General features: G+C 72.2%; 57 protein-coding genes and 1 riboswitch (2 of these 58 only partly in view). Of the genes, 32 read left to right on the top strand and 25 right to left on the bottom strand.

Going from position 1 to position 53,968, the window contains the following annotated elements:
* Positions 1-1,544 carry the 5' portion of a phosphomethylpyrimidine synthase ThiC gene (thiC, locus tag BM333_RS00490; protein ID WP_092306179.1) on the bottom strand. It extends 433 nt beyond the left edge of the window, so only the first 1,544 of its 1,977 coding nucleotides appear in the window; its start codon is at positions 1,542-1,544; the stop codon falls past the left edge of the window.
* Between the two features lie 50 nt (positions 1,545-1,594).
* Positions 1,595-1,703: riboswitch (TPP riboswitch) on the bottom strand.
* Positions 1,704-1,916: 213 nt separating this feature from the next.
* On the opposite strand from thiC, the gene BM333_RS00485 reads away from it, so the two are divergent.
* Positions 1,917-2,510 (top strand): hypothetical protein, encoded by a 594-nt coding sequence (locus tag BM333_RS00485; protein ID WP_092306177.1) that lies wholly within the window; start codon positions 1,917-1,919, stop codon positions 2,508-2,510.
* On the opposite strand, the gene BM333_RS00480 is transcribed toward BM333_RS00485, so the two are convergent.
* Together BM333_RS00480 and BM333_RS00475 are read right to left on the bottom strand one after the other, a co-directional pair.
* Complete coding sequence (locus BM333_RS00480) at positions 2,482-2,868, bottom strand: hypothetical protein (RefSeq protein ID WP_092306175.1); 387 nt, start codon at positions 2,866-2,868, stop codon at positions 2,482-2,484. The two genes, BM333_RS00485 and BM333_RS00480, sit on opposite strands and share 29 nt — an antisense overlap.
* Positions 2,868-3,704 carry a TIGR02587 family membrane protein gene (locus BM333_RS00475; RefSeq protein WP_092306173.1) on the bottom strand — a complete coding sequence of 279 codons (837 nt, stop codon included), beginning with the start codon at positions 3,702-3,704 and terminating at the stop codon, positions 2,868-2,870. Before BM333_RS00475 ends, BM333_RS00480 begins: the two co-directional genes overlap by 1 nt.
* Positions 3,705-3,807: 103 nt before the next feature.
* Here BM333_RS00475 and BM333_RS00470 point away from each other — a divergent pair, with 103 nt between their 5' ends.
* Complete coding sequence (locus BM333_RS00470) at positions 3,808-5,031, top strand: bifunctional alpha/beta hydrolase/OsmC family protein (protein WP_092306171.1); 1,224 nt, start codon at positions 3,808-3,810, stop codon at positions 5,029-5,031.
* A 37-nt stretch (positions 5,032-5,068) separates the two neighbouring features.
* Here BM333_RS00470 and BM333_RS00465 read toward each other — a convergent pair whose 3' ends face one another.
* A complete protein-coding gene (locus tag BM333_RS00465) occupies positions 5,069-5,692 on the bottom strand; it encodes a TetR/AcrR family transcriptional regulator (RefSeq protein WP_092306169.1) in 624 nt (207 codons plus the stop codon).
* 434 nt (positions 5,693-6,126) lie between these two features.
* Here BM333_RS00465 and BM333_RS00460 point away from each other — a divergent pair, with 434 nt between their 5' ends.
* The 3 genes from BM333_RS00460 to BM333_RS15825 all read left to right on the top strand — a co-directional run bounded on the left by BM333_RS00460 (position 6,127) and on the right by BM333_RS15825 (position 7,848).
* Positions 6,127-6,531 carry a BLUF domain-containing protein gene (locus BM333_RS00460; protein ID WP_092306167.1) on the top strand — a complete coding sequence of 135 codons (405 nt, stop codon included), beginning with the start codon at positions 6,127-6,129 and terminating at the stop codon, positions 6,529-6,531.
* 61 nt (positions 6,532-6,592) lie between these two features.
* A complete protein-coding gene (gene cuyA, locus BM333_RS00455; RefSeq protein WP_092306165.1) occupies positions 6,593-7,591 on the top strand; it encodes a D-cysteate sulfo-lyase in 999 nt (332 codons plus the stop codon).
* A gap of 89 nt (positions 7,592-7,680) precedes the next feature.
* Positions 7,681-7,848: a hypothetical protein gene (locus BM333_RS15825; RefSeq protein ID WP_177221767.1), complete on the top strand. Its 168-nt coding sequence runs from the start codon at positions 7,681-7,683 to the stop codon at positions 7,846-7,848.
* A 3-nt stretch (positions 7,849-7,851) separates the two neighbouring features.
* Here the strand turns inward: BM333_RS15825 and BM333_RS00450 are convergent, their stop codons facing one another.
* Positions 7,852-9,120, bottom strand: a complete 1,269-nt coding sequence (locus tag BM333_RS00450; protein ID WP_092306163.1) for a DUF819 family protein — start codon at positions 9,118-9,120, stop codon at positions 7,852-7,854.
* A gap of 77 nt (positions 9,121-9,197) precedes the next feature.
* Here BM333_RS00450 and cuyB point away from each other — a divergent pair, with 77 nt between their 5' ends.
* The 6 genes from cuyB to BM333_RS00420 all read left to right on the top strand — a co-directional run bounded on the left by cuyB (position 9,198) and on the right by BM333_RS00420 (position 16,047).
* Positions 9,198-9,860 carry a cysteate racemase gene (cuyB, locus tag BM333_RS00445; RefSeq protein WP_092306162.1) on the top strand — a complete coding sequence of 221 codons (663 nt, stop codon included), beginning with the start codon at positions 9,198-9,200 and terminating at the stop codon, positions 9,858-9,860.
* Between the two features lie 37 nt (positions 9,861-9,897).
* Positions 9,898-10,848 (top strand): nucleoside hydrolase, encoded by a 951-nt coding sequence (locus BM333_RS00440; protein WP_092306161.1) that lies wholly within the window; start codon positions 9,898-9,900, stop codon positions 10,846-10,848.
* A gap of 122 nt (positions 10,849-10,970) precedes the next feature.
* Positions 10,971-11,630, top strand: a complete 660-nt coding sequence (locus BM333_RS00435; RefSeq protein ID WP_092306160.1) for an OmpW/AlkL family protein — start codon at positions 10,971-10,973, stop codon at positions 11,628-11,630.
* 92 nt (positions 11,631-11,722) lie between these two features.
* A complete protein-coding gene (locus BM333_RS00430; protein ID WP_245777097.1) occupies positions 11,723-12,250 on the top strand; it encodes a pyridoxamine 5'-phosphate oxidase family protein in 528 nt (175 codons plus the stop codon).
* Positions 12,251-12,266: 16 nt separating this feature from the next.
* Entirely contained in the window at positions 12,267-13,115 is an 849-nt protein-coding gene (locus BM333_RS00425) for a ribokinase (RefSeq protein ID WP_092306159.1), read from the top strand.
* A gap of 70 nt (positions 13,116-13,185) precedes the next feature.
* Positions 13,186-16,047, top strand: a complete 2,862-nt coding sequence (locus BM333_RS00420) for a M16 family metallopeptidase (RefSeq protein WP_092306158.1) — start codon at positions 13,186-13,188, stop codon at positions 16,045-16,047.
* A 174-nt stretch (positions 16,048-16,221) separates the two neighbouring features.
* On the opposite strand, the gene BM333_RS00415 is transcribed toward BM333_RS00420, so the two are convergent.
* On the bottom strand, positions 16,222-16,893 hold the full coding sequence (locus tag BM333_RS00415) for a bifunctional 4-hydroxy-2-oxoglutarate aldolase/2-dehydro-3-deoxy-phosphogluconate aldolase (protein WP_092306157.1): 672 nt from the start codon (positions 16,891-16,893) through the stop codon (positions 16,222-16,224).
* A gap of 119 nt (positions 16,894-17,012) precedes the next feature.
* Here BM333_RS00415 and BM333_RS00410 point away from each other — a divergent pair, with 119 nt between their 5' ends.
* The 3 genes from BM333_RS00410 to BM333_RS00400 are packed head-to-tail and all read left to right on the top strand — an operon-like array spanning position 17,013 to position 18,283.
* Positions 17,013-17,378 (top strand): hypothetical protein, encoded by a 366-nt coding sequence (locus tag BM333_RS00410; protein ID WP_092306156.1) that lies wholly within the window; start codon positions 17,013-17,015, stop codon positions 17,376-17,378.
* A complete protein-coding gene (locus BM333_RS00405) occupies positions 17,375-17,935 on the top strand; it encodes a hypothetical protein (RefSeq protein ID WP_218151398.1) in 561 nt (186 codons plus the stop codon). Before BM333_RS00410 ends, BM333_RS00405 begins: the two co-directional genes overlap by 4 nt.
* Positions 17,936-17,971: 36 nt before the next feature.
* Positions 17,972-18,283, top strand: coding sequence for a hypothetical protein (locus BM333_RS00400; RefSeq protein WP_177221766.1), 312 nt, complete (start codon positions 17,972-17,974; stop codon positions 18,281-18,283).
* Between the two features lie 57 nt (positions 18,284-18,340).
* Here the strand turns inward: BM333_RS00400 and BM333_RS00395 are convergent, their stop codons facing one another.
* Entirely contained in the window at positions 18,341-19,144 is an 804-nt protein-coding gene (locus tag BM333_RS00395) for an alpha/beta hydrolase (protein WP_245777096.1), read from the bottom strand.
* 46 nt (positions 19,145-19,190) lie between these two features.
* On the opposite strand from BM333_RS00395, the gene BM333_RS00390 reads away from it, so the two are divergent.
* The 6 genes from BM333_RS00390 (at position 19,191) to BM333_RS00365 (ending at position 24,068) form a co-directional block, all read left to right on the top strand.
* Positions 19,191-19,445: an Lrp/AsnC family transcriptional regulator gene (locus BM333_RS00390; RefSeq protein ID WP_092307529.1), complete on the top strand. Its 255-nt coding sequence runs from the start codon at positions 19,191-19,193 to the stop codon at positions 19,443-19,445.
* A gap of 120 nt (positions 19,446-19,565) precedes the next feature.
* Positions 19,566-20,750, top strand: a complete 1,185-nt coding sequence (locus BM333_RS00385) for an acyl-CoA dehydrogenase family protein (protein ID WP_092306154.1) — start codon at positions 19,566-19,568, stop codon at positions 20,748-20,750.
* 1 nt (position 20,751) lies between these two features.
* Positions 20,752-21,042, top strand: a complete 291-nt coding sequence (locus tag BM333_RS00380; RefSeq protein ID WP_092306153.1) for a hypothetical protein — start codon at positions 20,752-20,754, stop codon at positions 21,040-21,042.
* A gap of 3 nt (positions 21,043-21,045) precedes the next feature.
* Positions 21,046-22,164, top strand: a complete 1,119-nt coding sequence (locus BM333_RS00375) for an acyl-CoA dehydrogenase family protein (protein WP_092306152.1) — start codon at positions 21,046-21,048, stop codon at positions 22,162-22,164.
* A gap of 192 nt (positions 22,165-22,356) precedes the next feature.
* Positions 22,357-23,655 carry a homogentisate 1,2-dioxygenase gene (hmgA, locus tag BM333_RS00370; protein ID WP_092306151.1) on the top strand — a complete coding sequence of 433 codons (1,299 nt, stop codon included), beginning with the start codon at positions 22,357-22,359 and terminating at the stop codon, positions 23,653-23,655.
* Positions 23,656-23,663: 8 nt separating this feature from the next.
* On the top strand, positions 23,664-24,068 hold the full coding sequence (locus BM333_RS00365) for a hypothetical protein (RefSeq protein ID WP_245777095.1): 405 nt from the start codon (positions 23,664-23,666) through the stop codon (positions 24,066-24,068).
* A 65-nt stretch (positions 24,069-24,133) separates the two neighbouring features.
* On the opposite strand, the gene BM333_RS00360 is transcribed toward BM333_RS00365, so the two are convergent.
* The 6 genes from BM333_RS00360 to BM333_RS00335 form a co-directional block, all read right to left on the bottom strand.
* Entirely contained in the window at positions 24,134-24,394 is a 261-nt protein-coding gene (locus BM333_RS00360) for a hypothetical protein (protein WP_092306149.1), read from the bottom strand.
* A 99-nt stretch (positions 24,395-24,493) separates the two neighbouring features.
* Positions 24,494-25,471 carry a glucokinase gene (gene glk / locus BM333_RS00355; protein ID WP_245777094.1) on the bottom strand — a complete coding sequence of 326 codons (978 nt, stop codon included), beginning with the start codon at positions 25,469-25,471 and terminating at the stop codon, positions 24,494-24,496.
* 16 nt (positions 25,472-25,487) lie between these two features.
* Positions 25,488-27,380, bottom strand: a complete 1,893-nt coding sequence (gene edd / locus BM333_RS00350) for a phosphogluconate dehydratase (RefSeq protein WP_092306147.1) — start codon at positions 27,378-27,380, stop codon at positions 25,488-25,490.
* Complete coding sequence (gene pgl, locus BM333_RS00345) at positions 27,377-28,090, bottom strand: 6-phosphogluconolactonase (protein WP_092306146.1); 714 nt, start codon at positions 28,088-28,090, stop codon at positions 27,377-27,379. Before pgl ends, edd begins: the two co-directional genes overlap by 4 nt.
* Entirely contained in the window at positions 28,083-29,543 is a 1,461-nt protein-coding gene (gene zwf, locus BM333_RS00340; RefSeq protein WP_092306145.1) for a glucose-6-phosphate dehydrogenase, read from the bottom strand. Before zwf ends, pgl begins: the two co-directional genes overlap by 8 nt.
* A 173-nt stretch (positions 29,544-29,716) precedes the next feature.
* Positions 29,717-30,604: a hypothetical protein gene (locus BM333_RS00335; protein ID WP_092306144.1), complete on the bottom strand. Its 888-nt coding sequence runs from the start codon at positions 30,602-30,604 to the stop codon at positions 29,717-29,719.
* A gap of 122 nt (positions 30,605-30,726) precedes the next feature.
* On the opposite strand from BM333_RS00335, the gene BM333_RS00330 reads away from it, so the two are divergent.
* The 5 genes from BM333_RS00330 to BM333_RS00310 all read left to right on the top strand — a co-directional run bounded on the left by BM333_RS00330 (position 30,727) and on the right by BM333_RS00310 (position 37,333).
* A complete protein-coding gene (locus BM333_RS00330; protein WP_092306143.1) occupies positions 30,727-31,935 on the top strand; it encodes an NAD(P)/FAD-dependent oxidoreductase in 1,209 nt (402 codons plus the stop codon).
* A 101-nt stretch (positions 31,936-32,036) separates the two neighbouring features.
* Positions 32,037-33,224 (top strand): TonB family protein, encoded by a 1,188-nt coding sequence (locus BM333_RS00325; protein ID WP_092306142.1) that lies wholly within the window; start codon positions 32,037-32,039, stop codon positions 33,222-33,224.
* On the top strand, positions 33,214-34,302 hold the full coding sequence (locus BM333_RS00320) for an energy transducer TonB (RefSeq protein ID WP_143105740.1): 1,089 nt from the start codon (positions 33,214-33,216) through the stop codon (positions 34,300-34,302). Before BM333_RS00325 ends, BM333_RS00320 begins: the two co-directional genes overlap by 11 nt.
* 110 nt (positions 34,303-34,412) lie before the next feature.
* Positions 34,413-36,650, top strand: a complete 2,238-nt coding sequence (locus tag BM333_RS00315; RefSeq protein WP_092306140.1) for a TonB-dependent receptor — start codon at positions 34,413-34,415, stop codon at positions 36,648-36,650.
* A gap of 5 nt (positions 36,651-36,655) precedes the next feature.
* A complete protein-coding gene (locus BM333_RS00310; RefSeq protein WP_092306139.1) occupies positions 36,656-37,333 on the top strand; it encodes a Fe2+-dependent dioxygenase in 678 nt (225 codons plus the stop codon).
* 305 nt (positions 37,334-37,638) lie between these two features.
* On the opposite strand, the gene BM333_RS00305 is transcribed toward BM333_RS00310, so the two are convergent.
* The 8 genes from BM333_RS00305 to BM333_RS00270 all read right to left on the bottom strand — a co-directional run bounded on the left by BM333_RS00305 (position 37,639) and on the right by BM333_RS00270 (position 46,579).
* Positions 37,639-38,352, bottom strand: a complete 714-nt coding sequence (locus tag BM333_RS00305; protein ID WP_143105739.1) for a hypothetical protein — start codon at positions 38,350-38,352, stop codon at positions 37,639-37,641.
* A gap of 357 nt (positions 38,353-38,709) precedes the next feature.
* On the bottom strand, positions 38,710-40,080 hold the full coding sequence (locus tag BM333_RS00300) for a sulfite reductase subunit alpha (protein WP_092306137.1): 1,371 nt from the start codon (positions 40,078-40,080) through the stop codon (positions 38,710-38,712).
* Entirely contained in the window at positions 40,077-40,997 is a 921-nt protein-coding gene (locus BM333_RS00295; RefSeq protein ID WP_092306136.1) for an FAD:protein FMN transferase, read from the bottom strand. Before BM333_RS00295 ends, BM333_RS00300 begins: the two co-directional genes overlap by 4 nt.
* 95 nt (positions 40,998-41,092) lie before the next feature.
* Positions 41,093-41,893, bottom strand: coding sequence for a DUF4198 domain-containing protein (locus BM333_RS00290; protein ID WP_092306135.1), 801 nt, complete (start codon positions 41,891-41,893; stop codon positions 41,093-41,095).
* A gap of 12 nt (positions 41,894-41,905) precedes the next feature.
* Entirely contained in the window at positions 41,906-42,418 is a 513-nt protein-coding gene (locus tag BM333_RS00285; RefSeq protein WP_092306134.1) for a DUF2271 domain-containing protein, read from the bottom strand.
* A gap of 8 nt (positions 42,419-42,426) precedes the next feature.
* Entirely contained in the window at positions 42,427-43,071 is a 645-nt protein-coding gene (locus BM333_RS00280) for a PepSY-associated TM helix domain-containing protein (RefSeq protein WP_092306133.1), read from the bottom strand.
* A gap of 45 nt (positions 43,072-43,116) precedes the next feature.
* Positions 43,117-45,132: a TonB-dependent receptor gene (locus BM333_RS00275; protein WP_092306132.1), complete on the bottom strand. Its 2,016-nt coding sequence runs from the start codon at positions 45,130-45,132 to the stop codon at positions 43,117-43,119.
* A gap of 40 nt (positions 45,133-45,172) precedes the next feature.
* Entirely contained in the window at positions 45,173-46,579 is a 1,407-nt protein-coding gene (locus tag BM333_RS00270; protein WP_092306131.1) for a glutamate ligase domain-containing protein, read from the bottom strand.
* Between the two features lie 96 nt (positions 46,580-46,675).
* Between BM333_RS00270 and BM333_RS00265 the strand changes: the two genes are divergently transcribed.
* Together BM333_RS00265 and BM333_RS00260 are read left to right on the top strand one after the other, a co-directional pair.
* Positions 46,676-47,497 (top strand): LD-carboxypeptidase, encoded by an 822-nt coding sequence (locus tag BM333_RS00265; RefSeq protein ID WP_092306130.1) that lies wholly within the window; start codon positions 46,676-46,678, stop codon positions 47,495-47,497.
* Between the two features lie 209 nt (positions 47,498-47,706).
* On the top strand, positions 47,707-48,666 hold the full coding sequence (locus BM333_RS00260) for an aspartyl protease family protein (protein WP_245777093.1): 960 nt from the start codon (positions 47,707-47,709) through the stop codon (positions 48,664-48,666).
* On the opposite strand, the gene ypfJ is transcribed toward BM333_RS00260, so the two are convergent.
* On the bottom strand, positions 48,667-49,515 hold the full coding sequence (ypfJ, locus tag BM333_RS00255) for a KPN_02809 family neutral zinc metallopeptidase (RefSeq protein WP_092306129.1): 849 nt from the start codon (positions 49,513-49,515) through the stop codon (positions 48,667-48,669).
* Positions 49,516-49,581: 66 nt separating this feature from the next.
* Positions 49,582-49,947 carry a hypothetical protein gene (locus BM333_RS00250; protein ID WP_092306128.1) on the bottom strand — a complete coding sequence of 122 codons (366 nt, stop codon included), beginning with the start codon at positions 49,945-49,947 and terminating at the stop codon, positions 49,582-49,584.
* Positions 49,948-50,053: 106 nt separating this feature from the next.
* Between BM333_RS00250 and BM333_RS00245 the strand changes: the two genes are divergently transcribed.
* Positions 50,054-50,647, top strand: coding sequence for a type 1 glutamine amidotransferase domain-containing protein (locus BM333_RS00245; RefSeq protein ID WP_092306127.1), 594 nt, complete (start codon positions 50,054-50,056; stop codon positions 50,645-50,647).
* A gap of 12 nt (positions 50,648-50,659) precedes the next feature.
* Positions 50,660-50,836: a hypothetical protein gene (locus BM333_RS15820; RefSeq protein WP_177221765.1), complete on the top strand. Its 177-nt coding sequence runs from the start codon at positions 50,660-50,662 to the stop codon at positions 50,834-50,836.
* On the opposite strand, the gene BM333_RS00240 is transcribed toward BM333_RS15820, so the two are convergent.
* Complete coding sequence (locus BM333_RS00240; RefSeq protein WP_218151408.1) at positions 50,833-51,474, bottom strand: class I SAM-dependent methyltransferase; 642 nt, start codon at positions 51,472-51,474, stop codon at positions 50,833-50,835. The genes BM333_RS15820 and BM333_RS00240 overlap by 4 nt on opposite strands.
* A complete protein-coding gene (locus BM333_RS00235; protein WP_092306125.1) occupies positions 51,474-52,409 on the bottom strand; it encodes a fatty acid desaturase family protein in 936 nt (311 codons plus the stop codon). Before BM333_RS00235 ends, BM333_RS00240 begins: the two co-directional genes overlap by 1 nt.
* Positions 52,410-52,542: 133 nt before the next feature.
* On the opposite strand from BM333_RS00235, the gene BM333_RS00230 reads away from it, so the two are divergent.
* The 3 genes in view from BM333_RS00230 to BM333_RS00220 are tightly spaced (at most 31 nt apart) and all read left to right on the top strand, a layout consistent with a single transcriptional unit that may run on beyond the window.
* Complete coding sequence (locus tag BM333_RS00230) at positions 52,543-52,947, top strand: hypothetical protein (protein ID WP_092306124.1); 405 nt, start codon at positions 52,543-52,545, stop codon at positions 52,945-52,947.
* Entirely contained in the window at positions 52,944-53,141 is a 198-nt protein-coding gene (locus BM333_RS00225; RefSeq protein WP_092306123.1) for a helix-turn-helix transcriptional regulator, read from the top strand. The genes BM333_RS00230 and BM333_RS00225 overlap by 4 nt, the downstream gene beginning before the upstream one ends.
* Before the next feature lie 31 nt (positions 53,142-53,172).
* Positions 53,173-53,968, top strand: the 5' portion of a protein-coding gene (locus BM333_RS00220; protein WP_092306122.1) for an alpha/beta fold hydrolase. Its footprint extends 152 nt past the window's final position; only the first 796 of its 948 coding nucleotides appear in the window; it begins with the start codon at positions 53,173-53,175; its stop codon lies off the right edge, out of view.

The raw sequence follows: 53,968 nt of genomic DNA, 5'->3' as shown, positions 1-53,968 counted from the left end.
TAGCAGAGCATGGCGGTGCCGAACCAGCCGATCATCGCCGCCCCAATGGCTGACGTGATGTGGTCGTAACCGGGAGCGATGTCCGTGGTCAGCGGCCCGAGGGTGTAGAAGGGCGCCTCGCCGCAGTGCTTCAGCTGCTCGTCCATGTTGGCTTTGATTTTTTGCATCGGCACGTGGCCGGGGCCCTCGATCATCACCTGGCAGCCGTGGTCCCAGGCCACCCTGGTCAGCTCGCCAAGGGTGCGCAGCTCGGCGAACTGGGCCTCGTCGTTGGCGTCGGCGATGGAGCCGGGGCGCAGGCCGTCGCCGAGCGAGAAAGACACGTCATAGGCCCGCATGATCTCGCAGATCTCGGCGAAGTGCTCGTAGAGGAAGGACTCGCGGTGGTGGGCCAGGCACCACTTGGCCATGATCGAGCCGCCGCGCGAGACGATGCCGGTGACGCGGCTGGCGGTGAGGGGGACGAAGGGCAGGCGCACGCCGGCGTGGATGGTGAAGTAGTCGACGCCCTGCTCGGCCTGTTCGATCAGGGTGTCGCGGAACACCTCCCAGGTCAGGTCCTCGGCCACGCCGCCGACCTTCTCCAGCGCCTGGTAGATGGGCACGGTGCCGATCGGGACCGGGCTGTTGCGGACGATCCAGTCGCGGATGTTGTGGATGTTGCGGCCGGTGGACAGGTCCATGACCGTGTCGGCGCCCCAGCGGGTGGCCCAGACCAGCTTGTCGACCTCGTCGGCGACGCTGGAGAGGACGGCCGAGTTGCCGATGTTGGCGTTGATCTTGACCAGGAAGTTGCGGCCGATGGCCATCGGCTCGACTTCGCGGTGGTTGATGTTGGCGGGGATGATGGCGCGGCCGCGGGCGATCTCCTGCCTGACGAAGTCCGGGGTCACGAACTCGGGCAACTCGGCGCCGAAGGACTCGCCATCCCGCTCGGGGCTAACGCTCGCGCCGCGGGCGCTCGCTGCTTGAGCCCCTTCGCTGGCGCCCCAGAGGTCGCGGGCCTCAGCGCGGCGCAGGTTCTCGCGGATGGCGACGTATTCCATCTCGGGGGTGATGATCCCGGCGCGGGCGTATTCCAGCTGGGTGACGGGGCGGCCGGGGACGCCGCGGTAGACGCGGTGGCGGGAGGTGTCGAAGGCGGGGGCGAGGTGCTTGCCGGAGGCGTGGCCGTTGTCCTCGGGCTTCACTTCCCGGGGGGAGGTCTCGGGGGCGATGTCGCCGCGCGAAAGGCGCCAGTCGGGGGCGATGACCTCGGCCAGGCCCTTGTGAATGTCGATCTGCGCGTCGGGGTCGGTGTAGGGGCCGGAGGGGTCGTAGACGGTGACCGGCGGCTCGTCGGCGCTGGGGTGGACGGCGATCTCGGCGAAGGGGACGCGGATGTCGGGGTGGATCACGCCGGGCTCATAGACCTTGCGCCGGCCGGGACGCGGGCCGGTGGGGACGGCGCCGGTGGCGTCGGCGACGCGCTTCTTCGCTTCCGACAGGGCGAGGTCGACCTGGGGCTCGTGCGGCTGGTCGGCGGGGGGGACGTGGACGTTCATGGCGGCCTCTCGAAGCAAGAGGTCCGCCGGCGCGGTAAGGGGACTCCGGGCGGAGTCCGTATTCCCATCCCTTCGCCGGCATGACCCGGATCAGGTTCGACGGGTCAGGGGATCACCCCAATCTCAGCCGCTTCACGTGCGACCCCCCGGAGAACGGGCGGACCATCGGCCGGAACGACGGCGGGGTCAACCGCGGACGAGGCGGGCGCGCTGGACGGTCCTCGAGACGTCGCCGCCGCCCGCGGCCGCTCCTGTCAGGAACCCTCAGGTGCGACGCCGGGCGGTTTCGGGCACGCCCATTGAAACTGACGATGCGGGACGGGATCCTCGACGGTCGGACGCCGGCTTCCCAGCTAGGCCGCGGAGGCGCGCATGGACGAACGCTACGATGCGGAGGCGCTGCGGCTGGCGCGGCAGGCGGCGGCGCCGGGCGAGACGGTGCTGTGGGCCGGTCGCCCCGGCCAGCGCTGGCTGCCGGACTGGGATGTGGCGATGCACGCCGGCGTCGCGGTCGTCGTCTACGGCCTGCTGGCGCTCAACTTCCGGGACGATCTGGAGCACCTGCTGGACCGGTCCGCCCCGATCGCCGCGCTTGCGGTGCTGACGGTGCTGGCGCCGGGACTGGGCCGGCTTGGCGTGGCGATCTGGTGGTGGCGACGGCGGGCGGCGGAGACCTACGCCGTGACGGAGCGGCGGGTGCTGATCCTCGCCCCGAACGGCGCCGTCCGGCATGCGGTGGGGCTGAGCCGCGTCGACGTGTTCCGGCGACAGGAACGCACGCTGTGGCTGGACGATTTCGACGGGGTGCTGGCCCGGGGGCGGAGGCGACTGGACGGCGGCATGTTCCTGATCAACGAGGTGCCGCGGCTCGAGCGGCTGGCCGATCCGGAGGGCGTGCTGGCGACGATCCGGCGGGCGGCGCGGGGGGCCGGTCCGATCAGGGTTCTGACCAGCCGGGGACGCTGAGGTTGACCGCGCCGCGCGGGTCGGCGTCGAAGGTCAGGACCACGGTCTCGCGGCCGTGGGCGGGGACGTAGTCGAGGGTGGCCGTGGCGGTCTCGGAGCCGAGGCGGCCCTCGATTTCGACGGCGGCGGCGGTGCGGTCGCCGGTGTTGGCCACCTCGACCTCGGCCAGCCAGCGGCCGGCGGCGGGGCGGGCCGACTGCAGCCGGGCCTCGAGCGCGGCCGGGGCGCGGGGGCCGATCGCCTCGACGAGGACCACGGCCAGGACGGCGAGCACGATCAGGGCGCCGAGGCCGCCCATGGCCCATTCGAGCAGGGCCGGGGCGGGCGGCGGGCCGGGCTTCTTCCGCGCGGCGGCCATCAGACGAGAAGCCGGGCGGCGGCGGCGCCGATGGCCCCGGGGAAGCCGAGCACGACCATGGCGTCGACCGTCTCGGCCAGGCCGTGGCCGTCGGTGCGGCCGAACACCCAGAGCACGTAGAGGCTGACCAGCAGCACCAGGGCGTAGCCGGGCAGGGTGTAGTGGGCGAAGGCGCCGAGCGGCCGGTCGTGCGCCTCCTGGCCGGGGAAACCGACGCTGTAGACCAGCGCGTGCATGAGGATCAGCGACACGGCCATGAGGGCGACCACGTGGCCGGCGCTCATGCGGTAGGCGATGAGGATCATCTCCTCGGTCGGGGCCATGTTGAGGGCGAGGAACAGGGCGCCCGCGACCATCAGGAACAGCTCGCCGGGGTAGGAGGCCTCGTCCTCGTCGCCGACGTCCTCGTCGCCGTTTCCGCCGCTGAGCTGGCGGCCGGCGAGCAGGGCGCCCATGGCCCCGGCCACCGCCTGAAGGAGCAGCTGGCCGGTGATCTGGCGCGGCGGGGCGGCGGGCTCGAACACCCCGATCAGGGTCAGGGCCGCCGCCGCGGTGAGGAAGCCGACGGCGAGGGCGACGAGGGTGTCGAGCAGGGCGTGGCCGATGCCGCGATGGCTGGCGCTGAAGCCGGCGTAGAAGGCGAGGCCGAACAGCAGGGGCAGGGCGGCGAGCAGGAAGACGGCCAGCCGCCACGGCTCCAGCACGAAGCCGAGCCACCACATCTCCATGGTCATCAGCAGCGGCAGGCCGAACAGCAGGGCGCCGCCGAAGGCGCGGGCCAGGTCGCGGGCGTAGGCGGTCTCGCGGGCGCGGTCGAAGGCGAGGCTGACGATCATGGAAACGGCAACGCCTGAGGCCGGGCTTCCGCTCCCGGCCGGGTGCGCGCCGCCGTCCTGCGGGCTAGGCTGGCCTTCCGCCCCTTCGACCGGACAGCCGCCCATGCTCACCGAGAACTTCGACTTCACCGCCCCCGACGGGCGCGCCGTGGCCGCGCGGCTGGACCGGCCGGCCGGGCAGACGCGGGCCCATGCCCTGTTCGCCCACTGTTTCGCCTGCGGCAAGGACGCCCTGGCCTCGGCCCGCATCTCGCGCGCCCTGGCCGCCGAACGGATCGCGACCCTGCGGATCGACTTCGCCGGGGTCGAGGCGCTGCGCAGCAGGGCGGCGCCGGAGGGCTTCGGCGCCGACGTCGCCGATCTGGTCGCGGCGGCGGCGCGGATGCGGGACGAGGGGATCGCGCCGCGGCTGCTGGTCGGCCATTCGCTGGGCGGGGCGGCGGCGATCGCGGCGGCGGCGCAGATCCCGGAGGTCGCCGCGGTGGCGACGATCGCCGCGCCGTTCGACGTCGAGCACGTGATGAAGCTGCTGGGGCCGGGACCGGAAGCGCACGTCGGCGGCCGGCTGGTCCAGATCAAGCCGGCGTTCATCGAGGGGCTGCGCGGCCACGACCAGGCGGCGCGGCTGAAGGGCCTGGGGCGGGCCCTGCTGGTGCTGCATTCGCCGGTGGACGAGGTCGTTTCGGTCGACGAGGCGGCGGAGATCTTCGTGGCGGCGAGACATCCCAAGAGCTTCGTGTCGCTGGACCGCGCCGACCACATGCTGAGCGCCGAGGCCGACATCGCCTATGCGGCGGCCGTGATCGCCGCCTGGGCCTCGCGCTATGTCGAGGCCGCGGCGCGTCCGGTGGAGCCGCCGGCCGACGGGGTGGTGCGGGCTGAGGAGACAGGAGCCGGCAAATTCCAGGTCCGGGTCCACGCCGGCGGGGCGGTGCTGAACGCCGACGAGCCGGTCAGCGTCGGCGGCCTGGGCTCGGGCCCGACGCCGTACGAGCTGGTCGGCGCCGGCCTGGCCGCCTGCACGGCGATGACCCTGCGGCTGTACGCCGGGCGCAAGGGCTGGCCGCTGGTCCGGGCCTCGGTCGAGGTGCGCCACGAGAAGCGCAAGGGCGACACGCCGGCCGACCTGTTCGAACGCGCGGTGTGCATTGAGGGCGAACTGGACCCCGCGCAGCGGGCGCGGCTGCTGGAGATCGCCGACCGCTGCCCGGTGCACCGGACGCTGGAGGGCGGCGCCGCGATCCGGACGGTCGAAGGCGCACCCGGGGCGCCCGCGCCCGGCGAGGAGGAACACTTCGCCGAGATGGAGCGCGCCTGCGAGGATTGAGCGGTGGCTTTGGGCCAGGCTCCCCGGGAAGTACGACCTACTCGGGAAAAGCCACCAGCAGGGCGTCCAGCGCCGCCTCGATGCGGGCCCAGCCGGCGTCGTCGAGGGCGACCCCGCCGACGCCGGGGCGGGCGCCGCCGGAAAGGGCGAGGTGCTGGACGGCGGCGAGCAGCACGGCGTTGACGGCCACCGCGTCGCCGGCGGGCGGGGTGCGGAGCCGGGGGCGGCGCTCGCGCATCCAGGCCTGCAGCACGGCCGACCGTTCGGCCTCGATGCGGTTGACCAGGGGCGAGGACTCGACCAGGGCCCAGGCCATCAGCCGCAGGGTCAGGGGGCTGGCGCGCAGCGCGCCGAGCCAGGCCGACAGGCTCTCGCGGGCGAAGCCGCGTAGCGATTCGGTCCCGGAGGCGGGGACGGCGTCGAGGAACCGGACCAGAGAGGCGTGGGCGCGGGCGGCGATGCGTTCGACGACGCCCTCAGTCCCCTCGAAATAGCGATAGACCAGCTTGCGGTCGCAACCGGCTTCGGCGGCGAGGGTCTGGACGTTCAGGCCGGGAAAGCCGTCGCGCAGGAGGATGCGCTGCCCCGCCTCGACGATGGCGGCCTCGGTGGCGCGGCGGTCGCGCAGGCGGACGGGGCTGGGTACCGGCGATTCGGCCATGCGGAGAGCATCCCGCGCGGGGGGCGGGGGGGCAAGTTGGGGATTAGGGAATGGGGATTGGGGATTAGAGGGCGTGGGTCAGGGCGAGGGCGTTGGGCGCGCGGCCGTCGGACGCGGGATGTCCTAATCCCCAATCCCTATTCCCTGATCCCCAATCCCTGGATCCAGACAAGGTGCGGCCCCGGTCTGCGTCGGGGGGCGTGGCAGAGACCGGGGCCGCTGGAGGACTCTGTCGAGCGCGCATCGCCGCAAGGTCCGGGCAATAAACAGCGGTCTGCGAGTTCGGTTCCGGGCCGGACGGCGGCTTTTTTCCCATGCCGGACCGGCGGGCCTGGAGAGGATTGTCCGCTGCCGGACATAGATGAGGAATTTCATGGATTTGTGGAAGCCCGCGCCGGCCTCGGGTAGCGTCGCGATTCGCACCGGAGGGGCCCATGCCGCACAGACTCGACCGCCTGATCTACCGCAGCACCGCGACGCGGCCGACCAATGTGCTGGTCTCCCTGGCGGAGCTGCTGGGCGAGTCGCAGCGCAACAACGCCCGCTCCGGCCTGACCGGGGCGCTGGCGGTGCACAAGGGCCATTTCCTGCAGGTCGTCGAAGGCGACCCCGGTCAGGTTGACATCCTGCAGCGGAGGCTGGCCGACGACCCGCGTCACCGGGACATCAGGGTGCTGGAGCGGCGGGCGGTGGATGCGCGGGTGTTCGACGGCTGGACCATGGCCAGCGCGACGATCAGCCCGGGCCTGGCGCCCGAACTGGACGCCCTGCTGGCCGAAGACCGGCCGTCCGGCCAGCGCATCGTCGGGCTGATGCTGGAGGCGGTGGCGCGAGCCTGAAGCCCGGCTTGGGCGCGGGCCGGATCGGGGCTAGACGGACAGACCCATCCGGAGACCCGCCATGCACCTCGCCCGCTTCCCCCGCGTCCGCCTCGCCCACCTGCCGACGCCGCTGGAGCCGCTGCCTCGGCTGAGCGAGGAACTGGGCGTCGATCTGTGGATCAAGCGCGACGACTGCACTGGCCTGGCCGGCGGCGGCAACAAGACGCGCAAGCTGGAATTCCTGCTCGGCGAGGCCTTCGAACAGGAGGCCGACACCCTCGTGACCCAGGGCGCCGTGCAGTCGAACCACGTGCGCCAGACCGCGGCGGCGGCGGCGGCCCACGGCCTTGCCTGCGAGGTGATCCTCGAGGAGCGGACGGGATCGAAGGCGCGCGACTACGTCGCCAACGGCAATGTGCTGCTGGACCGGCTGCTGGGGGCGACGCACCGCTTCGTGCCGGGTGGTTCGGACATGCCGGCGGAACTGGAGAAGACGGCGGCCGAGGTGCGGGCGCGCGGCGGGAAGCCCTATGTGATCCCGGGCGGCGGGTCGAACCCGGTCGGGGCGCTGGGCTATGTCGACTGCGCTCGCGAAATCGTGGTCGGAGCCGACGAACTGGACCTGCGGGTGGACCGGATCGTGACGGCGACGGGCAGCGCCGGGACGCATGCCGGGCTGGTGGCCGGGCTGGCGGTGATGGGGGCGGATATCCCGGTGCTGGGGATCGGGGTGCGGGCCCCGAAGGCGAAGCAGGAAGAGAATGTGCTCAGGCTGGCGCGCGAGACGGCGGCCCTGCTGGGGCGGCCGGAGGCGGTGACGGCGGAGATGGTGGTGGCCGACTGCGACTATGTCGGCGAGGGCTACGGCCTGGTCGACGACGGCGTGATCGAGGCGCTGAAGCTGGCGGCGCGGACCGACGGCATCCTGCTGGACCCGGTCTACAGCGCCAAGGCGATGAAGGGGTTGATCGCCCTGGCGCGGGCCGGCCGGTTCAAGGGCGAGACGGTGGTGTTCCTGCACACGGGCGGGGCGCAGGGGCTGTTCGGCTACGAGACCGTGGTGGGGGCGGGGCTGTAGGCCGCGGCCTCCGGTCCGCAGGCGGCGGGCGGGCGGAACAGGGTCGGGGCGCGTCGGTTCTCTTCGGAGACCTGGAGAAGGAGCCGCCCATGACCGACCCCGACCGCACATCGCCGTCCGAAGACATCGCCGAACACGTCGAGCGGGTCGAGGACGACGCCGAGGCCATGGAGCGGCCCGACCGCGCCATCCCCCTGCCCGACGAGAGCGGAGTGGAGGACGAGGGGGTCGGGCCGGTGACAGGCGTCGTACCCTGAGGCCTAACCCGCCCCGGCCGCGATCTGCATCATGACGAGGCCGGTGAACCAGGCGGCCGCGGTGCCGATGATGTAGCCGACCACCGCCAGCAGCACGCCGACCGGGGCCAGCGAGGGGTGGAAGGCGGCGGCGGCGACGGGGGCGCTGGCGGCGCCGCCGATGTTGGCCATCGAGCCGACGCCGAGGAAGAAGCTGGGCGAGCGGATCAGGAAGGCCATGCCGAACATCAGGGCCACGTGGACCAGCATCCAGACGCCGCCGATCAGGAAGTAGACCGGGCTGTCGAGGATGGCGGCGATGTTCATGTTGAGGCCGACGGCGGCGACCAGCAGGTAGACGAAGACCGAGCCGACCTTGGCCGCGCCGGGGCCCTGCAGCTTGCGGGCCGGGGTGAAGGACAGGACTACGCCGACGAGAGTGGCGATAAACACCAGCCAGAAGAAGCTGGAGTCGAACGACAGGCGCTGGGCCCAAGGGTAGGTCGCGCCGAACCAGGCGGCGAGCGGATCGGCGATCGCGTGCGACAGGCCCACCGCGCCGAAGGCTACGGCCACGATGAACATCAGGTCCTTCAGCGAGGGGATGCGGGCGTGCTCGGTCTCGTAGGCATCGGCCTTGTCGCGGACTCGATCGACGGCGCTGGCGTCGGCGCGGAACAGGCGGTCCATCTTCCGCTGGTTGGCGGCGATCCACAGGACGACGGCCATCCAGATGTTGGCCACGACCACGTCGACGGCGATCCAGATGGAGAAGACGTCGGGGCCGGCGCCGTAGATCTCGTAGAGGGCGGTCTGGTTGGCCGAGCCGCCGATCCAGCTGCCGGCCACGGTGGCCATGCCGCGCCAGATGGCTTCGGGCCCGGCGCCCATCAGCTCGGGCGCGATCCAGCTGGTCAGCAGCAGGGCGATCGGGCCGCCGAGCATGACCCCGACCGTGCCGGTGAAGAACATGATCAGCGCCTTGGGCCCGAGGCCGACGACGGCCGGCAGGTCGGCCGAGACGGTGAGCAGCACCAGCGCCGCCGGCAGCAGGAAGCGCGAGGCGATGAAGTAGATGCGCGAGGTCTCGGGGTCGACGACGCCGAAGGTGGTCAGCAGCGAGGGCAGGAAGTAGCAGAGCAGCAGGGCGGGGACGACGGTGAAGAAGCGCTTCACCCACGGGTGGCTGAGGTTCGAGGCCCAGAAGACGGCCCCGAGAATGACGGCCAGAAGGCCGAGGACGACGGCGTCGTTGGTGATCAGGGCCGTCGTTTCGGCGGCTTCGGTCGGCATGGCGTCTCCCCGAGTGTTTCGCGCATAAGGACGGCAGGCGCCGCGAATGGCAAGGCGCTGCTGTCCCCGAGGTGAAGATGGGCAAGGTTCTGGGGGTGCTGGGCGGCATGGGGCCGGCGGCGACGACCGCCTTCATGGCGCGGGTGCAGGCGCTGACGCCGGCGCGCGGCGACGAGGATCATGTGCGCATGCTGGTCGACCTGAATCCGCAGGTGCCCAACCGGCATTCGGACCCGCAGGGGGCGCGGCGGGTGCTGGGCGAGATGGCCGTGCGGCTGCGCGACATGGGAGCCGGGGTGCTGGCCATGCCGTGCAACACGGCTCACGCCCATGCCGAGGCGATCCGGGCGGCGGGCCTGCCGTTCATCGGTATGATCGAGGCGACGGTGAAGGCCGCGCGGGCGACGGGGGCGAAACGGATCGGCGTGCTGGCCACGCCGGGCGGGACGGCGCTGTATGTCGAGGCCCTGGGGCGGGCCGGGGTGGAGCCGGCGACGCTGGAGACGGCGGACGAGCACGCCTTCATGGCGGCGGTGCTGGGCTTCAAGGCCGGCGACCTGGGCGACGGGCCGCGCGCGGAGATGCGCCGGCTGGCGGCGGGGCTGGTCGCGGCCGGGGCGGAGACGGTCATCGGCGGCTGCACCGAGGTGCCCCTGCTGCTGGAGCCGGAGGAGGTCGCGGTTCCGCTGATCGACTCGGCCGAGGTGCTGGCCGCGGCCTGCGTGCGGGACTGCGCCTGAGCTTGCCGCCGGGCGCGGCGCGCGCCAGTGAGGGCGGATGGACAGACAGGCCCTGATCATCGACTGCGACCCCGGCGTGGACGACGCCGTGGCGCTGGTGCTGGCGTTCGGCTCGCCGGCGCTGGAGCTGCTGGCGATCACCGCCGTGGGCGGCAACGTGCCGGTGGAGAAGACGGCCCGCAACGCCCGGATCCTGCGTCAGGTCGCGGGCCGCGAGGACGTGCCGGTGTTCGCGGGGGCCGGGCGGCCGCTGCGGCGCGAACCGGCCGGGGCGGGGGCCTTCCACGGCGAGGAGGGGCTGGGCGACCTCGAGCCGTTCGAGCCGGAGGCCGGCTGCGCGGACGGGCATGCGGTCGACGCCATCGTCGACCTGGTCATGGAGCGGCCGGCGCGGTCGGTGGCGATGGCGGTGCTGGGGCCGATGACCAATCTGGCGCTGGCGCTGCGCAAGGAGCCCGCGCTGGCGGCGCGGCTGGGGCCGGTGGCGGCGATGGGCGGCGCGCGGTCGGAGGGCGGCAACATCACCGCCTCGGCCGAATTCAACGTCTGGGCCGACCCCGACGCGGCGGCGGAGGTGCTAGCCAGCGGCTGCGAGGTGGCGATGTTCGGGCTGGACGTCACCCACCAGGTGCGGGCGACGGACGAACGGATCGCGCGGGTGGCGGCGGCGGGGACGCCGGCGGCGGCGACGGCGGCGGCGATGATGCGCTTCTCGCAGCGGGTCGAGCGCGAGATAGTCGGCTGGAACGCGCCGCCGGTGCACGACCCCTGTCCGGTCGCCTGGCTGGTCCGGCCGGCGCTGTTCGGGCTGACGCCGTGCCGCATCGCGGTGGAGACGGAGAGCGACCTGACCCGCGGGCACACGGCGGTGGAGTTCCGCGAGGCCGTGGCGGGGGAGCTGCCGCACCGCTGGGCGACGCGCGCGGACGCCGACGGGGTGTTCGACCTGGTCGCCGCCGCCGTAGCCGGAGCGCCGCGGACAAACTGACGCACGACGCGCACGGCCAAGGTTTGCGCTGGCGCAAGGCCGCGGCCCCGCGGGGAGCCGATGAGCCGCGCGACGCCTGCACCGGCCGCATGTCGCGGGGGATGGCGTCGTGGAAGACGAGTATGAAGAAGAAGATGATGCTGGCGGCGGCCGCGGGTGCGATGACGCTGGCGGGCGCGAACGGGGCCATGGCCCAGGACGCTGGTTGGGACGTGGCGCGCAAGGGCGACTGGATCGTGACCGGGCGCGTGACGCAGGTGTCGAGCGACGCCGACGATTCGATCATGACGGCGGCGGGAGCGGACAGCGGCCTGGACGTCGATGTCGGCGACAGCGTCGTGCCGACCCTGGGCTTCACCTACTTCCTGACCGACCATGTCTCGGTCGAGGCGATCCTCGGGGCCAGCCAGCACGAGATCCGGGCCCAGGGCGGGGCCACCGACGTGGCGGTGCACGAGACCTGGGTGCTGCCGCCGGTGGTGACCCTGCAGTACCGGCCGATGCCGGAGGCGCGCGTCAGCCCCTACGTCGGCGCGGGGGTGAACTACATGGTCTTCTTCGAGGGCGAGGACAAAAACGGCTTCGAGGTCGAGCTGGACGACGGCTTCGGCTACGCCCTGCAGGCCGGGGCCGACGTGGCCCTGACCGGACCGTGGACGCTGAACCTCGACGTCAAGCGGGTGTGGTTCGACACCGAGGCGACGATCAACGGCGGGGCGCTGGAGGCCGACGTCGGCCTCGACCCGTGGGTGGTGTCGCTGGGCGTCGGCCGGAAATTCTGACGGCCGCGATGGCGGCGCGGCCGCGGCGGGGGCTATTATTCCCGTCCGGCCGCGCCGCGGTTCGCCGCGGCCGGCGAGAAGAGGAGGCCGCGATGACCGAAGCGAACGAGACGCCGCCGATCCACGGCGGGGCGGTGGCGGCGGTGGCCGAGCTGCTCGGCTCGGCGCGGCTGATGGCGCTGGGCGTGAACCGGCCGGACGGCTGGCCGCAGGTGACCACCGTCGGCTACGTCAACGACGGGCTGATGCTGTATTTCGTGATCGCCCGCGACAGCCAGAAATACGCCAATCTGCAGGCCGATCCGCGCGTGTCGGCGGCGATCCGGGCCGAGGGGGCGCAGGCGGACACGGTCGGCGTGTCGATCGCCGGCCGCGCCGTCGAGGTGACCGATCCGGCCGAGGTCGAGCGGCTGAACCGCATGGTGTTCGAACGCTATCCCGAGGCGGGCGCCTTCTGTCCCGGCGGGGCCTCGGTGGCGGTGATGCGGCTGGCCCCGGAGATCATCGCGCCCGTGGCGGTGATCGACGGCCGCAGCCGGGCGCAGACCTATTCCATCGGGGCGGGCGGCGCGCCGGATCCGGACCCGGGCGCCGGTCGCGGCGTCTCGGCCCTGTTCTGACGCCGGAGCGCGCCCCTTGAAGATCACCGTCGTCGGCTCGATCAACCTGGACTTCGTCGCCGCCGCGCCCAAGCTGCCGCGGGCGGGGGAGACCGTCACCGGCGCGACCCTGGCGCGGCATCCGGGCGGCAAGGGCGCCAACCAGGCGCTGGCGGCGCAGCGGCTTGGGGCGGAGGTCCGCCTGATCGGGCGGGTCGGGCGCGACGCCATGGCCGAGGAGGCCATGGCCCTGCTGGTGGCCGACGACGTCGACCTGACGGGCGTGGCGGTGGACGCCGAGGCGCCGACCGGGGTGGCCCTGATCGCGGTGGAGCCGCACGGCGAGAACCAGATCGTGGTGGCGGCCGGCGCCAACCATCGCGTCGGGCCGGAGCAGCTGCCGCAGCGTCTGGAGGGGCCGCTGATCCTGCAGCTGGAGCTGCCGATCGGGACGGTTGAGGCGGCGGTCGGCCGGGCGACGGACTTCGTCTGCGTCAACCTGGCTCCGGCCCAGCCGGTCTCCGACCTGTTGCTGCGGCGGGCCGACCTGATCGTGGTCAACGAGGGCGAGGCCGCCTTCTATGGCGAGGCGCTGCACCACGGCGGCGGTCGGGTGGTGGTCACGCGGGGCGCCCGGGGCGCGGCCCTGTACGAGGGCGGAGCCCTCGTCGCCGAGGCCAGGCCGCCGCACGTGCGGGCGGTGGACGCGACCGGGGCCGGCGACGCCTTCGTCGGCGCCATCACCGTGGCCCTGCTGGAGGGGATGGAGCCGGAGACGGCGCTGCGTTTCGCCTGCGGCGCCGGGGCGCTGGCGGCGACGCGGCCGGGGGCCCAGCCCTCGCTGCCGACGCGGGCCGAAGTGGAGGCCATCATTACAGGGTCGTAACTTGGGAGGGGGGAAGGCGACTGGCAGGGTTCCAGTCCTGTTCCGATCATCGTCCCGGGGGACTACCGCCATGACCCGCACCGCCGCCCTTGTGGGCGCCTCGCTCCTCGTCCTGGCGCCGATGGCCGCCGCGCCCATCGCCGCGCAGGAGGCGGCGTCGATCGCCGTCCCGCCGCTGGAGTTCACCCACCGCGAACTGGCCAACGGGCTGGACGTCTACGCCATGCCGGACCCGGGCGCCGGCACGGTCACCGTCACCCTGTGGTACGACGTCGGCGGCAAGGACGACCCGCAGGGCCGCTCGGGCTTCGCGCACCTGTTCGAGCACATCCTCAGCCGCAAGACGGTCAACCTGCCCTACGGCCAGATCTCGACCCTGGTCGAGAACGCGGGCGGGACCCGCAACGCCTCCACCGGACAGGACTTCACCAACTACTACGAGACGGTGCCGCCGCAGTATCTGGAGACCATGCTGTGGACCCACGCCGAGCGCATGGCGCGGCCGGTGGTGGACCAGGAGGTTTTCGACACCGAGCGCTCGATCGTCCAGGAGGAGCTGCGCCAGCGCGTCTACGCGCCGCCGTACGGCCGGCTGCAGCGCTTCGTCATCGGCGACAACAGCTTCGACGAGAGCATCTACCGGCGCAGCGTGATCGGCTCGCTGGAGGAGCTGAATTCGGCGCGCATCGAGGACGCCCGCGCCTTCCACGAGGCCTACTACCGCCCGGCCAACGCCACGATGATCGTGTCGGGCAATTTCGATCCGGCGCAGCTGGACCGCTGGGTCGACCAGTATTTCGCCGACATCCGCAATCCGGACCGGCCGACGCCGGTGTTCGAACGCCCGGTGGAGACGCCGCGGACGCAGCCGCGTCTGGTCGAGGCCTACGCCCCGAACGTGCCGCTGCCGGCGGTGGCGGCGATCTTCCCCGGCGTGGCGGCGGACCATCCCGACGCGCCGGCGCTGGACGTGCTGCAGGCGATCATGTCGCGCGGCGAGAGCTCGCGCCTGTACCAGGCCCTGGTCTACGAAAGCCAGCTGGCCGCCAACGCCGGCTTCGGCCTGAACGACATGGAGGAGGACGGGGTCGTCACCGTCAGCGCCACGGTCGCCCAGGGCAAGACCATTCCGGACGTGGAGGCGGCGCTGAACGCGGAGCTGGAGCGGGTGCGCAGCGCGCCGGTGACGGCGGCCGAACTGAATGAGGCGAAGACCGAGATCGTCGCCTCCGCCCTGCGCCAGCGCGAGACAGCCTCGGGGCGCGCCTTCATCCTCGGCCAGTCGATCGTGTCGCAGAACGACCCGCGCGCTGCCGACGAACGGCTGGCGGCGGTGCAGCGGGTCACGGCCGCGGACGTGCAGCGGGTGGCGCGGCAGTACCTCGACGAACAGGCCCGCGTGTCGGTGCGCTACCAGGACGAAAGCGCGCGACCCGAGGGCGTGCCCGAGGACAGCTGGCGCAACCCGGCCCCCGTCCCGGCCTTCCTGACCGTTCCGCCGGCGGTGCTGCCGGCGAACGAACTGCTGCCCGAGGGCCAGCGCATGGCCCCGCCGCCGCTGGGGGCGGCGCGGGAGGCGGTCACCCCGGCGGTGGCGGAGCGCACCCTGCCGAACGGGCTGAGGGTGATCGTGGCGAAGTCGACCGACCTGCCGATCATGAACGCCCAGCTGGTGCTGGGCGCCGGGGCGGCGGCCGATCCGGCCGATCGGGCCGGGCTGGCGACGATGACCGCCGCGCTGGCCAGCCAGGGGGCGGGCGGCCGCTCGGCGCCGGAGATCGCGCGGACGCTGGAGGCGCTGGGCGCCAACATCGGCGGCGGGGCGGGGGCGGACGCCACCCAGATGTTCGTCTCGGCCCCGGTCGCCTCCGCGGCCGAGGTCGGGGCCGTGCTAGCCGACGTGGTCCGGCGGCCGGACTTCGCCGACGCCGAGGTGGCGCGCAGCCGCACCCAGATGGTGAATGCGCTCAGGGTGAACTTCCGTCAGCCGGGCCCGCTGGCGGCGGCGGTGCTGAACCGGCTGGTCTACGGCGCCGCCCCCTACGGCGCGCCGACCTCGGGCACGCCCGACTCGGTGGCGGCGATCACCCGCGAGGAGATCGTCGACTTCCATCGCCGCTGGTGGCGGCCGGACAACGCGACGGTGATCGTCACCGGCGGTATGGAGCCGGAGGCGGCCTTCGCCTGGGCCGAGCAGGTGCTGGGCGGCTGGGCGCGGCCGGCGACGCCGAAGCCGACGGTCGGCGAGCGGGCCGGAACGCCGACGGGGCCGCGCGTGGTGGTGGTCGACCTGCCCGGCGCCGGGCAGGCGGCGGTGACGGCGGCGGTGCGCGGCCCGCGTCGCGCCGACGAGGCCTACTACCCGCTGGCGGTGGCCAACGCCGTCATGGGCTCGGGGCAGAACGGGCGGCTGTTCCAGGAGATCCGGGCCAGGCGCGGCCTGAGCTACGGGGCCTATTCCTCGCTGGCTGCGCGGGCCGAGGGCGGGACGCTGGTCGCCTCCACCCAGACCAAGAACGAGAGCGCCGCCGAGGTGGTCGGCCTGGTGCTGGCCGAGTTCGACCGGCTGGCGCGCGAGCCGGTCGACGAGCAGGCGGTCACCGACCGGGAGACCTTCATCACCGGGGGCTTCCAGCGCGCCCTGGAGACCACCGGCGGACTGGGCGGCCAGCTGGCTGACGCGGTGGTGAACGGTCTGCCGCTGTCGGAGATCGAGGCCTATCCGGACCGGATCGCCGCGACCACGCCGGAGAGCCTGCGGGCGGCGGCGGGCATCGTCAGCGCGGAGGACGCCATCGTGGTGGTGGTCGGCCAGGCCGACCTGTTCATCGACGATCTGCGGGCCGCGCATCCGGACGCGGTGGTGATCCCGGCGGCGGAGCTGGATCTGGAGAGCCCGACGCTGGGGCTGATGCAGGTGCGCGCGGAGTAGTTCTGCTTCCTTCTCCCCTTCGGGGGAGAAGGTGTCTCGCGGAGCGAGACGGATGAGGGGGATGCCAGCGCGAGGCTCATCGCCTCCCGGCGTCGCGGCGGACAGAGCCCCCTCGTCCGAGCGCCTCCGGCGCCCACCTTCTCCCCCGAGGGAGAAGGGAGGTCTGCGACCGGCCTACCGCCCCCGGAAGCTCCGGATCGCCTCGACGGTCTGCTTGACCTGCGCCTCGATCGCGGCCCAGTCGCCGGCCTTCACCGCCGCGTCGGTGATGAGCTTCGAGCCCATGCCGGCGGCGACGATGCCGGCGCCGAACCATTTCGCGATCGAGGCCTCGTCGGGGTCGACGCCGCCGGTGGGCATGATCTTGGTCCAGGGCATCGGGCCGAGCACGGCCTTGACGAAGTCGGGGCCGCCGACGCTGGCGCCGGGGAACAGCTTGACGATCTCGCAGCCCAGCTCGTGGGCGCGGCCGATCTCGGCCACCGAGCCGCAGCCGGGGAAGTAGGCGGTCATGCGCCGGTTGCAGACGCGGGCGACCTCGTCGATCAGGCCGGCGCTGACCACGAAGCGGGCGCCGCGGTTGAGGTAGAGGGCGGCGGTGCCGGCGTCGACCACCGAACCGATGCCCAGGATGACGTCCGGGTCGGTCTTCTGCAGTTCGCGGGCGAGCTCGCCGAACAGGTCGACGGCGAAGTCGCCGCGGTTGGTGAACTCGACGGCCCGGGCCCCGCCGCGGGCGCAGGCGCGGATGACGTTCAGGCAGACCTCGGGGTCCGCATGGTAGAAGACCGGGACCGCGCCCTGGCTCTCGAGGGCGGTGAGGACGGCGAGGCGGTCGTGGCGCATGGGGGGCTCCGGGTTCGCCCCTGAGTCCTCTCTCGGTCCGGCAGGGTCAAGGGCCGGAAACTTCAATCCCTGTGACGCGGACGGCGGAACCGGGGCGGGGGTGAAGCTTTCTGCTCCCCATGATCGCCACCTTGTCGTCACTTTTGCTGGCCGCCGCCCAGGCGACGCCGCAGACGCCCCCGGCCGATCCCGTCCCGGAGCCTGACCTCAGCCTGGCGATCATGGCCCACGCCGACTCGGTGCGCTGGCGCCAGGTCGGCAGCGTGCGGGTGCGGGCGTGGAGCGAACCGGCCGGGACGATCGTCGAGGAGAACCTGTCCACGGGCCTGCCGCGGCCGATCCCCGGCCAACGCACCTTCCGCGACGTCGACTGGACGCTGCGCGGCGAGGCGACGATCGCCGCATCGCGGCCGGAGGCGAGGCTGGAGGCCGGGGCGACGCCACCTGAAACCACTTCCGAAACCATCCAGGGAGAACCGGAATGAAGCTGTTGCTGACGGGCGGAGTCGCCGCCGCCGTGCTGTTCGCCGCCGGAGCGGCCGCGGCCCAGACGCCGCCGCCGCCGCAGGTCCAGCCGGTCGCGCCGCTTTCGGCGGAGCCGCAGCAGCAACAGCAGGCGGGCATTCCGTCGGGCGAGCCGGACGTACTGCTGGACGTGCCCAACCTGAAGGTCGAGGAGATCACCGTCGAGGTGGAGAACCTCGAGGCGCGGCTGAATCTCGAAGCGCGGCTGGCCAACCTGCTGCAACTCAACGCGGGGGTCGACGCCTCGATCGACAACGTCAAGATCACCATCAAGGGCGTCGAGGCCCAGGTGCTGCTCAAGGTGCGGCTCGACAACGTGCGCCAGATCATCGACCGCACCCTGACCACCATCGATCGCAATCCCGAGATCCTCGAGCGGCTGCTGACCACGGTCGACAACACCGTCGATACGGTCGGCGGCGTGGCCAATACGACGCTGCAGCCGGGCGGGGTGGTCGACAACACCGTCGGCACGGTCGGCGACGTGGCCGGTCAGGCCATTCCGCCGCGCCAGTAAGGCTCACCCATCCTCAACCTTTAAGGAGAGACTGCGATGAACACCCTGACCCGACTGGCCCTGGTCGCCGCCCTCGCGGCCGCGCCGCTGGCGGCCTGCACCGAGCCCGAGGCCGATCGCGCCGGCGAGCAGGCCGAGAACGCCGCCGCCAACGCCACCGACGCCGCTGCGGACGCGGCCGCTGACGCCGGCCGGGCGGTCGACAACGCGGCTGACGCCACGGGCGAGGCTATGCGCGAGGGGGCGGCCGAGACCGGCGAAGCGATCGACAACGCCACCACCACCGAGGAGACCACCGTCCGCGCCGGCGAGGACGGCGTCGAGGTGCGCAACACCGAGACGCGGTAAGCGCTTCCCGTCGATGTGTGAGGAAGGGCCGGTTCTCGGGAGCCGGCCCTTATCGCGTCAGCCGCGGGCCAGTTCGACGATCCGCGTCACCAGGGCGCTGTCCGCGTCGAACAGCGGATCCAGCACGGTGAAGTGGTTGAGGCCCGGCAGGGCCTCGAAGCGGGCGTCGACGCCGCGGGCCGCCCAGAGGTCGGCCATCATCCGCGACTGGCGCAGGAATTCGGGACTCTCGTCGGCGCCGACGAGGCAGTCCAGCGTCGTGCCGCCGGGGGTGGAGCCGTCCGGGACCGGCCAGTGGACGGGCGACAGGGCGGCGGCCTCCAACTCGTCCAGACGAAGGGCGTCATTGAGCGAGGTGGGGATCAGGGGGCCGAGGTCGAAGACGCCGCTGATCGCCACCGCGGCCGAGGCGCGGCCCTCGCTGAGCATGCAGGCCGCCATGTGGCCTCCGGCGGAGTGGCCGAAGACGACGGGGCGCCGGCCCGTGCGGGCGCGAACGGCGTCCACGGCGGCGCGGACCTGGGACAGGATGCGGCCGAGGCGAACGGCGGGGGCGAGGTCGTAGGACGGGACCGCGAGGCTGACGCCATGGGCCAGCAGGGCGGGGGCGAGGCCGGAGAACCAGTCCTTGTCGAGCGCCTGCCAGTAGCCGCCGTGGAGGAAGACGGCCACAGGGGCGTCGGGCCCGGCGGAGAAGATGTCCATGACCTCGCGCGGGCCGGGGCCGTAGGCGACCGTCTCCGGCGGCCGGGCGGCGCGGGCGGCCTCGGCGGCCTCGCGCCAGCGCTGCATCACCGCCGGGTGGTCCGGGACGCGGGCGCGGTTGTTGTATTCGGCCTCGAGGTCGATCTCGCCTGTCACGTCGCCATCCGCTAGACCACCTCCAGACCCGGAGGACCGCCCAGCCATGATGACCGCCATCTTCGTCTTCATCAAATGCGAGCTGGGGCACGCCAACGACGTGGCGGCGGACATGGTCGACAATGTCGAGCACGTGTCGGAGGTCTATTCGACCTCTGGGCAGTACGACCTGCTGGCCAAGTTCCAGCTGCCGAAGGAGATGGACATCGGCACCTTCGTGACGCGCTCGGTGCAGACGCGGCCGCATATCCGCGATACCTTCACCGTCATCACCTTCTCGCCGTTCCTGCCTTCGCGGTAGGCGGCCGACAGCCCCTCCACCGCTTCGCGGTCCCCCTCCCCATTGCTGCGCAACGGGGAGGAGACCCTGACGCTACGTCACCGCTGAATCGCTGCTAACGTCGCCGCCACGGAGGCGACGATGAGCGATCTGGAGACCTTCCGCGCCGAGACGCGGGACTGGCTGGAGGCGAACTGCCCGGCCGGGGTGCGCGGACCGATGCGGTCCGAGTCCGACATGATCTGGGGCGGGCGCAGGGCGGAGTTCGCCAGCGACGATCACCGGCTTTGGCTGGAGCGGATGGGGGCGAGGGGCTGGACCGCGCCGGAGTGGCCGAAAGAATACGGCGGCGGCGGGCTGAGCCGCGAGGAGGCCAAGGTGCTGGCCTCTGAGCTGCGGCGGATCAAGGCCCAGCCGGCGCTGAACAGCTTCGGCGTCTGGATGCTGGGGCCGGCCCTGCTGCAGTTCGGGACCGAAGAACAGAAGCAGGAATTTCTGCCGCCGATCGTGCGCGGCGAGATTCGCTGGTGCCAGGGCTATTCCGAGCCGGGGGCGGGGTCGGACCTGGCCTCGATCCAGACCCGGGCCGAGGATCGCGGCGACCACTGGATCGTCAACGGCCAGAAGGTGTGGACGTCCTACGCCGACAAGGCCGACTGGATCTTCTGCCTGGTGCGCACCGACCCGGAAGCGCCCAAGCATCTGGGCATCTCCTTCGTGCTGTTCGACATGGCGACGCCGGGGGTGAGCACCCGGCCGATCACCCTGATCTCTGGCAAGAGCCCGTTCTGCGAGACCTTCTTCGACAATGTGCGGGTCGAGAAGGCGAACCTGGTCGGGACGCTGAACCGCGGCTGGGACGTGGCCAAGGCCCTGCTGGCGCACGAACGGACCATGATCGGGGCCATGGGCGAGCATATGAGCGGCCGGCCGTTGGGGCAGGTGGCGGCGGACGCGATCGGGGTGGACGCCGACGGACGGCTGGACGAGCCGATGCTGCGGGCGCGGATCGCCGAGCTGGAGACGGACGCGGCGGCGTTCAAGCTGGCGCTGGAGCGGACCGGCGATCTGCACAAGGCGGGGCAGGCGCACCCGGCCCTGGCCTCGATGTTGAAATACTACGGCTCGGAGTTGAACAAGCGACGCCACGAGCTGCTGATGGCGGCGGGCGGCATCGACGCCCTGGAGTGGGAGGGCGAGCGCTCGCGCGACGGGGCCATCGCGCGCGACTGGCTGAGAACCAAGGCCAACTCCATCGAGGGCGGGACCAGCGAGATCCAGCTCAACATCATCGCCAAACACCTGCTGCGCCTGCCGGGAGCGTGACGTGAAACCGGCCGGGCAGACGGGTCTCATCGTGCTGGCGGCGGTGCTCTGGCCCGCCAGCCTGTTCGTCGCCTGGATCATGGCCACGCCCATGGGCTTCGGAACGCGCTGGGAGGACTACAGCCTGGGCGCCCAGATCTTCTTTCTCGCACCCCTGATCGCCCTCCCGATCGGGGTGCTGATCGGGGTGGTCAGGCGCCGGCGCTGGCTCGTCGCCGCCACGCTTCTGGCGGCTCCTCTCTATCAGGCGCTCCACTGGGGCGCCTCGTCCCTTCTCTCCAGACAGATCTGACCCATGCCCCTGATCCTGACCGAAGAGCAGACCATGCTGAAGGAGGCCGCGGACGGCTTCCTGAACGAGAAGGCGCCGATCGCGCATCTGCGGAAACTGCGCGACAGCCGCGACCCGGACGGGGTGTCGCGCGAGCTGTGGCGGGCGTTCGGGGAGATGGGCTTCGCCGGCGTGGTCATCCCGGAGGCGCGCGGCGGCTCGGGGCTGGGCGCGGTCGAGGCCGGGGTGGTGGCCGAGGCGCTGGGGCGGACGCTGACGCCGTCGCCGTTCCTGGGTTCGTCGGTGCTGGCGGCGACGGTGCTGAAGGGCGGCTCTGAGGCGCAACAGGCGGCGTGGTTGCCGAAGATCGCGTCCGGGGAGGCGATCGTCTCGCTGGCCGTCGACGAGGGCGCCAAGCACGCGCCGGCGCGGATCGCCGCGTCGGCCGAGCGGTCGGGCAACGGGTTCCGGCTGACCGGGGCCAAGGCCATGGTGCTGGACGGCCATGTCGCCGACGCCCTGATCGTGGCGGCGCGGACCGACGAGGGGGTCGGCCTGTTTCTGGTCGATCCGAAGACGGCGGGGGTCGGGGTCGAGCGCACGGTGATGGTCGATGCGCACAATGCGGCGCGGGTGATGCTGGAGAATGTCGAGGTCGACGCGGAAGACCTGATCGGGTCGCTGGAGGACGGCGAGGCGCGGCTGGAGAGGGCGCTGAACCTCGGCCGGGCCTGCGCAGCCGCGTCCCTGACCGGGGCCGGGGACGAGGCCTTCCGGATCACCCTCGAGTACCTGCGCACGCGGCAGCAGTTCGGAAAGTTCATCGGCGAGTTCCAGGCCCTGCAGCACCGCGCGGCGCACCTGTTCACCGAGCTGGAGATCGCGAAGGCGGCCGCGCTGGGCGCGCTGCAGGCGCTGGATTCGGGACGCGAGGACGCGGCGTTCGCGGTTTCCGTGGCCAAGGCCAAGGCCGGACGCGTGGCCGACCTGGCGGTGCAGGAGGCGGTGCAGATGCACGGCGGCGTTGGCATGACCGACGAGTTCGACGTCGGCCTGTTCATGAAGCGGGTGCGGGTGCTGAACGAGCTGCTGGGGGATGCGGGGTTCCACCAGGAGCGGGTGGCGAGAAGCCACGGTTTCTAGCTCTTCCCTTCTCCCTTGCGGGAGAAGGTGTCAGCCGAAGGCTGACGGATGAGGGGTCGCGCAGGCGCGTCGAATTTGGATGCGAGCGCCGGCAGTCGCCGCCGGTGCGACCCCTCATCCGACCTCGCTTCGCTCGGCCACCTTCTCCCGCAAGGGGAGAAGGGTTAAGTCGGGAGCAGGGAGAAAACGCACATGACGACGCGAGCCAACGCGCCTGGGTACCTGCCGGGGTTCGGCAATCACTTCTCGACCGAGGCGGTCGAGGGGGCGCTGCCGGAGGGGCGGAACTCGCCGCAGCGGCACAGGCTCGGCCTGTACGCCGAGCAGCTGTCGGGCACGGCGTTCACGGCGCCGCGCAGCGAGAACCGTCGGAGCTGGCTGTACCGGCTGCGGCCCTCGGCCCAGCACCCGGCCTACCAGCCCTTCGCCCAGGGCAAGGTGCGCTCCGGGCCGTTCGTCGATGCGCCGCCGTCGCCGAACCGCATGCGCTGGGACCCGCTGCCCATGCCGTCCGAACCGACCGACTGGGTCGAGGGGCTCGTCACCTACGGCGGCAACGGCGATCCGGACGCGGCGGGGGGGATCGGCATCCACCTGTATGCGGCCAACCGCTCGATGATCGACCGGGTGTTCTACTGCGCGGACGGGGAATTGCTTATCGTCCCGCAGGCGGGACAACAGGTCTTTGTCACGGAGATGGGACGGCTCGACGCGCGGCCGGGCGAGATCGTCGTGATCCCGCGCGGGGTGCGTTTCCGGGTCGAGTGCGAAGGCGAGATCCGCGGCTATGTCTGCGAGAACTACGGGGCCATCTTCCGCATCCCGGACCTCGGCCCGATCGGGGCCAACGGCCTGGCCAATCCGCGCGACTTCGAGACGCCGACGGCCTGGTTCGAAGATCTGGATCGCCCGACCGAGTGCGTGCAGAAATTCGGCGGCCGGCTGTGGACCACGACCTTCGCGCACAGCCCGCTGGACGTGGTCGGCTGGCACGGCAACCTCGCGCCCTACAGGTATGACACGGCGAAGTTCAACACGATGGGCACGGTCAGCTTCGACCACCCGGACCCTTCGATCTTCACCGTCCTGACCTCGCCCTCGGAGACGGCCGGCACGGCCAACTGCGACTTCGTCATCTTCCCGCCGCGCTGGATGGTGGCCGAGGACACCTTCCGGCCGCCGTGGTTCCACCGCAATGTGATGAGCGAGTTCATGGGGCTGGTGTTCGGCGAGTACGACGCCAAGGAGGGCGGCTTCGCCCCGGGCGGCGCCAGCCTGCACAACTGCATGAGCGGCCACGGCCCGGACCAGGCCAGCTACGACAAGGCGGTGAAGGCGGACCTGAAGCCGGTGAAGATCGAGAACACCCTGGCCTTCATGTTCGAGAGCCGGATGCCGATCCGCACCACCGAATGGGCGCAGACCAGCCCGACCATGCAGCTGGACTACGACGACGTGTGGACCGGGTTCGAGAAGGGACGGATCGGATGAGGCGCCTGTTGATCATCGCCACAAGCCTGCTGGCCGTCGCCTGTCAGCCGATGCCGACGACGCTCGCCGAGGGCGACCAGGAGCCGCCCGTGGTCCGCGACATCGACACCACCGACGTGCCGCCGGCGGTGCGGGTCCCGGAGCGGACCGAGGCCTCGGACTGCGAGGCGCGCGGCGGGCGGATGACGCCGCAGGGGCGTATGCAGACGCTGCAGTGCGTGGTCAGCTACGCCGACGCCGGCAAGCGTTGTACCGACGGCGACGACTGTCTGGGCAACTGCCGGGTGGAAGCCGCGCCGTTCCCCGCCGCTGGGGCAGCGGCCGTGGGGCGCTGCCAGGCGGACAGCGGGCGGTTCGGCTGTTACGCCACGGTCGAGAACGGCCGGGCGGAGCCGGCCATCTGCGTCGACTGAGCGACCTTCGGGCACGAAAAAGGCCCCCGCCGCGAGCGACGGGGGCCTGATCCGGAAACCGGTCCTTACTGGCCCGGGTTCGCCTCGCTGGGCGAGGTCGACGGCGTGTTTTCGGTGGTCATGCCGCCATCGGCGTTGCCGGCCTGCTGCTCGATCTGGTCGGCCTTCTCGTTCAGCATGGTCTCTTCGGCCTCGTTCGGGGTGGCGGCGGCTTCGGCCTCGAGGGCGTCGGCCTGCTGCTCGGCCTTCTCGTCCGCCGGGCTGTTGCAGGCGGCGAGGCCGGCGACGGCGAACATGGCGGCGGCGGCGATGGTGAACTTGCGCATTGGGAACAGTCCCTCCGATGGATTGGGACTGCTGAAACGCCACGCTTCCCGGAAGGTTCACGGGGCCGTGATAAAAATGTGAGGCAGCCGACGTCGGCCTCAGCCGGCGTCGGCGAAGGCCACCCTCGCCGCCCCGAGGAGCGCGGCGTGTTTGTGCAGGATAACCCGGGTCGGGATGGCCTTCATGTAATCGGTGAACCGCCCCTTGCGCTCGAACCGCTCGCGGAACGGGCTGGCCTGCAGCAAGGGCCGGATGCGCGGGGCGATGCCGCCGGCGATGTAGACCCCGCCGCGGGCGCCGGTGGTCAGGGCGATGTCGCCGGCCACGGCGCCGAGGATGGCGCAGAAGCGGGCGAGGGTGGCGCCGCAGGGGCTCCGCGGATCCTCGAGCGCCTGGGCGGTGATCTCGGCTGGATCGTCGATGTGGGTCTCGCGGCCGTCGATTTCGGCCAGGGCCCGGTGCATGTTGAGCAGGCCGGGGCCGCAGATCAGCCGCTCGATGGAGACGCGGTCGTAGCGGCGGCGCAGGATGCGCAGGATCTCGTCCTCGATCGGGTCGCCGGGCGCGAAGCAGGCGTGGCCGCCCTCGGACGGCATGGCCATCTCGCCGCCGCGGCCGTCGCGGATCAGGGCGGAGACGCCGAAGCCGGTGCCCGGTCCGAGCACGGCGATGGCGCTCTCAGGGTCGCCCTCGTCGGGGCCGCCGAGCGACGCCAGCTCGTCCTTCGGGACGACGGGCGCGCCCCAAGCGAGAGCCTCGAAGTCGTTGATCAGCCGGGCGGGGCGCAGGCCAAGGGTCTCGAGCTGGGCCTCGGACAGCCGCCAGTGGGAGTTGGTCAGGTCGATCTCGCCATCGGTGACCGGCCCGGCGACGGCGATCACGCCCGCGCTCGGCTTGACCTCGCAGCCGTCGATGAAGGCCTGCACGGCCCCAAGGAAGGTGGGATGGTCGGCGCCCTTGAAGCTCTCGTGGTGCTCGAGCACCGGCTTGCCGTTGATCATGTGGGCGATGGCGAAGCGGGCGTTGGTGCCGCCCACGTCGCCGACCAGAAGGGTCTTGTCCCAGGCCACGGTCACTCCATTCCCCTCTGCATCAGGCGTCCACCGCGCGGTCGACGATGTTCGGATCCGGCGGGCCGTCGGCATGGCCGTTCGGGGCCGGCGGTCCGGCGAAGCACACCGAGGCGCCTTCCTCGGCCGTGCTCACCACCTGGCGGAACGAGCCGAACAGCTCGCGGCCGAAGCCCCACGCCGAGCCGCTGGCGTGAGCCTCGGTGCGCCGCGCCGCGGGGCGGGCGCGCAGGTCGCCGACGCCGACCGTGGTCAGCACGCCCGCCTCGGCGTCCAGACGGATCAGGTCGCCGTCGCGCACATGGGCCAGAGGCCCGCCGGCCAGGGCCTCGGGGCTGACATGGATGGCGGCCGGGGTCTTGCCCGAGGCGCCGGACATGCGGCCGTCGGTGACGAAGGCGACCTTGAAGCCCTTGTCCTGCAGCACGCCCAGCGCCGGCGACAGGCTGTGCAGCTCGGGCATGCCGTTGGCCTTCGGGCCCTGGAAGCGCAGCACCACGACCACGTCGCGGTCCAGCCGACCGTCCTTGAAGGCCTGCAGGGCCTCCTCCTGGGTCTCGAACACGGCGGCGGGGGCCTCGATGATGCGGTGCTCCGGCTTGACGGCCGAGACCTTGATCACCGCCCGGCCAAGGTCGCCCTGCACGAGGCGCAGCCCGCCGTCCTTCTGGAACGGATCGGAGGCGGGGCGGAGGATGTCGGTGTCGAGGCTTTCCGAAACGCCGTCGCGCCAGACCAGCTCGCCGTCGATCAGCGAGGGTTCCTGGAAGTAGTGGTGGATGCCGGAACCCATGATGGTCTCGACGTCGGCGTGGATGTGGCCGTTTTCGGCCAGTTCGCGGGCCACGAAAGCGACGCCGCCGGCGGCCTGGAAGGCGTTCACGTCGGCCGAGCCGTTGGGATAGACGCGGGCCAGCAGGGGGGTGACCGAGGACAGCTGGTCCATGTCGGTCCAGTCGATCAGCACCCCGGCGGCGCGGGCCATGGCCACCAGGTGGATGGCGTGGTTGGTCGAGCCGCCGGTGGCCAGCAGGGCGACGATCATGTTGACGATCGAGCGCTCGTCGATGACGTCGGCCATGCGGCCGCGGCCCTCGCGGGCAAGGCGCACCGCCTGTTTCGCGGCGGCGGCGGTGAGGGCGTCGCGCAGGCCGGTCTCCGGGTGAACGAAGGCGGTCGAGGGCAGGTGCAGCCCGGCCAGCTCCATCATCATCTGGTTGGAGTTGGCGGTGCCGTAGAAGGTGCAGGTGCCCGGCGAGTGGTAGGAGCCGACCTCGCTCTGCAGCAGGGTGTGGCGGTCGACCTTGCCCTGGGCGTAGAGGGCGCGGACGCGGGCCTTCTCGGCGTTGGGGATGCCGGAGGGCATGGGCCCGGCCGGGGCGAAGACCACCGGCAGGTGGCCGAAGGCCAGCGAGCCCATGAACAGGCCGGGCACGATCTTGTCGCAGACGCCGAGGCAGATGGCGGCGTCGAAGGCGTCGTGGCTCAGGGCGACGCCCGTGGACATGGCGATGACGTCGCGGCTGAACAGCGACAGCTCCATGCCCGGGCGGCCCTGGGTGACGCCGTCGCACATGGCCGGGGTGGCCCCGGCGACCTGGGCCGTGGCGCCCATCTCGCGCGCCGCCTCGCGGATGATCGGCGGGAAGCGCTCGAACGGCACGTGGGCCGACAGCATGTCGTTGTAGGCGGTGACGATGCCGACGTTCGGCTGGGTCCCGGACATGACGGTCAGCTTGTCGACCACCGGCTGGCCGGCGAAGGCGTGGGCCCAGTTGGCGCAGCTGAGCTTGGCGCGACCCGGCTTGTCGGAGCCGGCGGCGTCCATGCGGCGCAGGTAGTCGGCGCGGGTCGCGCGGCTGCGCTCGACGATGCGGGCGGTGACCTCGGCGACGACCGGGTTGAGCGGCTTCATCGGGCGGCCTCCGTCCACAGCACCTCGATGTCGCCGGCGCGGGCGGCGACGAGGGCGGCGATCGGCGAGACCGACGGGTCGCCGCCGACCTCGCGCTCGAACACCTCGCGCTTCTTCGCCCCCGTGAGGGCGAGGACGACACGGCGGGCCTGGGCCAGCCACGGCAGGTTCATCGACAGCCGGTCCTCCTGCGGGGCCGAGGTGGAGCGGCTCTTGTGGACCGCGAGGACGAGGGGCGGATTGTTCGGCGCGAGCAGCTGCTTCAGCGCGGGATTGTCGGGGAACATGGAGCAGATATGGCCATCCTCGCCCATGCCGAGAAGGACGGCGTCCAGAGGCCGCCCGACCGCGCGCAGGGCGTGGGCCGCCAGCAGGCCGGCGCGGTCGACGGTGATCTGCTCGCTGTAGAGCGGCACGAAGCGGGCGCTGGCGGCCGGGCCGGTCAGCAGGCTCTGCTTCAGCAGCCGGGCGTTGGACTTGTCCGACGCCTCGGGGACGTAGCGTTCGTCGACCAGGGTGGCGGTGACGCGGGACCAGTCGAGCGGGGCGGCGGCCAGACGCTGATAGACCGGCCCGGGCGTTGACCCGCCGGCCCCGGCGAGGAAGGCGGCGCCGTCGGCGGCGATGGCGGCGGACAGGGCGTCCGCCAGTCGGTCAGCGCAGGCTTCCGCCCAGACGGCGGCGTCGGAGAAGGCGCGGACCTCAGCCATGACCGGTGTTCCATTCGCGACCGGTGGAGGCCAGCAGGGCGGTGGCGGCCTCGGGCCCCCAGGTTCCGGCGGCGTAGGTCTGCGGCCTGACCTTGCCTTCCGACCACGCGTCGGAGACCTCGTCGACCCACTTCCACGCCTGCTCGGCCTCGTCGCGACGGACGAAGAGAGTGGAATCGCCAGCCAGCGCGTCGAGCAGCAGGCGCTCGTAGGCGATGCGCCGGCGCGGCGGCCGGGCGTCGCGGTCATTCTGACCCCAGGACAGGGACATGCGGATCGGCTGCAGCTGCATGCGCTGCTCGAGGCCCGGACGCTTGTTCATCACCGACAGGGAGATGTCCTCCTCCGGCTGCAGTTCGATGACCATGCGGTTTGCCGCCAAGGCCCCGCGGTCGCCGTGGTCGAAGATCGAGTGCGGCACCGGCTTGAACTGGATGACGATCTCGGTGCGTTTCTCCGGCAGGCGCTTGCCGGTGCGCATGAAGAAGGGCACGCCGGCCCAGCGCCAGTTGTCGATGTCGGCGCGGATGGCGACGAAGGTCTCGGTGTCGGAGTCCTGGCCGCGCTCCTCATCGTAGCCGCTGACCGGCTCGCCCTCGACGACGCCGCCGACGTACTGGCCGCGCACGGTGACGCGCTCGGCCTCGTCCGGCGTGATCGGCCGCAGCGAACGGAGCACCTTGACCTTCTCGTTGCGCACCGAGTCCGGATCGAGGTCGGCCGGCGGCTCCATGGCCACCAGGCAGAGCAGCTGCAGCATGTGGTTCTGCAGCATGTCGCGGAGCGCGCCGTACTCGTCGTAGTACGGCCAGCGGTCGCCGACGCCGACAGTCTCGCCCACCGTGATCTGGACGTGGTCGATGGACAGGTTGTTCCACAACGGCTCGAACACGGTGTTGCCGAAGCGCAGGGCGATCAGGTTCTGGACCGTCTCCTTGCCGAGGTAGTGGTCGATGCGGAAGACCTGGTTCTCGCTGAAGGCGTGGGCCACGGCGTCGTCGATCTCGCGGAAGGTCTCGAGGTCGCGGCCGACCGGCTTCTCCAGCACCACACGGTCGTGCTCGCCCGCCAGCCCCGCCGCCTTCAGGGCGGTGACGATGCGGCCGTAGAGCGAGGGAGAGACGGCGAGGAAGGAGGTCGTCGGTCCGTCCCCGACGCGGTCCTTCAGCGGCTTCAGGCTTTCCGGATCGGTGGCGTCGACGGCGAGGTAGTCGAGGCGGCCAGCGAGGCGGCCCCAGGCCGCGTCGGACCAGGCGTCGTCGGCCTCAGCCTTGCCCTCGACGGCGGCGCGGACCTTGGCGAGGTATTCGTCGCGGCTTTCGTCGGACCGGGCGGCGCCGATGATCTTCAGGTCGTCGGGCAGCAGGCCGTCGTGCTCGAGGAAATAGAGCGAGGGCAGCAGCATTCGCATGGCGAGGTCGCCGCCGCCGCCGAACAGCACAAGGGCCGCCATCCGCGCTCCTTCACTCCTGAAACCCGTCGCAATGAAGGGTCTTTGGCCGCTTCCGGGGGCGGAGCCAACCGATACGGCTCCGCCTGAAACACCATGTGACGGCCGCGCCGCCGGGGCCGGCCGTCCTCAGGAGAATTCACGGCGCTCCGGCCGGTTCCGTGGAGACGCCGGGGTCAGGGGACCTCGGTGACGAGAAGGTCCGCCCGGGCGGTGCCGCCGCCGTAGACGCCGACCCAGACGTCGTAGACGCCGGACATGGGCTTGTCGAAGCGGATCTCGGCGTTGTTCGACTGCCAGCCGTCGTCGTCGCAGGACCACTGGCCGTCAGGGCCGTTGATGACCAGGGTGGTGTCGGTCGAGGACTGCGAGCGGAACACCAGCGGCAGCGAGCCGGCGGTGTAGGTGACCTGGTAGTCGGGCGCGACGGCGATCGATCCCGAACAGGACGAGGAGACGTTCGAGGCCGGAACCGACCCGCCGGCGGTCAGGCTGACGCGATGCGGGTCCGGGGTGAAGCCGTTGCGAAGGCTGACCTCGCCATAGGTGGCGCGCAGGCTGGCGTCGGGCATGGCGGAGGAGTCGTCCGGATCCGGGCCCGAGTCGTCATCGGACAATTCGGAGATGTGCAGGGTCGCCGAGGCGGTGCCGCCGCCGAACGTCCCGACCCAGATGTCGTAGGTTCCCGACCGCGGCGAGTTGAAGGTGACCTGCGGATTGAGCCCGCCGTTGGAATCGTCGTCGCAGTACCACTGGCCGTCCGGGCCGTTGACCACCAGGGTCGTGTCGCTGTCGGCCTGGGCGTAGATGTAGAGGGGCAGGGAGCCGGCCGTATAGGTGACCTCGTAGTCCGGCGCGTTGGCGATGGATCCGGTGCAGGGCGAGCCGATGCGCGAAGCGTCGATGGAGCCCCCGGCCGTGATGCGGACCGAATGCGGATCGGGCGTGAACCCCGAGCGCAGTCGCGTCTGGCCGTAGGTGGCGGTCGCAGACGCATCCTGCGCCGCAGCGCCCGTTGCGGACGCGAGCGTGGCCGCCAGAGCGGCGATGAGAAGCTTTTTCATGACCCCGAACTCCCGGATATCCCGGATATGAGGATGACACGCGGACCGGGCGTCAGCAACGCCGTTCGCCTCCCGCGCATCCACACTTGGCGGAACGGCCCGGCTCGCCCTACTTCCCGAACATGACGAAGGTTCTGATCATAGGCGCGGGACACGCGGGCGGTACGGCGGCGGCCCTGCTCAGGCAGTACGGATTCGACGGCGAGGTGGTGCTGGCGGGCGAGGAGCCGGCCCCGCCGTACCAGCGGCCCCCGCTGTCCAAGGCCTGGCTGAAGGGAGAGGCGGAGCTGGAGGACGTGCTGCTGCGCCCGGAGAGCTTCTACGCCGAGCAAGACATCGAGCTGCGTACCGGCGTCACGGCCACGGCGATCGATCCGGGGGCCAAGACGGCGACGTTCGCCGACGGGACGGTCGAGGCCTGGGACGTGCTGATCCTGGCGACGGGATCGACGGCGCGGAAACTGGCCCTGCCTGGCGCGGACAGGTGCGACCTGCTGGAGCTGCGCACCCTGGCGGATGCGCAGAAGCTGAAGGCGGCGCTGGGTCCGGGCAAGACGCTGGCGGTGGTCGGCGGCGGCTATGTCGGGCTGGAGGCGGCGGCCTCGGCGCGGGCGCTCGGGGCCGGGGCGGTGGTCATCGAGCGAATGGATCGCGTTCTGGCGCGGGTCGCCTCGCCGACGCTGTCGGCCTTCTTCACCGAAAGGCACCGGCGCGAGGGCGTGGAGATCATGACCTCGGCCGAGGTCACCGGCTTCGAGCCGGAGGGCGTGCGGCTGGCGGACGGGCGGCGGGTCGAGGCGGACGCGGTGCTGGTCGGGGTCGGGGCGCTGGCCTGCGATTCGCTGGCGCGGTCGGCCGGGCTGACCTGCGACAACGGCGTGGTGGTGGACGAGAACGCGCGGACCTCGGATCCGGCGATCTACGCCATCGGCGACATGACCTTCCGGCCGATCCCGGCCATGGGGGGGCTGCGCCATCGGCTGGAGAGCGTGCCCAACGCGCTGGAGCAGGCCAAGCAGGCGGCGGCGGCGATCGCCGGCCGGCCGGCGCCGGCCCCCGAGGTGCCGTGGTTCTGGTCGGACCAGTACGACATCAAGCTGCAGATCGCCGGCCTGGCCGAAGGGGCGGACCGGCAGGTGATGCGCGGCGACCCGCCCTCGGGCGCCTTCGCGGTCTTCCACCTGAAGGGCGACCGGATCGTCTGCGTCGAGGCAGTGAACGCGGCGGCGGAGTTCATGGGCGGCCGGCAGATGATCGGCCGGGGAACCCCGGTGGACCCGGCGCGACTGGCGGATATGGCCGTTCCGATCAAGCAGGTGGCCGCCGGCTGAACCGGCGGAATCGGACCTCTGCGGTTGCATCTGCGCCGGGATAGACACGGCTCGCGCGATTCGGTCAGAGTAGACCCCGAACGGAGGCTGCAGTGCGAAGCATGAGTCGACGAGCCGGGTTGGCGGGTTGTCTCGCCCTGTTCGCGGTCGCGGGCGTCGGGGATTTGGAGGCGGCGGCGCAATCGGCCGCGCCCGGCGACGGGACAGCCCCCCTCCTGACGATCACCGGCCAGGTGCCCGGGGAGCTCGGCGAGGGTTTCCTCGTCGAGCGTTCCGCCGAGGCGTTCTGCGGCGGGCGACCTGTCGAACCGCTGCGGCGGGAGATACTGGCCCCGCGGATCTTCAGCGAGGCCCCGCGGCCGCCCGGCGCTCCCCCGGCGGCGGCTCCGGCAGCGCTCGCGCCCGACGTGCTGACTTTCGCCATCGATGGCGAAGGCCGGCCGCTGTCCATCAGCCGGAGCGTCAGGAGCGATGGCCTCGTGGTCATCTCCGGCGGCCCCGACATGGATGTGCAGGCCGCGTTCGCGTCCTGGCGATTTCCTCGACGCGCCCTGTCCGACTGCGAGTTCATCGTCCACTCGCGGCGGGTGCGCCTGGGCGACGCCGCCCCGGCGCAGGTCGCCCACGCCCTTGTGTCGGGCGATAACCGCCGGCTCGCGCCCGCTATCCGCCGCGCCCTGTCGCGGCCCGGCGACGCGTGCGAGACGCCGCCGCGACTGGAGTCCGCCGCGGCCCCGAACCGGCGGCGAGGCCGCACGGCGCCGGGCGGGCGGGACTGGGCAGCGGTCCGCTTCGACATCGACGAAACCGGGACCACCAGGGCGATCGAACCCCTGGCCTCCTCGGGCGACGACGAGTGGGACGCCGAGGTCGCCCGCGCCGTGGCCGAAACGACCTTCGGCGCCGGGCCGCGTCGCGGCTGCATCGTGGGCTTCTCGCGCGCCGGTGACGACCTTCCCGCGCCCTTCCCGCCCCCGGAGGTCGGCGAGCTGAACAGATGTTCCGCGGAGCAGCGCGCGCGTCTGAAGCTGGACCGGCTCACCTACCCGGAAGCCTTTTCGAAGCGAGCCATCGAGGGCTGGGCCATCGTGCGGTTCAGTCTGGCCAGCTGGGGCGCGGTCGGCGGTGTGGAGGTTCTCGAGGCCCAACCCGCCTCCGCCTTCGGCGAGGCGGCGGCGCGTCTGATCCGCTCCGGCTCGGTCGAGCCGGGTCCGGATCACGCGGCGGGGTGCGTGGACCGGGTGATCTTCCGCATGCCCGACGAGGGGGAGCGGCCGAATGTCGACTAGGGGCCGGCTCCGCCCGACCGTCGCGGTGGGAGCCGCGGTCGCCTTGGCCGTCGCGGGCGGGCCGGCCTGGGCCCAGGCCGATCCGGCGTCGGCGCCGCGGCTTTACGTTCCGGAGGCCGCCGCGAGCTGTTCGGACCAGCCGGTCACGCCGGTGTTCTCGACGTCTTTCGTGCCGCTCGGCCCGGCGGAGCTGCGGCCCGGGCTCGATGCGGCGGCGACCGGCCTGATCGAGTTCAGCGTCGACGCCGCCGGGCGTCCCGTGGACATCGTCGCGCCCGCCGAGGCGAACACGGACGTCTTTCCGAACGTGCGCGAGGCCAGCGAAGCGACGTTCGCCGCCTGGCGCTTTGCACCGGGGCCGCGCGAGGGCTGCCGCCTGCGCATGGTCTATAGCGCCATGGGCGTCGCAACCGCGCCCGCTTCGGTCCTCGCCGCCTACTTCGGCGGCAATCGGCGCAATGGCCCCCTGCGCGACGCGGTTCGCCGCAGGCTGGCCGGAGAAGACGCGTCCTGCGAGGAGGGGGCCGAGGCGCGCAGCTACGCGGTTCCGAATTTCGACGCGCCCGGCAAGCGGCCGGGCGTGCAGGACTGGTCCGTGGTCCGCTGGTCGGTCGCCGACGGCCGCGTCCGGGATGTCGAGATCGTCGCTTCTTCCGGCAGTCCGCCCTTCGACGCGGAGGTGGCGCGGGCCACGGGGCAGGCGCGGCTGGCGCCGGGGGCCGCACGAACCGGGTGCGTCTACAACTGGTATCGCCGCGGTCTGACCCTCCCGGCGCCCGCCATGCCGCCGCCGCCCTCCGACGGGCAACAGCACTGCCCGGCCGCCGTGCTCGCGGACTGGCGGCCGCAGGCCCTGGCAGGCCCGGAGGCGTTCCGCATGGCCGGCGTGGAGGGGTGGGCCCTCGTCCGTTTCGACATCGCGCCGTGGGGCGAAGTCGGCAACGTCCGGCTGATCGGGGCCCAGCCGGCCCGGGCCTTCGGAGAGGCCGCGATGAACATGGTCCGGCGCGGCCGGGCCGCACCCGGCGAAGGCGCGGTCGGCTGTGTGCAGCCGGTGGAGTTCCGCATCGCGGACTAACGATCGGGTCCGCCCGGAATTCTTGCGAGTGTGTCGCAATTGCGGTTGCGGCATCCGGCGAAGGTGATAATGCGAGCGGCTCGCATCTGAACCTTCGCCGGACCTCCGCCATGACCGACCGCGCCGACGCCCTTCGCGCCCTCCTGTTCGCCTCAACCGCCGCGGGCATGCTGGCCGGCGGGCCGGCGCTGGCCGGGGAGCCGGGGCCGGCGGCCGATCCGCAGGACGCCACCAACCTCGGCACCGTCACCGTCACCGGCCAGCCCGCGGCGCGGGAGCCGCAGTCGCCGGAGTTCGTCGCGCCGCTGGTCGACATGCCGCGGTCGGTCACCATCATCCCGCAGCAGATCATCGAGCAGACAGCGGCGACCTCGCTGCAGGACATCCTGCGCACCTCGCCGGGGATCACCTTCGGGGCCGGCGAGGGCGGCCAGCCGCTGGCCGACCGGCCGTTCATCCGCGGCCAGTCGTCGGGCAACAACGTCTTCGTGGACGGGATCCGGGACTCGGGCGGGCAGCAGCGCGAGGTGTTCAACCTCGAGCAGGTCGAGGTCATCAAGGGGCCGGACGCGGTCTATTCCGGCCGCGGCTCGGGCGGGGGCAGCATCAACCTGTCGTCCAAGACGCCGCGGCTGACCGCATTCACCCGCGTGGGGCTGGGCGTGGGGACAGACGGTTACCTGCGCGGGACGCTGGACCAGAACTGGCGGCTCGGCGAGACGGGCGGGCTGCGCCTGAACCTGATGACGGCCGAAGGCGACGTCCCGGGTCGCGAGGCCGTCGACTACGACCGGTGGGGCCTGGGCCTGTCAGGCGCGATCGGGCTGGGGATGGGGACCACGGCCACGCTGAGCTACTACCACCTGACCTTGGACCAGATGCCCGACTACGGCATCCCGCTGTTCACCAAGATCGGGACGCGCACGACCGACAGCGGGGTGCTGGATGTGCCCTACGACAGCTTCTACGGCCTGACCGCGCGGGACTACCTGACCAACGAGGTCGACAGCCTGACGCTGGAGGTGGAGCACCGCATCAGCGACGCCCTGTCGATCCGGAACGTGACCCGCTACGCCGAGACGCTGAACGACTATGTGGTGACCAATCCGGGCGACGGCGGCCCGGCGCGGGAGATCGGCGGCGAGTGGTGGATGAAGCGCGGGACCAAGTCCCGCTGGAACCCGACCGCGACCTTCGCGAACGTGGTGGATGTGTACGGGAAGGTCACGGCGGGCGGGCTGACCCACAGCTTCGACGTCGGCGCCGAGTTCAGCCGCGAGATCAATCGCAACGCCTCGTACACGGTGACGACGACGGGCGGGACCGTCTGCCCCGCGCCGCTGACCGGCCTCGACTGCACGCGGGTGTACCATCCGGACCCGTCCGATCCGTGGACGGGGACGATCGCGCGCGGCGTCGAAACGCACTCCAACACCAACACGCTCGGCCTGTACGCCTTCGACTCCATCGCCATCGGCGAGCGCTGGGTGCTGAACCTCGGCCTGCGCCACGACAGCTACGAGGTCGACGGGACGGCGCTGGCGCGGGGCGCGACGACGCCGACGGTCGAGCAAGGGTCGTGGGACTTCGTCAACTACCAGGCCGGGCTGGTCTACAAGCCGTCGGAGACCACCAGCGTTTACGCCTCCTGGGCCACCGCCTCGACGCCGCCGACGGTGTCGGCGGGCGACCAGAACGGCGTCGGGGGCGAGGGCTCGGGCAATCTGGCGGGCGAGCTGCTGGATCCGGAGGAGAGCGAGAGCGTCGAGATCGGGGCCAAGGCCGTCCTGTTCCACCATCGCCTGTCGCTGAGCGCGGCCCTGTTCCGCACCGTGCGCCGCAACGCGCAGATCCAGGTCTCGCCGGGGATCTTCGAACAGGCCGGGGAGGCCGAGGTGCGCGGGCTGGAGTTCGGCGTGTCGGGCAACATCACCCGCGCCTGGCAGGTGTTCGGCGGCTACACCTGGATGGACTCCGAGCTGGTCTCGGGCGCCTACAACAACGTCAATGTCGGCGATCCGCTGGCCAATACGCCGCAGCACAGCTTCAGCCTCTTCACCACCTACCGGGCGACGCCGCGGCTGGCGCTGGGCGGCGGCGTCTATCATGTCTCGGACAGCTTCGGCGGCAACCAGGGCGAAGCCGGCGGCGGCAGCAACCGCATCTACGCGCCGGCGTACACGCGGGTCGACCTGTTCGCCTCCTGGGACCTGACCGACAACGCCAGCCTGCAGCTGAACGTCCAGAACGCCGGGGACGAAGCGTACATCCTGCGCACCAACGGCGTGCACCACGCCGACGTGGCCCCGGCGCGGCAGGCCATCCTGTCCCTCAACCTGCGCTACTGACCGCCATGCTGCTGCACATCCCGGGCGTCTTCACCAGGGACGAGGTCGCGGCGCTGCGGGCGCGGCTGGACGCCGGCGACTGGGTCGACGGCAACGTCACCTCGGGCCACCAGTCGGCGACCGCCAAGGTCAACCGCCAGCTGCCCGAGGAGTCGCCCGAGGCGAAGGAGGTCGGCGCCCTGGTGCTGCAGGCCCTGAACGCCCATCCGATGTTCGTCTCTGCGGCCCTGCCGCACACCGTCTTCCCGCCGCTGTTCAACCGGTACGAGGGCGGCGAGCACTTCGGCGTACACGTCGACAACGCCATCCGGCAGCGGGGGGCGGTGCGCATCCGCAGCGACCTGTCGTGCACCCTGTTCCTGTCGGAGCCCGGGGACTACGACGGCGGCGAACTGGTCATCGAGGAGATGTACGGGCCGCAGACGGTCAAGCTGCCGGCCGGCGACCTGGTGCTGTATCCGTCCAAGAGCCTGCACCGGGTGACGCCGGTGACGCGCGGCGCGCGCGTGGCCAGCTTCTTCTGGCTGCAGAGCCTGGTGCGCGACGACGCCGACCGCGAGACCCTGTTCCGGCTGGATGTGGCGATCCAGCGGGTGACGCTGGACAAGGGGCCGAAGGATCCCGCCGTGCTGGAGCTGACCGCCGTCTACCACAACCTGTTGCGACGCTGGTCGGAGGTCTGAGGCGGAGGGGGGCGTCGGGTGTGGCCCTCTTCGGCGCCGGCCTGCTGAAAGTCGCCATACGGGCGGAGCGCAGAGGTCGGATCCCGACCCGTTGCGGACATTCAGTCGCCGAGGCGATCTCCTGCTTCTCGGCTCCGACGGCGAAGCTCGCGCCTCGCCAATAGGCCGTCGCTCCGGCGCAGGCCGTCGTGAATACAGGACCCGGCTCCTGTGACGCTCCTTGGGCGCGACATACGAAGCCGCCGCCCCTTTCCGGGAACGGCGGCTTACTGCTGTTCCGAGGACTTCGCCTCGCTTCAGCCTGCTCAGGCTGAGCCTTGATCGAAGATGACGACCGACGCCGCGTCGATCTCCTTCGCGTCCCAGAGGTCGGCGGTGTCGAGCGAACCGTACACCGAGACGCGATCTCCCCGGTCGGCAAGGACAGGGCCCGGAAGGGCCGAGGTGTCGATCTGCAGGTTAGTCGCGCCGAGGTCGAGAACCATCTCCTTCTCCGTCTGGTCGACGGAAACGACCTCGCCGGTGACGCCCAGCCAGTCGCCCTGCTCCGGCACGTCGATCAGCGCGAGCCCAGTGATGTCGCCTTCTTCGTCCGCGCCACTGGCCCAGAAGCGCTCCTGAAGGCGCGAGCTGTAGACCGACGAAGCTTCGATTGAGCGCCGCTCCCAGAAGCTGTCGTCGATCTTGCCGGAAACCGTGACCCAATCACCGGCCCGCAGCGGCTGTGTGGAGTCCGACAGGAAGCCATCGAACTCGACCGGGATCGACCGAGAGCCGATATCCATGCTGAAGCCGCGCGGTGTGACGTTGCTGATGTCGCCAGTCACCGTCACCCACGCGCCGTCGGTGCCCGAGGCGGCCGGCGTCGCCGTGCTTTGGGCGGCCTGGGCAGTGGTCCCGGATGTGGAGCCCGGCGCGGACTCTTCGGCACAGGCGGCGACAGATGCGCCCGAAAATGCAAGCGCTATGAGTACGGATGCAGTATTCCTCATCATCGGTCCTTTCGCATACATGAACAACAGAAGGCAGCGTCAGAAACGCGCCTCACCATCAAGGTCGATTGTGATCAGCCCCGTCCGGCTAACAGCCCCCTCGGGCAGCCGTTCCGATTTTTTGTTCACGTTCCCTTGAGATTAGGCGGTCAAGTGGTTGCGGCGGCATTTGCCGGTGATCGATCAACATGCACTCCATGCAGAGCGAAGTGCAGGCTTTCGCTGCCAGCTGAGAGGTGTGGACTGGTTCTCGCCGCGGGCCGAATGTCTGTTCCAGGCGTAGAGACGCCGTTCAGACATTGGGTGCGTACGCTGCCCACCCATAGCCGCCCATCGGATCGTCCCGTCGCGGCGACGCCCGCCGCCCCCGGCGGAGCATTCGGGTCAGTACACGTCGCGGCGGTAGCGCCCCGTCTCCAGCAGCTCCAGCACCCGGTCGGCCCCCAGGGCGGCCTCCAGCGCCGCGTGCACCCCGGTCGACATGCCCTCGAGGCTGCCACACACGAGCACGCTGGCGCCCCGGTCGATCCAGCCCCGCAATTCGCCGGCGTGTTCCTCAATGAGCGCCTGGACGTAGCGGCCGTCGCCCGGCTCGCGCGAGAACACGCGATCCAGACGGGTCAGCCGCCCCGAGCTGAGGGCGGCCTGCAGCTCGGCGTCCAGCCAGGCGTCATGGGCGCGGCTGCGCTCGCCCCACATCAGCCAGGCGCCGCCGTGGCCGCCCTCCGGCCGGGCGCGCAGGTGGCCGCGGAGGCCGGCGAGGCCGGTGCCGGCGCCGATGAGCACGATCGGCGTCTCCGTTTCCGGGCCGTGGAAGCTGCGGTTGGTCCGCAGCCGCATGTCGACCTCGTCGCCGACCGCCAGGCCGTCGGTCAGCCAGCCGGAGGCGAGGCCGGGGGAGCCGTCGTCGCGCACCACCCGGCGGACGATGAGCTCGACGCGGCCGTCGGCGGGGAGGGAGGCGACCGAGTATTCGCGGCTGGCCCGGGCGGCACCGTCGAGAGGCGGCAGGCCGATCTCGGCGATGTCGCCGGCCTGCCAGTCGGGGACGTGTCCGACGGGTTCGAAGGCCAGCAGCCAGGCCCCGCCGCCGGGGCTGCCCGGGTTCAGCCGGGTGCGCCCGGCCAGCCGCCAGCGGTCGAAGGCGGCCGGGGCCCAGTCGGCGGCGACCGGGGCGCCCGCGAGGGGGGCCAGCTGATGCTGCCAGTGGCGGACGGCGCCGGCGTCGCCGTCGTCGACCTCGACCCGGTCGAACAGGGGTTCGGCGCCGGACCGGCGCAGCCAGGCGTCCAGCGCCCGGCCGAAGCCGCAGAACTGAGCGTAGGAGCGGTCGCCGAGCGCCAGGACGGCGTAGCGCAGGCCGGCGAGGTCGGCGGGGGCGGCCATGTGCCGGCGCACGAAGCGGGAGAGGCTGTCCGGGGCGTCGCCCTCGCCGGTGGTGGCGGCGACGATCAGCACCCGACCGGCGGTCTTCAACGCGGCCGGATCGAGGTCGCCGAGCGCGGCGACACGGACCGGCGTTCCGGCTCGCGACAGGGCGTCGGCGGTCATCCACGCCAGCTGCTCGCCCAGCCCGGTCTGGCTGGCGAAGGCGACCAGGACGGCCTCGACGCCGGTCTCCCCGACGAAGCCCTGGGCGCGGGCGGCGGCGCGGCGGCGAGCGCGAGCCCGGACGAAAGCGACGGCGGCGATCGACAGCAGCCACAGGGCGACCGCGGCCCCCGCCCACAGCCAGCGCACCGGATCGGACGTCACGCGGCCTCGTCGAGCATCGACTGGAAGGCGGGGGTGACGATCTCGGTCAGGCCGGAGTCGCCCCGCACCACGAAGGCGGCGGCGAGGTTCATCGCGTCGGCATAGGCAGGCCCCTCGACGGGTCCCATGACAGCGAGCGCGGTGGCCATGGCGTCGGCGGTCATGGCGGCGTCGGCCAGCACCGTCACCGAAGCGACGCCGTTGTCGAGCGGCCGCCCGGTGCGGCCGTCGATGGTGTGGCCGTAGCGTCGGCCGTCGTGGTCGAAGCCGCGGATCCAGTCGCCGGAGGTGGCGACGGCGAGGTCTAAGAGGGCGACGAGGGTGCGCGGAGCCGGCGCCCCGGGAGCCTGCTGCAGCTCCACCCACCACGGCTGGCCGTCCGGCTTGACGCCGCGGCCGCGCAGTTCGCCGCCGATCTCGACGAGATGGTGGGTCGCGCCGAGGTCGGCGAGGAGGTCGGAGAGGCGGTCGACGGCGTGTCCCTTGGCGAGGCCGGAGAGGTCCAGCTTCATGCCGCCGACCTGCTGCACCGCGCGCATGGCGCGGTTCAATCGCAGACCTTTCCAGCCGGAGACGGCGAGCGCGGCCGCGACCTCGTCGTCGGATGGCAGGTCGCCGGCGGCACGGCGGCCGGGCGGGCCGAAACCCCACAGTTCGACCAGCGCGCCCAGCGTCGGATCGACCGCGCCGTCGGTGTCGTCCGCGAGGTCCAGCGCGGCGTTGAGCAGGGTCCAGAAGGGCTCGGACACGGCGTAGAAGCCGGGCGGCGCGCCGTTGAAGCGGGCCAGCTCTGCGCGTGGGTCCCAGTGGCTGAACAGGCCGACGAGGCGGGCCAGCTCGTCCTCGATCGCCGCCTGCGTCGCCACGACATCCAACCCGGGCGGCGGGACGATCCGCACGCCCCATCCCGTACCCATGGTCTGGCCGGACAGGTCGACAATCGACCCCCCGGGCGGGGCCGAAGGGGCTCGCCCGTGGGTCGGGATCAGGACGCGGTTGTCAGCCGGGGCGGTCAGGGGAGGACTTCCAGCACCGCCACGTACTGGGCGTTCGAGGCCATTGCGTCACCCTGCGCCGGGGCGCGCACCGAGGCGTTCAGCCAGTACATGCCGGGCTCCGGCCAGGTGACCGTGAAGGAGCCGTCGGCGCCGGTCGTGACGGTCATCTCTTCCGGGTTGTCGCGGTAGCGCGTGCCGCCGCGGGCGATGGTCACCTGCACGCCGCTGGCGGCGACGCCCTCGTTGGAGAGCCTGAAGGTGGCCGGCTCGCCGGCGACGAGGTCGTTCGGGTGGGTGACCGGGATCATCACCAGGCCGTCGGCCGGCTCAGCGAACACGGTATCGGTCGGCGCGCCGAGGGTGACGAAGGTTTCGATGCGGTTGGAGGTGCGGGTGGCGACCACGTCCGTGGCGCCGGCGGGGAGGGCGCCCGGGAACTCCGACGCCTGGCCGCGCCAGCGCTTCTGCTCGCCGTTCTCGGTGTACGTCGCCATGACGCCGCTCATGACGTTGGCGACCTTGTACGTGCCGGGTTGCGTCAGGTGCAGGTCGAAGCTGGAGCGGTAGCGGGCGCGGTGCAGGTTCTCGGGCTGGAGCGTCGCTCCGTCGGGGGCGGTGACGATCAGGCCTGCCAGATTCATCGGGGCGTGATCGGGAATGAAGACGCCGTTCGACATGCCGGCGTCGAAGCCGACCCAGGCGCTGTCGCCGGAGAGGACGGTCGAGGTCGGGGCCAGCCAGGCGCGGTGGGCCTGGGCCGACATCGGGATGGCCAGGGCGGCGAGGGCCGCGACGAGGGCGAGGGACTTCTTCATGGCGGGCTTCCTCTAGCGGGTGACGGAGACGGAGACGGCGCCGAGTTCGGTGGAGCCGGCGACGCGGCCGGTGTTCGGCGCGCCCCAGCGGAAGGGCACGCGCACCACCTCGCGGCCGCCCAGCTCCCGGGCGGCCTCGACGACCATGACGTAGTCGCCGGCGGGCAGGTTCGACAGCCGCGCGCCGGGGACACGGATGGTGTGCGTTCCGGGGGCCTTGGTGGCGCTGGAGACGCCATCGGCGGGCAGGATCATCGACCGGCCGCCGCGCCGCCACCATGTGCGCATGTCCTTCAGCCAGTCCTTGCCGTCGCCTTCGCGGTTGGCGGTCTGCTGGTACCAGACCGCGAGGGTGCGCACGGCGGTGTTGTCAGGCCGCTCGATCCACACGGCGACGTAAGGCCGATGGTAGGCGGCGACGTTGAGCCGCGGGACGGTGACGGAGACGCTGAGGTCGGCGGCCAGGGCGGGCGTGGCGGCGGCGCCGGCGGCGACGGAGACTAGGGCGAGGGATAGCTGACGCATGAACGGCCTCAGTGAATGAACAGCAGGGCGATGATGACGGGGACCAGGACGCCGAGCCCCAGCAGCGGCCAGGTCGAGGGCCGCTGGCGGGCGTGCATCCAGGCCAGGGCGAAGCCGGTGAGGGCGAAGACCACGCAGGCCACGGCGAAGAGGTCAATGAACCAGTACCAGACCGGTCCGGTGTTGCGGCCCTTGTGCAGGTCGTTGGCCCAGGCGACCCAGCCGCGGGTGGTGCGCTCGCGCAGGGCCTCGCCGGTGGCGCGGTCGAGGGTCAGCCAGCCGTCGCCGCCGGGCTCAGGGAGGGCGACGTAGATCTCGTCGGCGGTCGTCTCGGTGGGGCGGCCGGCGATCTGGACGTCGAGGGCCTCGGCGGCCCAGCGGGCGACGGCGTCCGGCGCGGGATCGGTGGTCTCTTCCGGGAAGGCGGCGAGGCGCGCGAGCAGGGGCGCGGGCAACTCCGCGGTGGTTTCGACCACCACCGGCTTCGCCGGAATCTGCGCGGCGTGGTTGAGGGTGATCCCGGTGATCGCGAACAGCAGCAGCCCGGCGAGGCTGACAGCCGCCGAGATCCAGTGCCACTGGTGCAGTTGCTTCAGCCAGAACGACCGGCGGGCGTTCAGGGCGGCTTTCGGTCTCGGGGCGGCGGCGGTCACGTCCGGCTTGTGCCGAACCTGCGAACGATTTGCAATATCCCTTGATCAGCGCGAGAGGCGGAGCCCCACCCGGACGGTCCGCGGTGGTCCGTAGCCGGCCACGCCGGTTCCGGTCTCGGCCACCTCCACCGCCTCGTCGAACAGGTTGTCGGCGGCGAGATAGAGGTCGACGCCGGGACGCACAGCCCAGTCCGCGCGCACGGCCGCGGTGACGGCGCCCTCCAGTACGCGGCTGTTGAGATCGTCCTCGTAGCGGTCGCTCTCCCAGCGGAGGTCGGCGGCCAGGGCGAGCCGTCGGGTCGCCCGCCAGTCGAGTCCGGCCACGGCGGTCCAGCGCGGCGCCTGGGCCGGCCGCAGGCCGGTCAGCTGCGGGGCGGAGGCTCCACCGTCCACCTCGGCGTCGGTGAAGGCGGCGGCGGCGCGCAGCGACACGTCCTCGGTCAGCTCGAGGCGGCCGTCGACCTCTATGCCGGTCGCGGCGATGGTTCCCGCATTCCGGCGCTGGCGCAGCACCCCGCCGGCGGGGACGAAGCCGGCGCGGGGGAAGGTCCCCGGCCCCTCGGCGATCGTGACGTTGACGATGGCGTCCTCGATCTCGTTGCGGAACACGGTGGCGGAGATCGACGCGCGCTCCCCGGTCCAGCTCCAGCCGGCCTCGATCCCGCTGAGCCGCTCGGGCTCGAGCGCCGCGTTGGCCTCGGTGATGTCATTGCCGACGCGGAAGGGGCGGTGCAGCTCGTTCAGGGTGGCGGGCCGGAAGCCGGAATAGGCGGCGGCGCGAAGCGCGTGGCCGCCGCCGAGCTCGCGACGGGCGGCGAGGCGGGCGCTGACCACCTCGCCCGAGCGGTCGGGGTCGGTCTCGTCCAGGGTCGGCGCGCCGGTGGCGAGGTCGAACTCCCGGCGCAAACCGTCGCGGTTCGCCCAGCGGTCGGCGCGCAGGCCGCCGGCGACCAGCCATGGTCCCGAGCTCCACGAGCCTTCGGCGTAGAGGCCGGCCACCGAGCTCTCGCCGCCGGCGACGCGGCCGCGGGTGAAGCCGGCCCCGAGATTGCGGAACCGCTCGCGGGTCTCGCCCTCGAACACGCGGGCGTCGGCGCCGAGCTCCCACTCGACGCGGGCGATGCCGCTGACGATGACCCGCCGCAGGGCCGCATTGGCGCCCCAGCCGACGGCCGGGGTCTCGAACTGGTGGTTGGCCGGGGTGGCGCTGGAGCGGTCGTCGGCGAGGGCCACGAAGACGTTCTCGAGGTCGCTCTCGCGCCGCCAGAGCTGCAGCCGCCAGCCGGGACGGTCGCCGTCCGGTGCGGCCGCGGCGGTCGCAGACAGGACGTTGCCGCTGGCGCGGGCGCGGGAGTTCTCTACGCCGGAGCCGCGGTCCTCCTCGAAGGCGGCGGCGCGCAGGGACACCGTCGCCGGCCCCGCCGGCAGGTCGGCGCGCAGGGCGGCGCTCCTGACCTCGAGATCCAGCGGCGCGTCGGCGGCGCCGGCGGCCGGGCCGCGCACCGGGACGTAGCCGTCGCTGGTTTCGTAGAGGGTCGACCCGACCAGGCGGGCGGGGCCGAGATCGGTCGCGCCCGACGCGGCCAGGCGGGCCCCGCCGCGCTCCGCGACGGAGCCGTCGACGGTCCAGCCCGCATCGCGCTCGCGCAGCTGGATGACGCCGGTCAGGGCGCCCGCGCCGTAAGGACCCGCTCCGGCGCCGCGGACGATGTCGAGGCCGGACAGGCTTTCGGTCGGGACCTGGGACCAGATCACCCAGCCGCCGAAGGGATCGTTGAGCGGCACGCCGTCCAGGGTGACCAGGGCCCGGCCGGCGCCTGACGGGGCGATGGCGCGCAGCGATATGCCCTGGGTGGTCGGGTTGGCCGCAAGGCTGGACGTCCGGCGGAACAGGGAGACGGCCGGCACGGAGGCGAGGGCCTCGTCCAGCCGCGGCTGGTCGCGCAGGTCCGTTCCGTCGAGCCGGATGACGGAGAAGGCGGCCTCGGAGGCGGCGGGCGGCAGCCGGGCGCCGGTGACGACGACCTCGGGCAGTTCGGGGGGCGGGGGAAGCTGGAGCATGAAGCGCTACAATACCTCTCCGCTCGAACGGTTGCCCGGATCAGCCCAGCCGCGCCAGAAGATCGGCGGCGAAGGTCGAGAGGGTGTCGTCGCGCGCGCCCATGATCACGATGCGGTCGCCGGGGCGGGCGAGCTCGACAAGGCGGTCGCCGCAGGCCTCGCGGGTGGGCAGGGCCTCGGCCTGGCGGCCGGCGGCGCGGACGCCCTCGGCGATGTCGCCGGAACTGACCGAGCGGTCGGTGGTCCCGCCGTAGTAGACCGGCTCCGGCATCAGCAGCACGTCGTCGGGCCGCAGCAGGCCGGCGAAGCCTTCGATGAACTCGCGCTTCATCAGCTTCAGCGGGCCGAAGCCGTGCGGCTGGAACAGCACCAGCAGGCGGCCGTCGAAAGCGTGCAGGGTCTTGAGGGTGGCGGCGATCTTGTCGGGGTTGTGGGCGAAGTCGTCGATGACGGCGACGCCGTTCGCCGCCCCGACCGTCTCCATCCGGCGGCGGATGCCGGCGAAGGTCTCCAGCGCGGCGACCGCCTCGTCCAGGGGCACGTCGAGGGCGCGCACGGCGGCGAGGGCGGCCAGCGCATTGGCGACGTTGTGGGCGCCGGGCACCGCGAGAGTGACGGGGCGGCGGGCGCCGGAGGCGCGCTCGGCCAGCTCAAACCGGATGCCCGTCGCCAGCGGCTCAAGGTCGTGGGCGGCGAGGTCGGCGGCGTCGTTCCCGAGCGCGAAGGTCAGCACGGCGTCGCCGCGGCCGGTCTCGACCATGCGCTGCGCCAGCGCCGCCGTCTCGGGGTTGTCGAGGTTGAGCACCGCCGTGCGGGCCCGGGCTGTGAAGCCCCCGAACAGGTCGCGCAGCTCCTCCATCGACTTGTGGTCCAGCGAGATGTTGGAGACCACGGCCACGGTCGGGTCGTAGCGGGCGATGGAACCGTCGGACTCGTCGACCTCGGAGACGAACAGGTCGGGGCCGCCGACGAGGGCGCTGGCGAAGGGGTGGTCGGCGTCGGCGAAATTCTTCATCACCGCCCCGTTCATGACCGTCGGCGCGCGGCTGGCCCGATGCAGCATCCAGGCGATCATGCCGGTGATGGTCGACTTGCCCGAGGTGCCGGCCACGCCGATCGAGGTCGGGGCGGCGTTGAACAGCTGGCTGAGCAGTTCGGGACGGGTGACGATGCGCGCCCCGGCGCGACGGGCGGCGCCGATGTCGGGCACCGTGTCCTCGACCGCGCCCGTGGCGACGACGATCTGCTCCGGACGGGTCACCCCCGAGCCATCCTGCGGGTGCAGGGTCACCCCATGCGCCTCGAGCCACGCGAACTTCTCCGGCGTCCGGCCCTGGTCGCGCGAGCGATCGGAGCCTGCGATGCGGTTCCCTTGCGCCTGCACGATCATCGCCAGCGGCAGCATGCCCGAGCCGCCGACGCCGCAGAAGAAGTAGTCGTTCGCCATGGCCGCTGAGTAGAGGCCGAACGGGTCGAGGGGAAGGGATTGGTTCGCGCGGGCGAGGCGCTCTATGAAGGACGCGCACAGTCCCGGGGGCGCGTCTTGAAGATCGGCATCGTCAACGCCAGTTCGCGCTTCAGCCGCGAGCGCGGGGAGGCCGTCGAGGCGTGGTTCGCGACGAACGTGCCGGACGGCTCGGTGAAGGTGGTGTTCCACCCGGCCAGCTTCGGCAAGCACGGCCATTTCGGCGGCGACGACGCCAGCCGGGCGCGGGCCTTCGTGGAGTTCGCCAACGACCCGCGGCTGGACGCGATCTGGTTCGCGCGGGGCGGCTACGGCTCGTGCCGCATCGCCGAGGCGGTGTTGCCGCAGCTGACGGAGACGGCGCGCAAGAAGCGCTATCTCGGCTATTCCGACGCCGGCAGCCTGCTGGCCGGGCTGTACAGGGCCGGGTTTCCGCACGTGGCGCACGGGCCGATGGCCTCGGACGCGGTGCGGCGCGACGCGACGGCGTGGCGGGCCCTGAACTGGCTGAAGACCGGCGATCCGGCTTCGTGGGAGCCCTCCCTGCACGACGACCCCCGACCCGCCGCGGCCTTCAATCTGACCATCCTCGACCAGTTGATGGGCACCTACCTCGAGCCGGACCTGAGCGGGCATGTGGTCATGCTGGAGGAGGTGTCGGAGGCGCTGTACCGGGTCGACCGGATGATGTTCCACCTGACCGCCCAGCCGGGGATGCGGAACGTCGCCGGCATACGGCTGGGGCGGGTCTCGGACATCACCCCCAACGATCCCGAGTTTGGCCTCAGCCCGGAGCAGATCGTCCGCTACTGGTGCCAGAGGACCGGCATCCCCTTCCTCGGTTCCGCGGACATCGGCCACGACGGCGACAACAAGGTGGTGCCGTTCGGCCCGCGCTGAGCGCCGCCTCGGCGGCGGCCGTTCGCGCCGGCGGAGAATGCGGTCGACAGCGGCGTTGCGGGGGCGCTGGATATGTGTGGACGGCCCCATGCGCAGGGCCGCGCGACGCCTTTCGGGGATGGGGGCTCGCGGACGGACCGGCCGGCGTCGGGGGGCGCCGGCCGGCCGTCGACCCCGCCGGCGACTGGCGCCGACGCAGGCCACGCGCCATGTTCGCCGGGATGAACCGCCGCAGCCTTCTGATCCGCGCCGCCAGCCTGGCCGCCGTCGCCGGCGGGGCCTGGTGGGTGCGCGAGAACCTGGTCTGGCCGGCGCCCGAACTGGCCTTCGGCCCCGGAGGCGCCACCGCGTGGATGCGCTACGGCCGGCGCTCGGCGGCCCCGACCGTGCCGGTGACTCTGGGCGGACGGACGGTGGCGGCGCTGATCGACAGCGGGGCCCAGTATTCGGTGATCCACCGCGGCCTGTTCGAGCAGCTTCCGCCGGCGGAGCGCTCGATCTTCGACATGCCGCTGGTCGCCTACGGCGTCGGCGGGGGCGCGCAGATGGGGCGCGGGACCACGCTGGAGCTCGCCCTGCCGGGACTGACGGTGCGCGGGCTTCGCGCCGCCATCCTCGACCTCGGCCCGCTGGCCGCCGAGGACGGGCTGCGCACCCCCCTGATCATCGGCCAGGACGTGCTGGGCGAGGCGGTGCTGGCCCTCGATCCGGCGCGGCGGCAGGTGCGGCTGATCGACCGCGCCGCCTTCGTTCCGCCGCCCCAACTGGCGCCGACGCCGGTGCGGCGATCGGGCACGGCCCTGTTCGCCGAGGTGACGGTGGAGGGCACGCTCGTCGAGGCGGTGGTCGACACCGGAGCCTCCGCCCTGCTGGGCCTCAGCCGGGAGGCCGCTGCCGGCGCGGGACTTCTGGACGGGCGGCAGACGGAGACAGGGGTCAGCCTGGTGCTGGGCGGCATGGTCGAATCGCTGGTGGTCGAGGCGCAGACCGTCACCTTCGCGGACCACCTGTATCGCGGCGTGGCTGTGGGAGTGTTCGACCAGCCGCCGCTGCCGAACTTCCCCGGCGGGCTGGTGGGCATGGGGGCGTTCGCCGGCCGCCGCGCCGCCTTGGACCTCGGACGCGGACAACTGCTGATCTCGCGGCCGCTCGACCTGACGGTCGGCTGATTACAGGGCGGCGAAGGTGTCGCAGGCGGCGGGGTCGCCGGTCTGGTAGCCGCGCCTCAGCCACTCCTGGCGCTGGGCCGAGGAGCCGTGGGTGAAGCCTTCCGGCACGACCCGCCCGCCCTGGCGGCGCTGCAGCGCATCGTCGCCGATGGCCGAGGCGGTGCGCAGGCCCTCTTCGAGATCGCCGGCGGTCAGCGCCACCTGACCATTGGAGACCGCGGCGGCGTTGGCGGCCCAGACGCCAGCGTAGCAGTCGGCCTGCAGCTCCAGCGCCACCGAATAGCGGTTGGCCTCGGCCTCGCTGCCGGCGGCCTGTTGGGCGCGCCGCACCTGCTGCGAGGCGCCGGTCAGGGTCTGCACGTGGTGGCCGTACTCGTGGGCGATGACATAGGCGCGCGCGAAGTCGGCGCTGGAGGCCCCCAGTTGCGTCTCCATCTGCCGCCAGAAGGACAGGTCGAGATACACGCGCTGGTCGGTCGGGCAGTAGAACGGGCCCATGGCCGACTGGCCGAAGCCGCAGCCGGTCGAGGTGCCCTGCTCGTAGAGCACCACCGTTGGCGGGCGGTAGCCCTGCAGGTGCTGTGACCAGACGTCGTCGACATTGGCCCCGATGACGTCGACGAACAGCCCGGCCTCGTCCTCCGGCGTGCCGCGCTCGCCCTGCTGCGCCGCGCCGACGCCGCCCAGCTGGCTGGTGATCTGCTGCGTGGTCGAGGGGTCGATGCCGAAGACGAAGTAGCCGATGGCGGCGATGACCAGGGCGCCGATGCCGCCGCCGGCCAGACCGACGCCGCCCATGCCGCGGCGATCCTCGATGTTGCCGCCGCGCCGTCCGCCCTGCCACCGCATCGACGATCTCCCTCTGGTCCGAAGCCAAGCCGGAACGCAGCAAGGGCAGAAAGGGATGCGCGGGCTTCAGTCCGGACGCCGGTCGAGCCAGGCGTCGATCTGGCCGACCCCCTCCGCAGCGGCCCGGCGCCGAGCCGCGGCGGCCTCCCGGGCGGCGCGTTCCTCCTCCGGCGTTCGCAGCGCCGGAGGCGTGGCGGGAAGGTACGGCTCCGGCTGGCGGCGCGCCTCGATCTCCAGACGGGTCAGGCGGCTGTCCAGCGCCTGCCGGCGGGCTTCAGCTTCGCGCTGGTCGGCGCGGGCGCGCAGGCGCTCCATCTCCAGCCGGTGCTGGTCGGCCTGCCAGCGGTGGCGCTGGTAAGCGTCGAGCGGCGGGACCTGGGCCGCGGCCGGCGCGGCGCAGAGGAGGGCGGCGAGGGCGAGGAGGCGGGTCATGCCGGAAAGATGCGCCTGCGACCTTCGATCGCCAAGCGGAGCCGCAACCCGACCGGCCGCGAGCGGTTGTCCAAGAGCATCCCGTATCACAGACCAAGGAGCCGCCATGAGCCGTCTCAACGGAAAGACCGTCGCCGTCCTCGCCACCGACGGGGTCGAACAGATCGAACTGCTGGAGCCGGTGAAGGCGCTGAAGGCGGCGGGCGCGGCCGTCGAGGTGGTGTCGCCCAAGGACGGCGAGATCCAGGGCTTCGAGCACCTGACGCCGTCGCAGAAGATCCCCGTCGACCGGTCCCTGAAGAACGCCGACGCCTCGGCCTACGACGCCCTGCTGTTGCCCGGCGGCGTGGCCAATCCCGACCAGCTGCGCGGCGACGAGAGCGCCGTCGCCTTCGTCCGCGCCTTCTTCGACGCCGGCAAGCCGGTGGCGGCGATCTGCCATGCGCCGTGGCTGCTGGTGGAGGCAGGCGTGGCCGAGGGGCGCACCCTGACCGGCTACCACACCATCCGCACCGACCTGAGGAACGCCGGGGCCACGGTGGTGAACGAGGCGGTGGTGGTCGACGAGGGGCTGGTGACCAGCCGCTGCCCCGACGACATCCCGGCCTTCAACGCGAAGATGATCGAGGAATTCGCCGAGGGCCGCCACCGCGAGCAGGCCAGGGCGGCCGCCGAAACCCCGCAACCGACGGCACACTGAAGGAGGATGACCATGCACGAGGAACAGCAGGTGCGCGAAGGCGAACCGGGCTTCGGCCGCGAGGAGGACCTGGAGGCCGCGCGCCGCACGGGCCGGCCGGCGGAAGCCGAAATGGACGCCGATCCCAAGGCCGCGGCGAAGGATCCGATCACCGTCTCGCCGGATCCGGACGCCGAAGAGAACCGCTAGAGGGCCCAGACGGCGGAGCGCTTGACCTCCTGGTCCTCCAGCTCACGCGTCGTCGGCACGCGGTATTCGGCGAGGAAGGTCAGGCCGTCGCGCGGAAAGTAGGTGCGCCCGGGGTCGCCGATGAGCACCCGGGCGCCGTTCGCGTTCGCCTGCGCCAGCCACGCCAGCACCCGTTCGGTCATCGGCCGTTCGTAGCAGACGTCGCCGGCGCAGATGACGTCGACGTCCGGCGGCGGGGCGTCGAGCAGGTCGTCGGCGGTGAAGTCGAGCGCCACCACGTTGGCGGCGGCGTTGGCGGCGACGGCGGCGGCGCAGAAGGGGTCGATGTCGGCGCACAGGACGGACGCCGCGCCGGCCTTCACGGCCGCGATCCCGACCAGGCCGGAGCCGGCCGCGAAGTCGAGCACGCGCCTGCCGGCGACCTCGTGCGGCTGATCGAGCAGGTAGCGCGCCAGCGCCTGTCCGCCGGCCCAGGCGAAGGCCCAGAAGGGCGGCGGCAGGCCGAGCTCGCCCAGCTCCTCCTCGGTCAGCCGCCAGATCGGCGTCACCTCGTCGGCCAGGTGCAGCGAGATCTCCGGCGCGTGCGGCACGGGCTGCAGCCGGGTGTTGGCGGCGATGAAGGCGGCGGGGTCGGCGATCACGCGCGGCCGCTGGCGGTCTTCAGCACCTCGACGTAGCCGTCCGCCACCTCCATGCGCGCGCCCTGCGGCGTGGCGCGGACGGCGCGGTGCAGGGCGGGCAGCTTCCAGCAGGGCACGTGCATGAACAGGTGGTGCTCGGCGTGGAAGTTGACCCAGTAGGGCGCGATGAAGGCGCGCTCCCACCACGAGGCGCGGGTGGTGCGGGCGGCGCGGAAGGGGTCGGTCGCCGAGCCCTCGACGCAGGCGTGCTCGGCGATGTTCCTCAGCCGGGTGACCATCGGGAACCAGGTCGCCAGCGGCAGCAGCCACAGCGCGAAGTACGCCCACCAGAGACCGAGCAGGCTGAGCCCGACCAGCAGGCCGAGGTTGAACAGCAGGAAGGGCGCGACGGACCGGCCGGTGACGACGGCGCCCTCGGCGATGTCCTCGTCCCGCTGGCTCGCGAACGCCCGGAAGAGGAACAGCACCCGCTGCTTGAAGAAGGTCTGGCCGGTCAGGTCGCGGATGATCTTGCGGCGCAGCGAGGCCCGGGTGACGGGAAACGGGGCGGAGAGGACGAGGTCCGGGTCCTCGGGCTGCTGGGCGTATTTGTGGTGGCCGAGGTGGTAGGGGCGGTAGAGCCGCAGGGACGCTCCAACCGGCACGGCGCACAGCCAGTGGCCGAGGAAGTCGTTGAGCTTCGCATTCGGCGACAGGCCGCCGTGGGCCGCCTCGTGCATCAGGATGGCGAGGCCCAGCTGGCGCGTGCCGACGACGGCGATGCAGAGCGGGATCAGCCACGGCCATAGCGCGCCGGCGGCGATGGCGAGGGCGATCACGGTCCAGCAGTGGACGACCAGAAGCGGGCCGACCCACGCTGACCGCGCCTGGAACGGCGCCCAGGTGTCGGGCGTGAACAGGTCGGACGGACGGGCGCGGGGCGCGGCGGGCATGGGCGAAGGATACGCCCCGCGCCAAGGCTCGCAAGCGGGGCGCCGCATGTCAGGCCAGCCTTGCAAAAAGTCATGTTGACATGACATCTGGCAAATGTAAGGTGTGCATTACATCGCGTCAGGAGAACTTGTCATGTACGCCATCGGGAAGAACGGCACGCCGGCCGGCCGGCGCTACGTCATCCGCACCTTCGCCTTCATGGCTCCGTACGTCGCCATCAACGTCGCCGCCATGTTCGGAGCCTTCGACGAGATCTACGGAAAGCCCGCCGCCTGGGGACTGGCGCTGGCGGTTTCTGCGCCGGTGATCGGGCAGATCTGGGCGACCCTTTCGCTGATGAACGAGTCCGACGAGTTCATCCGCGCCCTGATCGCCAAACAGTTCGTGCTGGCGGCCGGGCTGGCCATGGCCATCGCCAGCGTCTGGGGGTTCGGCGAGAGCTACGCCGGCGCCTATCACCTGCCGGCCTGGATCATCTATCCGCTGTTCTGGGCCTGCTTCGGCGTGGTCGCTCCGTTCGTGCGGAGCAGCCGATGAAAAACCGCCTCAAGCTGCTGCGCGTCGAGCGCGGCTGGACCCAGGAGCAGCTCGGCCAGGCGCTGGGCGTCTCCCGCCAGGCGGTGAACGCGCTCGAGACCGAGAAGCACGACCCGTCGCTGGACCTCGCCTACCGCATCGCCGTGCTGTTCGCCCGGCCGGTGGAAGACATCTTCGAGAATCCCCACGCCTGATCGGCGCGGACGCAACCCCAAGGACATCGCCATGCTGCACCTCCGCCACCTCGTCGGGCGCTCCACCCTGCGCGCCCTGCTGTTCGCCTCCGCCGCCGGGCTTGCTGCGGGCGGCGCCCTCCTCGCCACCGACGTCCTGGCGGCGCCCGTCCGGGCGCAGGCCGCGGCCCCGGCCTTCGTCTCGGACCGGCTGTCGGTCGAGGTGGTCGGCTCCGGTCCGGACGTGATCCTGATCCCCGGCTTCGCGTCGTCACGTGAGGTGTGGCGGGCCGAGGCCGAGCGGCTGAAGGCCTCGCACCGGGTGCATCTGGTGCAGCTGGCCGGCTTCGCGGGAGAGCCGTGGAGCCACGGTGACGGGCCCTTCCTCGAGCCGATGATCGGCGAGCTGGCTCGCTACGTGCGCGAGGCGGGTCTGGAGCGGCCGGCGGTGGTCGGCCACTCGATGGGCGGGCTGACCGGGCTGATGCTGGCGCAGCGCCATCCTGAGCGGGTCGGGCGGGTGATGAGCGTCGACAGCCTGCCGTTCTTCAGCGCGCTGTACGGCCCGACGGCGACGGTGGAGACGGCGCGGCCGTTCGCCGAACAGACGGCCGCCGCGATCCGGAGCATGGACGAAGCCGCCTTCCGCGCGGGGCAGGTGCAGACCGACGCCACCATGGCCCGGAACGAGGCGACCCGGGCGGCCATGCTCGAGTGGTCGGTGGCGTCGGACCGGCAGGCGATGGCGGCGGCGATGCGCGACGTGATGACCACCGACCTGCGGCCGGGCCTCGCGACCATGTCCACCCCGGTGTGGGCGATCTACGCCGCGGACGCCGACGGCGGCG

It is taken from the genome of Brevundimonas viscosa, from assembly GCF_900116065.1.
Classification (GTDB): domain Bacteria; phylum Pseudomonadota; class Alphaproteobacteria; order Caulobacterales; family Caulobacteraceae; genus Brevundimonas; species Brevundimonas viscosa.
Note: the sequence above shows the minus strand (reverse complement) of the source record. Positions and strands in the feature narration are given on the sequence as shown.

What these genes read in the sequence shown, in the direction of transcription:
- BM333_RS00485 (WP_092306177.1), top strand. Translation starts at nt 1,917, where the DNA reads ATGGACGAACGCTACGATGCGGAGGCGCTGCGGCTGGCGCGGCAGGCG.
- BM333_RS00480 (WP_092306175.1), bottom strand. Translation starts at nt 2,868, where the DNA reads ATGGCCGCCGCGCGGAAGAAGCCCGGCCCGCCGCCCGCCCCGGCCCTG.
- BM333_RS00475 (WP_092306173.1), bottom strand. Translation starts at nt 3,704, where the DNA reads ATGATCGTCAGCCTCGCCTTCGACCGCGCCCGCGAGACCGCCTACGCC.
- BM333_RS00470 (WP_092306171.1), top strand. Translation starts at nt 3,808, where the DNA reads ATGCTCACCGAGAACTTCGACTTCACCGCCCCCGACGGGCGCGCCGTG.
- BM333_RS00465 (WP_092306169.1), bottom strand. Translation starts at nt 5,692, where the DNA reads ATGGCCGAATCGCCGGTACCCAGCCCCGTCCGCCTGCGCGACCGCCGC.
- BM333_RS00460 (WP_092306167.1), top strand. Translation starts at nt 6,127, where the DNA reads ATGCCGCACAGACTCGACCGCCTGATCTACCGCAGCACCGCGACGCGG.
- cuyA (WP_092306165.1), top strand. Translation starts at nt 6,593, where the DNA reads ATGCACCTCGCCCGCTTCCCCCGCGTCCGCCTCGCCCACCTGCCGACG.
- BM333_RS15825 (WP_177221767.1), top strand. Translation starts at nt 7,681, where the DNA reads ATGACCGACCCCGACCGCACATCGCCGTCCGAAGACATCGCCGAACAC.
- BM333_RS00450 (WP_092306163.1), bottom strand. Translation starts at nt 9,120, where the DNA reads ATGCCGACCGAAGCCGCCGAAACGACGGCCCTGATCACCAACGACGCC.
- cuyB (WP_092306162.1), top strand. Translation starts at nt 9,198, where the DNA reads ATGGGCAAGGTTCTGGGGGTGCTGGGCGGCATGGGGCCGGCGGCGACG.
- BM333_RS00440 (WP_092306161.1), top strand. Translation starts at nt 9,898, where the DNA reads ATGGACAGACAGGCCCTGATCATCGACTGCGACCCCGGCGTGGACGAC.
- BM333_RS00435 (WP_092306160.1), top strand. Translation starts at nt 10,971, where the DNA reads ATGAAGAAGAAGATGATGCTGGCGGCGGCCGCGGGTGCGATGACGCTG.
- BM333_RS00430 (WP_245777097.1), top strand. Translation starts at nt 11,723, where the DNA reads ATGACCGAAGCGAACGAGACGCCGCCGATCCACGGCGGGGCGGTGGCG.
- BM333_RS00420 (WP_092306158.1), top strand. Translation starts at nt 13,186, where the DNA reads ATGACCCGCACCGCCGCCCTTGTGGGCGCCTCGCTCCTCGTCCTGGCG.
- BM333_RS00415 (WP_092306157.1), bottom strand. Translation starts at nt 16,893, where the DNA reads ATGCGCCACGACCGCCTCGCCGTCCTCACCGCCCTCGAGAGCCAGGGC.
- BM333_RS00410 (WP_092306156.1), top strand. Translation starts at nt 17,013, where the DNA reads ATGATCGCCACCTTGTCGTCACTTTTGCTGGCCGCCGCCCAGGCGACG.
- BM333_RS00405 (WP_218151398.1), top strand. Translation starts at nt 17,375, where the DNA reads ATGAAGCTGTTGCTGACGGGCGGAGTCGCCGCCGCCGTGCTGTTCGCC.
- BM333_RS00400 (WP_177221766.1), top strand. Translation starts at nt 17,972, where the DNA reads ATGAACACCCTGACCCGACTGGCCCTGGTCGCCGCCCTCGCGGCCGCG.
- BM333_RS00390 (WP_092307529.1), top strand. Translation starts at nt 19,191, where the DNA reads ATGATGACCGCCATCTTCGTCTTCATCAAATGCGAGCTGGGGCACGCC.
- BM333_RS00385 (WP_092306154.1), top strand. Translation starts at nt 19,566, where the DNA reads ATGAGCGATCTGGAGACCTTCCGCGCCGAGACGCGGGACTGGCTGGAG.
- BM333_RS00375 (WP_092306152.1), top strand. Translation starts at nt 21,046, where the DNA reads ATGCCCCTGATCCTGACCGAAGAGCAGACCATGCTGAAGGAGGCCGCG.
- hmgA (WP_092306151.1), top strand. Translation starts at nt 22,357, where the DNA reads ATGACGACGCGAGCCAACGCGCCTGGGTACCTGCCGGGGTTCGGCAAT.
- BM333_RS00360 (WP_092306149.1), bottom strand. Translation starts at nt 24,394, where the DNA reads ATGCGCAAGTTCACCATCGCCGCCGCCGCCATGTTCGCCGTCGCCGGC.
- edd (WP_092306147.1), bottom strand. Translation starts at nt 27,380, where the DNA reads ATGAAGCCGCTCAACCCGGTCGTCGCCGAGGTCACCGCCCGCATCGTC.
- pgl (WP_092306146.1), bottom strand. Translation starts at nt 28,090, where the DNA reads ATGGCTGAGGTCCGCGCCTTCTCCGACGCCGCCGTCTGGGCGGAAGCC.
- zwf (WP_092306145.1), bottom strand. Translation starts at nt 29,543, where the DNA reads ATGGCGGCCCTTGTGCTGTTCGGCGGCGGCGGCGACCTCGCCATGCGA.
- BM333_RS00335 (WP_092306144.1), bottom strand. Translation starts at nt 30,604, where the DNA reads ATGAAAAAGCTTCTCATCGCCGCTCTGGCGGCCACGCTCGCGTCCGCA.
- BM333_RS00330 (WP_092306143.1), top strand. Translation starts at nt 30,727, where the DNA reads ATGACGAAGGTTCTGATCATAGGCGCGGGACACGCGGGCGGTACGGCG.
- BM333_RS00325 (WP_092306142.1), top strand. Translation starts at nt 32,037, where the DNA reads ATGAGTCGACGAGCCGGGTTGGCGGGTTGTCTCGCCCTGTTCGCGGTC.
- BM333_RS00320 (WP_143105740.1), top strand. Translation starts at nt 33,214, where the DNA reads ATGTCGACTAGGGGCCGGCTCCGCCCGACCGTCGCGGTGGGAGCCGCG.
- BM333_RS00315 (WP_092306140.1), top strand. Translation starts at nt 34,413, where the DNA reads ATGACCGACCGCGCCGACGCCCTTCGCGCCCTCCTGTTCGCCTCAACC.
- BM333_RS00310 (WP_092306139.1), top strand. Translation starts at nt 36,656, where the DNA reads ATGCTGCTGCACATCCCGGGCGTCTTCACCAGGGACGAGGTCGCGGCG.
- BM333_RS00295 (WP_092306136.1), bottom strand. Translation starts at nt 40,997, where the DNA reads ATGGGTACGGGATGGGGCGTGCGGATCGTCCCGCCGCCCGGGTTGGAT.
- BM333_RS00290 (WP_092306135.1), bottom strand. Translation starts at nt 41,893, where the DNA reads ATGAAGAAGTCCCTCGCCCTCGTCGCGGCCCTCGCCGCCCTGGCCATC.
- BM333_RS00285 (WP_092306134.1), bottom strand. Translation starts at nt 42,418, where the DNA reads ATGCGTCAGCTATCCCTCGCCCTAGTCTCCGTCGCCGCCGGCGCCGCC.
- BM333_RS00275 (WP_092306132.1), bottom strand. Translation starts at nt 45,132, where the DNA reads ATGCTCCAGCTTCCCCCGCCCCCCGAACTGCCCGAGGTCGTCGTCACC.
- BM333_RS00270 (WP_092306131.1), bottom strand. Translation starts at nt 46,579, where the DNA reads ATGGCGAACGACTACTTCTTCTGCGGCGTCGGCGGCTCGGGCATGCTG.
- BM333_RS00260 (WP_245777093.1), top strand. Translation starts at nt 47,707, where the DNA reads ATGTTCGCCGGGATGAACCGCCGCAGCCTTCTGATCCGCGCCGCCAGC.
- ypfJ (WP_092306129.1), bottom strand. Translation starts at nt 49,515, where the DNA reads ATGCGGTGGCAGGGCGGACGGCGCGGCGGCAACATCGAGGATCGCCGC.
- BM333_RS00250 (WP_092306128.1), bottom strand. Translation starts at nt 49,947, where the DNA reads ATGACCCGCCTCCTCGCCCTCGCCGCCCTCCTCTGCGCCGCGCCGGCC.
- BM333_RS00245 (WP_092306127.1), top strand. Translation starts at nt 50,054, where the DNA reads ATGAGCCGTCTCAACGGAAAGACCGTCGCCGTCCTCGCCACCGACGGG.
- BM333_RS15820 (WP_177221765.1), top strand. Translation starts at nt 50,660, where the DNA reads ATGCACGAGGAACAGCAGGTGCGCGAAGGCGAACCGGGCTTCGGCCGC.
- BM333_RS00235 (WP_092306125.1), bottom strand. Translation starts at nt 52,409, where the DNA reads ATGCCCGCCGCGCCCCGCGCCCGTCCGTCCGACCTGTTCACGCCCGAC.
- BM333_RS00230 (WP_092306124.1), top strand. Translation starts at nt 52,543, where the DNA reads ATGTACGCCATCGGGAAGAACGGCACGCCGGCCGGCCGGCGCTACGTC.
- BM333_RS00225 (WP_092306123.1), top strand. Translation starts at nt 52,944, where the DNA reads ATGAAAAACCGCCTCAAGCTGCTGCGCGTCGAGCGCGGCTGGACCCAG.